The following is a 57671-nucleotide window of genomic DNA, read 5'->3' as shown; positions in this document are numbered from 1 at the left end:
AACTGCTTGCCTTGAATCAATTGAGCAGAACCTAATGAGCCGGATGAAACTTTTTTATCAACATAAAAAGCAGCTTGCTGGTGGGGATTTTCTCCATAGCGTAGGTCGGTTATTTTATTAAATTGGCATGTTAGTACTTCTGGGAAACCACAGGGAGTGTACTGTGCATCTAAAGTGGTCAGATAATTTGTAATTGCTGCATCATAAGCGGCAGTATGAGCAAAAGCTTTTTTGGCTAGGGTGAATCCCCAATCTGAAGGAACTTTTTGGCTTTTTAAGTAGTGAATGAGTTCGGCATAATCTTCTGGGTTTACTACTACAAAAGTGTTTGCATGATTTTTAGCTGCTGAGCGAATCATGGCGGGTCCGCCGATATCAATATTTTCTATAGCCTCATTGAAATTACAGTCAGGTCGACTAATAGTTTGTTCAAATGGATATAGATTAATTACCAGTAAATCGATGGGTTTGATGGAGTGTTCTTTGAGCGTTTTTTCATCTTTTTTCCCACGTGCGAGTAAACCTGCATGAATGGCAGGATGCAAAGTTTTTACTCGGCCATCGAGCATTTCGGGAAAGCCCGTACATTCACTAACATCGATGACTGGCAATTTATGTTCTTTGAGTAATGCTGCAGTATTTCCCGTTGCGACAAGCTCCACGCCCATTTGATGAAGTACTTTGCCCAAGTCCACTATACCTCGTTTATCGGAAACACTAAGCAGGGCTCTTTGGGGTTTAAAGGCAGAGAATGCATATTCTTGAACCATTATAATTTCCTTAACTAAGTGTAATCTGGGTGAGGCGCCGCGGAATCCGGAACATTCAGAGTATCATCTCAGGTTAATGTTTTTGCACTACCAATAAAAACAATGACAATTTAATCTGTTTTATGGGTAAAGGCCAATAATGACCATCCATTAAGGTTTTCCTGATGAATCGCAGTAAACATTGGCGCATATGTTTCAATGAGCTTAAACGCTTGTTCTTCCAATATTCCTGATACAATAAGCATCCCTTTAGGGGTTAGCAATTGTTGAAAGCGTTCTTTCAGGGTAATTAATGGAGCCAACAAAATGTTTGCAATAATCAAATCTACAGGCTCGTGTACTACCTCGGGCATGCTAACTAATAATTTGTGTTCATCAAGTTTGTTTGCCAATGCATTATTTTGAGTCGCTTGCAGAGCTTGTTGATCGATATCTACTGCATGTACTTTTGCTGCCCCTAACTTTAATGCAGCCAAAGAAAGAATACCTGAGCCACAACCGTAATCAATCACTGATTTATTTTGTAAATCAGCTTGTTCCAGCCAGGTTAAACATAAAGCAGTCGTAGGATGGGTTCCAGTACCAAATGCCAAACCTGGGTCTAACATTAGGTTAACCGCATCGGGTTCAGGTGGAGTTGACCAAGTAGGGCAGATCCAGAGCCGTTTGCCAAAGCGTTGTGGTTTGAAATCATCCATCCAAGCTCTTTCCCAATCCTTATCTTCCAGAACTTCTAAAGTGCATGTTAATTTAGGATACGCTTGCATTAAGTGATCACGAGTATGTTGTGCCTGGAACACTTCTGAAAATAAAGCCTGAATAACAACTTCAGGCCATAATGGTGTTGTTCCTGGTTCAGGCTCAAGAACAGGATTGTCATTTTTATCGGTGAGCATAATGGACAGCGCACCGAATTCTTCTAACTCCTCGCTAAGCAGTTCTATTTCTTGGCTTGGACAATGTTCTATTTTTAATTGAAACCACACAGCATTAATCCTTCAGCATTTTTTCCAGATAGTGAATATTAGTACCACCTGCAATAAAAGATTGGTCATGGAAAATACGCTGATGTAATTCAATATTGGTTTTTATACCGTCAATAATGATTTCATCGAGCGCGTTTCGCATTCTTGCAATGGCTTCAGCACGAGTTTCTCCATAACTAATCAGCTTGCCTATCATGGAATCGTAATTTGGCGGAACGGTATAGCTACTATAAATATGAGAATCAAAGCGAATACCAGGGCCACCGGGTTGATGTAATAATTTTATTGTTCCTGGCGAAGGCATAAAGGTCTTTGCATCTTCAGCATTAATTCGGCATTCAATTGCATGACCATGCAGTTTTATGTCTTCCTGGGTCAGTGTCATCGGTATATCACTGGCAATTTTGATTTGCTCTTTAATCAAATCAATTCCAGTAATCATTTCAGTCACAGGATGTTCAACCTGGATTCGAGTATTCATTTCAATAAAATAAAAACATCCATCTTGATATAGGAATTCAAAAGTTCCTGCACCACGATATTGCAGCTCTTGGCACGCTTTGACTACAGAGGCACCAATTTTATTTCTCAGTTCAACACTAATTCCGGGAGCCGGTGCTTCCTCTACTACTTTTTGATGTCGTCTTTGCATCGAACAATCACGCTCACCAAGATGAATGGCTTTACCTTTACCATCTCCAAGCACTTGGAATTCAATATGGCGTGGATTTTCGAGGAATTTTTCCATGTACACAATGGGGTTATTAAATGCAGCTTTGGCTTCACTACGGGTAAGTGCTATGGCATTAAGCAGATTTGCTTCAGTATGCACAACACGCATACCTCGTCCGCCGCCACCTCCTGCAGCTTTAATGATAACTGGATAACCAATTTTTCGAGCGATTTCCAGATTTAGCTGATCATCATCAGATAATGGACCGTCTGATCCAGGAACACAAGGAACTCCGGCTGCTTTCATCGCATTGATAGCAGACACCTTATCCCCCATGAGGCGAATGGTCTCACCTCGAGGACCAATAAAACGAAATCCACTCTGTTCTACTACTTCTGCGAAATCAGCATTTTCAGAAAGAAACCCATAACCAGGATGAATTGCTACAGCATCAGTAATTTCAGCAGCAGAAATAATCGCAGGAATGTTGAGGTAACTTTTTTGTGCTGGAGCAGGGCCTATGCATACAGTTTCATCTGCGAGACGAACATGCAATAAATCTTTATCTACATCTGAATGTACGGCTACAGTCTGAATGCCAAGCTCTTTACATGCACGCAAAATGCGAAGAGCGATTTCACCTCTGTTGGCAATAACAATTTTACTGAGCATGGATGCATCCTCTATTCTATGACAAACAGGACCTGATCGTATTCAACAGGTTCACCATTAGCGACAAGTATTTCTACGATTTTACCGGCGCGATCCGCTTCAATTTCATTAAACATTTTCATTGCTTCAACAATACACAAAACATCACCTGCTTTGACTGTTTGGCCAAGGCTTACAAAAGGAGGACTTTCTGGCGATGGTGAAGTGTACATTGTACCCACCATAGGAGAACGAACTTTGTGGCCTGAGACCGTAGGTACGGGTTTACTTTCATGGTGTGAAGGTATTGCAGGAGCAGGAATACTATTCACAGCAGGATGTGGCTCCTGGTGTGGTGTAGGAGAAGAAACATAGCGAACCTGAGGAGGTTCTACTGCTGGTACGCTGCTATGACGGCTTAGTCTCAGCGATTCTTCACCTTCTTTAATTTCAATTTCAGAAATGCCAGTTTCTTCCAGCAATTCAATTAATTTTCTGATTTTACGAATGTCCATTATTTGATTCTCTTTCAATAATTGATGTTAATGCTAATGAATATCCTTGCGCACCCAAACCACTGATAGTACCTTTTGCAATATCTGAGAAGTAGGAATGGTGGCGAAAAGGTTCGCGGGAATAAATGTTACTGATATGTACTTCAATAAATGGGATTGCAACAGCACATAAGGCATCCCTTAAAGCCACGCTGGTATGTGTAAATCCTGCGGGATTAAAAATTATATAATTTATTTTGTCGATACTGGCTTGGTGAATTACTTGAATTAAATCTGCTTCAGAATTGCTTTGATAGCAGTTTAATGCAAATCCTGCTTTTGTTGCTTCTTTGATTAGACGAGAATTGATATGATCTAATGTTGTAGCTCCATAAATTGAAGGTTCTCGAGTTCCCAAGAGGTTCAAATTTGGTCCATGCAAAACCAGAATTTTTTTCATGTTTTAGTTAGTATCGAGCAATTTTTTGCAGATTTTGCCTTATCTTCCTGAAATTGTCTATATATCTCCGAAGATATCTACATGATCTCTACTTTTTTTATATTCTTTTGTGGTTCATTATATCTGGTAAAAATTTGCTTACTTAGAACAGTAAAGTATGCAGTTTTTGCTTCTGCCAAGATATAAGGTCAATTTTCTTTGATTGCATGATTTTGTCAGAAAACAATAAGTCGATAAAATGAATTCATCTTTTATGAAAATCACGCCATTCTATAAAATATTTGGAATAGAAAGATTTTTTTTTTCATCACATCGATTTTTTCTAGGGTATGTTGTTAATCATCAAATAATAATTTCAAAAATTCTAAAATTATGCTAGCTTGGATAGGTTTTTAGAGTTATTGGTTGTGTTCACAGGTGTGACTCACTGTTGAAACCAATCAGGTTATTTGTAACTTGATTTTAAGGATTAATTGGTTTGGCAGGAGAAGAGTTGCTTTCAATTTAGATTAAGTTGCAAAGAAGGAGTGGGTTTCCATGCATCATAATTACTATTTATCTCCCTTGGCTGTTGCATTGGCTTTAGGAATAACATCTTCTGCGAGAGCCGCAGAACCTATGCCTTTACAGAAGGCATCTCTTGAGCAAGTAAAGCAAAAATTTGCTTTGACGACACAAGGTGTCGCAGTTGCTAAAGACAGTTTACGCTTTATAAGCGAACATACTGACAGTAATAAAGTAACTCATGTTCGTATGCAACAACAATATGTAGGATTTCCTGTTTATGGCGGTTATGCAATTATGCATAGCATGTACACAGCACAATCATTAACCAAAGCACAGTCAAATGTGGCAATGAATGGTGTTATTTATAAAGGCCTGCAATCCGAATTAGGACAACCCGATGCTTCTTTTGTGAAAAACGCGGGTTCAGCGTTACAACAATTTAAAGCCAACTATGCAGGTAAAGATGTAAGTGATGAAAAAGTCACTCCCATGGTTTATATTGATGCTCAGCACAAAGCACATTGGGCTTATAAAGTGAGTGTTCTTGTTGTTCATAAAGATAAAATTCCAGAGCGCCCAACTGCAATTATTGACGCAGAAACTAACAAACCGTTTGTCCAATGGAATGATATAAAAACGGGCAAGAGATCGGTTAATGGAGCAGGTTTTGGTGGAAATAATAAAACAGGTTTCTATCAATATGGTGTCGACTTACCTTATCTCGATGTAACTCGAGATGCGGGTACTGAATCGTGCTTTATGGAGAATACCGATGTCAAAGTCATCGACATGGATCACCGATACAGTTCAAAGCGCAAAGCAATGAAATTCAATTGTCCAACCAATGACTCTAATATTTACCTCACTGGTTATAGAGGAGATGGTTATGACAAACAAAATGGAGCCGCTTCTCCAACAAATGATGCATTGTATGCAGGTCACGTAATTAATCATATGTATAAAGAATGGTATAACACGAATGCACTGAGTAATTCTGATGGTTCTCCCATGCAATTAGTTATGCGAGTTCACTATGGTGAAGGCTATGAGAATGCATATTGGGATGGCCAGCAAATGACCTTTGGTGATGGTGATACCATGATGTATCCGTTGGTTTCTTTGGGAGTAGGTGCACATGAAATCAGTCATGGTTTTACAGAACAACACTCTAACCTTGAATATTATGGCCAATCAGGTGGTATGAATGAGGCGTTTTCTGACATGGCAGCTCAAGCAGCAGAGTATTATTCAGTAAATAAGAGCACCTGGCAAATCGGCGGCGAGATCATGAAAGAAGACAGTGGCTGGGATGCATTACGTTATATGGATCAACCAAGCCGTGATGGTGAGTCTATTGATACTGCTGATGAGTATTATGGTGGTCTGGATGTTCATTACTCCAGTGGAGTATACAACCATTTATTCTACATACTCGCCAATCAACCTAGTTGGAATACCCGATTAGCTTTTGATGTTATGGTTAAAGCCAATATGGACTACTGGACACCTTATTCAAGCTTTGATGAAGGCGGCGAAGGTATAGTAAGTGCAATATCTGATCTGGTAGCCGGTGACCCGAACCATGAGAGATATCCTACAACTGCTATTTGTGACGTTAAAAAGTCATTAAATGAAGTTAAAATCACCACTAATATGGATGGTTGTAATTAATCTGCGTGGATAATAAAATCAGCCAGAAGTTTGCTTACAACTTCTGGCTGCTCCATGTGAATATGATGTCCACCATCTATTTTTTTAAGTGTAAGATTTTTTACCGCTTTAATTCGATTCTCAATGATTTCAGTATCAAAAGAAAATCCTCTGCTGGATAATACTAAATAAGTTTTTGCAGTAATTTCTTGTAAGCAAGAAAGTATTTGGGGTTCTGTCATACGTAAAGGTGAGCGTACTAACAATCGTTGATCATGCCGCCAATAAAATTTACCTTGTTTTTCTATTAAGCTTCGTTCACAAAGAATTTTTGCAATGTCTAAAGAAACATATCCTTTAAAGGCGCGTGCAAGAGCGGCGCTATTTATACTGTCATATCCTTTTGATTTTTTGCTTTTTTGAGCAAGAAAAGAGACATAATCTCTTAATTGCTGGCATGCAGTTTCTGCAGGATGAGAAAATGGTCCTAAACCCTCAATCAGGCTTAGAGAAAGGAATCGTTCGGGGAGTACACCTCCAACCAAGCTTGCTAGACAAGCGCCCATTGAATGTCCTAATAGATGGAGTTTATCAAGTTTTAGTGCATTGATTAGTTCAATAACCACAAAAATACCATCAAAAAAATGATAGTGGCATCCTTCAGGAAGATGCGAGGAGAAACCATGCCCAGGTAAATCAACGGCTATAAAATGAAAATCCTTCTCTAAATATGGGGCAAGGGGAGCAAAACTGTTTGCATTATCCAACCACCCATGTAGTGCTAGAATAGTCGGCTTATCGGGGTTCCCCCACGTCTTGCAGGCTATAGAAAAACCCGGAATGGTAAGATTTAATGTATTCATTTTATTTATTATTTTACTATTAGTAGTAGTAATCATTATATCTCTACCGCAAATAGGAGGGCTATAATTGATTATAGAATGAATAAGAATTTTTTACTGCGTCGTTTTACTTATTACATTCGCTTGCTATTTATAACTTTTAACTAAAGTGTGTGACTAAAGACTATGCAGTACAATTTATTTTATGCATTTAGTGTTATGCTTAATCCATGAACTTGAACAGAGTAAACTATGCAACAAGAAACACATAGCGTTTCATTAATTACTTACAATATTCATAAAGGTTTTGGTGTGGGTGCTGTACGCTTTTTACTTCCTAAAATGCGAGATGCCATTTCTAGCTTACAACCTGATTTTGTTTTTTTACAAGAAGTTCAAGGTGAACACATAAAACGGCAAAAGCGAATTAATGCTTGGCCTGATTCACCTCAATTTGAGTATATTGCGGAAAATATATGGCCCCATTATGTTTATGCAAAAAATGCCGTATATGAGTCAGGACATCATGGGAATGCAATTTTAAGTAAATATGCTTTTGAGCGATTTGAAAATGTTAATCTTGCAAACATACGCAGAGCCTCGAGAGGAATATTACACGCACAGCTGAAACTGGATAATCTCACTATTCATTTGTTATGTGTGCACTTGGGTCTTTTTAAAGCAGAGCGTATGGTGCAATGTAATGCTTTAATGCAACGCATAAAGGATGTCGTTCCACAAGATGAACCTCTGCTGATGGCTGGGGATTTCAATGATTGGCGTACAATAATTTCTAAGCCTTTGGCTGAAGACTTAAATATAGAAGAGGCTTTTGTTTCAGTGGAAGGCCAGCATGCACGCTCCTTTCCTGCAATCAAACCAGCGCTTTGCGTTGATCGCGTCTATTTTCGGGGTATGAAAGTTCAAGAAGTAGCTTGCTTACATGGCAAGCCTTGGCGAATGCTTTCTGATCATTTGCCACTTTATGCGCGTTTTGAATTGATTAAGCCCTTGTAGTTTAATTACCACAAAAAGCGTAGAGAGCGTGCAGCAGTGGCATATGATCAATTAAAAAGTTCAATTTTTGCTTCCCTTAACTTGTTCTAACTCTTTAGTTTAAAGATGTTGCAAACACTACAATAGTTCCTTGTTTAGGGGAGTACGAAAAATAATAATAAGAGAAAAAATGAAAAGAATGGCATAGCGATTTAAATAATAAAGGTAGTTTTAGATTTTTTATCTTCCAGTAACGAATCAAAACCTAAAAGCCAGTCTCGAAGCCCGCTACAAACAAGTAAATAAAACAAGATAATAATTTCACCAAAAGTAAACCTATAAAATAAAATGCAGTTAAATAACGTAATGGGCGGTAGATTTTAGGTATGTAATCATAGAAACCAAAACAGTGGCAATCCAGCAAAACAAAAGTAAAACATTAATAAATTAAGATCAGTAAATAGCCACTCTAAATTTGCTTCAAAATGAGTCTTGGAAAAATTATAAGCGTTCTATTCTATGATACTCCCTGGTATCCCCACTAAAATAAGAACGGGAACTTCAACTAGCGGACCAATGTGAGAACTCTCTCACTAAAAGGACTTACGAAAAACTCCAAGGTCGAGGCAAAAAATGTTTTTAATGAGGGAGTTTAGATATACTAAATGACCGAAGTAAAAACATTTTTTAACGAAGAGATTGGGGTTTTTCGTAAGTCCTGTCATCCAATTGCTTTTGCAGTTCAGACGACAATTGCGCCTTATTACGGCGTAATAGCGCCACAATATAGGGAATTAACGCGGCAGAACGATTGGCGTTATCAAAACCGTGCAAGACGCGACGCGGACTTTTTCCATCACCACATCACGATTTAATCTTTTCGGTGTAGAATCAATCTCCTTGCTCTCAGGAAAGCTTTTTAAATAAACCTTTTGGCCAATGTAATTGGCAATTTCTGTGATGGAAGAAGAAAAATCCGGCATATCAACTACCCCATAAGACACGCACCATGCTAGGTATAAAATTATACATAATAACCAAGCTTAAAGCAAAACAAGGATAACAAGAGTAAGTATTCGAAATCTCATGCAATGAATTATAATTATACAAGGCATGATAAATGAGAAATAATTTGAAAGCTCGCACAGAAAAAAATAACGGGTATCTTTATGTGATTAAACCGGGTTCTGAACCTTCTTCGAGCATTTTTGATGCCTTAGTCATTCATTTACAACAAGCTGGATTTTTAAATAATTTTGAAAAATCGATTGTTTTCAAACACAATGCAATTTATTTTCGACATAATTTAAATGAAATTAGTGCTTTTATTTCTGAATTTCTACCGCTGATATTAGATTTTAAAAAAGCAGGTGAACCCATTTCACTAGATGAAGAAACTGTGTTTGAAAAAAAATTTATCCAGGAAAAAGCGGGAATTGTTTTTGAGCGATGCGAAGAACCCGTCTCAGTCAAGCGAAGAAATAAAATTCGCGAAGCAAAGCATGATTTACAAAATTTGGATTTTGACAGTATTTCTGATAATAAAATTACTGAAATTAGCGGTAACTCGGCTTCCTCTGCAAAAGCACATTTGCTAAAAGGAATATCGGAACATCAAGGTGTCTGTATTGGCGAGACTCATTCTAAAGTTTTACATAAAAAATTTTTAGTAACTTCTATGCCTAGCTTTGCAGCCTCTGGAATCAAACAGTTATTTGTTGAGTTAGGATTTTATGATACTCAAACGGCTTTATACGAAAAATTTTTCCAAACAGGCTTATTACCCAAAGCATTATTAGCCGAATTAATTCGTCAGGATATCAGCAATCGTATTATAGTGGGAAAAAATTCCGATGATTTTTTATATAGCTATAGGACTAACCCCTATTCCAGTTTAGGTATTGTTGTCATGGCGCAAATGCTTGGTATACACATTACCCCCATCGATACCACTGAGGCTTATGATGGTATTACTGGTTATGCCAAAAAAAATGAAACTAAATTTTCGAAAAAGCGTGCCTTGGCAATGAATTTAACCGCTGCTGAAATTATTTCGCAAAGCCGCGAAAAATATTTCGCACTTGTGGGAGCCCACCATAATATTAGTATGAAAGAATTGAGAGCTCCTGGCGTTTCGGCGCTTCTTTCAATTCCAAACCTGGATTTAAGGGACATAACAGTGATGGATATTGAGGAAGATCCCTTTATTCGAGCCAGTTTAATCTATAACATTCATCGAGTTTTAATGGGTAAGCCAATCAAACCTTTGCAAGTGATTTCACCAGCACCACAAAATTATCTTGATTGTTTTAAACTAATCTATTTAACCGGACTAAAACGGGAGATAAAACAATTCTCGAATGAACCTAGGCTGGCCTGGTACCAAAAAAAATTAGAGAAGTTAGATTTCCTAAAAAAAATTGATGATATTTATCATTTATTTGAGGATATTATGCTCAAATTGGAAGATGAGGTGAATGAATATAAAGAGGCCTCCGCTCAAACTGCATCGAAAATTTTTCCTTTTTTATTAGAAAAATATTTAGAAGGTGAAGACTTGCGAGGCTCTGAGGTAAGAGAAACTAAATTTCCTGAGACAATTCCACTTTTATTAAACGCACCTGACTATAGTAAAACGCATGAAGAGTTTTATTCGTATAAAGGAGCGGATAATCATGAAGCGGTTGAACGCATTAAGCATATTTATGATGATTATGTATCAAAATTTACTGCTGTTCAGCTATCAACGATGGATAAAAAACAAAAATTTTTGGAAATTGGAGAATTAAAGATTGAATTTATAGATCTTATTAAATTTTTTACCAAAAACTGGAACCAGGATGATAAAACTCAATTATTTAATTTCATGCGAAAATGGGAAAATCAAAAAACCTTTTTAACTTATCATCGTGATAATAAGTTTTATAATTTATTTACCGCACCTAACACCTGGAATGAGGTAAAAGAAATTTTGAAAGGCGACTCGGGACTTGGCTCTTATTTTCGTCCCCAATACAAATAACCAATAGCAAGGTTTGGTTGTTCATTATTATACGCCTCAGCACAATAGGTCTTTGAAGGCGACATCCGTGCCTGTTTTGATCAAATCAGGAATAGCCCTTCCTATAGAAATATTGATCCGTCAGTTAAATCAAAAAATAGCGGGCTGGACTAACTACTACAAAGGAGTATCGTCAAAAGTATTCGCAAAAATCGACTTTGAAATCTACTCAGCCCTAGAAAACTGGTGCTTGAAAAGACACGGCAGAAAATGATGTGGTCTAATTGATTTGGACACTCCAGTTAAGAGATAATTTGTTTAATTGGAGGTCAAAATCAATTAGACCACATCAAACCTTAATGGTCACTCTAGCGACTATCCATTAAGGAATATCTACCGGGGTTGTGAGCGTTGGCGAGTATGTAGAGTTAAATGTGGAACCCAGGAGATCCATTAGTCGAAGGGGAAGCGTATTGAGAAATTGAGTGAATGATCAAAAGGAGTCTATATGAAGTTACGAGTAAGTACATGCAAAAATTACCTTGCATCTATTTATTGATTTTAGAAAACTCCTGAACTAATACTTTTTTGGGGATTGGTTCAATGTAATGAACCTTCCCCAAAAGAAAGATCATTCCATATTGTTGTTGTATTCACCTACACAGGCCAGGCTATTCAAACGAGCACGTTTTAATAATGCTTCTTGTGCTTTAGCAATATTGGCCTTATTTCCACCCCAGGCAGCTAAACAATCTTCTTGTAATGCTCTACCGAAAGAAAAACTGAGCAACCAAGGTTGATGGTCGATGCTATTAATCGCATTTAAATTTGCTGTAGCTTGTTGTGGCGTTTGTCCACCAGATAAGAAATTAATTGTTGGTACAGCAGCAGGTACATTATTACGGAATACACCGATTGTGTAGTCAGCAATTTCATCAGGTTCACTAAAAGGGCTATGCGCTTTACCACAGGTCACCATGCTGGGTTTTAAAATAATATGTTCTAATTCAACTTGGTGGATAAATAAAGCGTGGAATAACTCATGCAGCACAATTTCACATACTTCTGCACAATGTTCGATGCTGTGGTCTCCATCCATAAGTACTTCAGGTTCAACGATGGGAACAATTCCTGCTTCTTGGCAAGCTGCAGCATAACGAGCCAGATTTTCCGCCCCTGTTTTAACCGCAGTTAAACTGGGGGTAAATTCAGAAATTGAATAAACATTTCGCCATTTAGCGAATTTTGCACCTAATTTTTTAAAATGTTGCAAACGTTCGGATAATCCATCTAAACCTTGAGTAACTTGTTCCTTTTCAGTATTGGCTAAAGTAACTAATCCTTTATCAACTTTGATGCCAGGGACGATACCTTTATCAGCAAATAGTTTAGGAATAGGGGTTCCATGCTCATCAGTTTGGCTAAAGGTTTCTTCAAATAAAATAACCCCGTTGATATATTGTTCCAAATCGGTTGTAGTTGCGAGCAGAAGTCTATAATCCCTGCGGTTTTCTTCAGTATTTTCAATACCAATTGAAGCAAAACGCTTTCCTATAGTTGAATTGCTTTCATCTGCAGCTAAGATTCCTTTACCTTCTTGCAGTATTTGTTCCATGGTATTAGAGAGTTCTTCATAATTCATATTGTGTTTGCTCCTGATTGATTATTATCTAGATATATATTTCTCACGAATAATATGTTGCATGGCAAAACCCTGTTCTTTTAACGAATTAAATGCTTCGTCGATCATACTGGGATTTCCACATAAATAAATGACATCACGTTGAGGATCAAGGTTTAGTGTAGGAAAGGCATGTTGTACGTACCCATTGTACTCATTTTCATTTAACTCATGTGCTGCCTGCCTGCTTAGATAGGGTCTAAATGTAGCTCTAGGATATTTTTGAGAAAACGCATAAAACTCGTTGGCATAGAGAATTTCTTCCCGTCTTTGTACTCCTTGCAGAATGACCACCTCGAGCGCAGGATGTTGTTCCATGAGTGTACCCAGTTCTTGAAGCATTGCTCGATAGGGGGTAACTCCTGTGCTGGTAGCAACCAGGATAAATCGTGCGGGTATATCCTCCTTGATAATTAAGCGACCATAGGGTCCGCTGCTCTGAATAGTGTCTCCAGGTTTTAAATTATAAAGAAATTCGGTGCCCGGGCCATTTGCAAAATAACCGGCTGCAATTTCAATTTGATTATCTTGTTTTGGCGCATTGGCTATACTATAACTACGTTTTAACGATTTTCCTTGATGTTCAAAGTGAATGGTAATAAATTGTCCAGGTAAATAATTAAAATAGGGTGCAACTTCGCAATTAAAAATGAAGTGTTTTACTTTAGGAGAGATCATAAATGATTCTTTTAAAGTGATGGGGAATGTATTTATTTGCATGACGAATATCAACTTTACCGTAAAAACTAGAGATTATAACTCTGAACTAAAGTTAATATAAGCAAAAAATTATGCATTACACGTTTTAACGGCATATAATTATATTATGAATACACCAGATCTTATCACAATTATAGGCAATTTAAGCCGTTCTTTATACCCGGTGCAGCATTTAATTAGTGGGGGTGCGTACATACTGGGCATTTTATTTTTTTTGACCGCTATTTCCAAACTAAGAAAAATTGCAGATCACAGGGCGCAATCTTCCTCGCAGGAAAAAATGTATACCCCGATGATGTACTTATTATTTGGAGCGATTCTCCTTTATTTACCTACTGCCCTAGATGCTATGGCTAACACAACTTTTGGAGTAGGTAACATTTTAACTTATACATCATATAACCCCTCAAATATATTCAGTTCTATGGGCTTGTTGATTCAAACAGCAGGGGTATTATGGTTTGTTCGTGGGAGTGTATTGGTAGCACAGTCGAGTCAGCCAGGGACTCAGCATGGACCTAAAGGTTTGGCATTTATAATTGCAGGAGTATTGGCAATGAATTTTGATAACACCATCGCCATGCTAAATTACACGATAAGTTCTTTGGTTCGTTGGACTATGGCAATTACAGCAAGCCAAGGATATTAGCGGCCTCTAAATCTCTTCTCCACAGATTCTTAAGTTATTTGCTTTGGCAAAATCAATAATGGATTGATACAACAGGGGACTTGATTCTTTAAGTTTTGGATCAAGCAAAACGCATTGGTATCCCTCACTATTTACACTGGGCCGTAACAGGGGCGAATAATGAATGCGGCTGTTCTTAAAGCTTGCTAGCGAACCACTCATCCTTTCTGCCCAATCGCTGGGTCGAAAAGTTTTTCCTTGGTCAGTTATTCCTTCTATAATAATTGTCTTATTTTTAGGTGTAGCCATAGCTTATTATACAATATAAATACAGTATGCTAAGTATACCATCATATGCGGGCTGCTGTACTGTAATTTATCCATTTTTTACAGAAATAAATTTGTGTTAATTTGGTTTTCAAAAGTAATTTTTATCCCTATTATGTCAACATATTTTATTTGGCATTTTTTAAAAGGTTATTAAGAATGGAAAAAGAAAGTCATTCTGGAATTTATCTGTTACCTAATCTGTTTACTACAGCCAGTCTGTTCGCAGCATTTTATTCCCTTGTAGCATCGATGAAAGGGCAATTTGAAGCTTCGATCATCGCTATTTTTATTGGTATGATTGCCGATGGTTTGGATGGGCGAGTTGCGCGCTTAACTCATACACAGACTGAGTTTGGTGCTGAATATGACAGCTTATCCGATATGGTCACATTTGGCGTTGCGCCATCATTATTGGTATATAATTTAATTTTAAATCAGTTAGGAAAGGTAGGCTGGCTGGTTGCTTTCGTTTATACAGCCGCCGTTGCTCTGCGATTAGCGCGCTTTAATACCCAGCTTGAAACAGCAGATAAGCGATATTTTCAGGGGTTACCTTGCCCACCAGCTGCTGCTGTAATGGCTTCTTTTGCCTGGTTATGCTTTCAAAATGAATGGCAGAATATGTTCGTTGCCATATTAACTGCGATTTTATCATCAGTTGTTTCAGGTTTAATGGTTTCTAACTTTCGTTATTACAGTTTTAAGGAAATCGATTTTAAGGGAAAAGTTCCATTCCTGTACATCCTGGTGATGATTATTTTGTTTGTAGCCATTGCTGCAAATCCTTCAGTGGTTTTATTTGTCAGTTTTACTGTTTATGCATTATCTGGATTGCTTATGACTTTACTAGCTTTGCATAAAATGAGAAAGCAACGAAAGAATATTGAAAAGTAAAAGTAATTCAAATGAACTACAAAAAAATCAGTGAACATTTTTAGGATTGATTTTCAGAAAGGATCATTATTTCAATCCTAATTACTCACCTTCGCCAAAATAATTATTAATTAGATTAGACAAGGCCTCATTCATTTGCACTTCATCAGGGCCCTCTATTTCCATAATGAGTTCACTCCCTTTATTGGCTGCAAGCATCATGACCCCCATAATGCTTTTTCCATTAACGGTTTGTGAATTGCTGGTTACATCAATTTGGCTTTGGAATCTTGCTGCAGTAGAAACAAATTTTGCCGAAGCTCGCGCATGTAAGCCCAACTTATTAATTATTTTAATCTTAGTTTTAATCATAGTGCCCGCAATGTACCACGAATTAAGCAATAAGTGTAGCTGTGTTCAGTAAAGTGGAATCTAGAATAACCAGAGGTTTCTAATCGCTGCGTTTAAGGCAACTGAGATTAGTGGCTGTTTATATTTTACTCTCTTGGCCAAAATGTCTTGATTTTGCGAGAAATCAACTGCTCAGTATATGGGTTTCGATACTCACTAATTAGGGCATTTTGGCTCAAGCTAGCAAATGTAAACTACCTCTATTTCTTAATCATGGTGTTTATGGTTTTTTTCTTTATTTTTGCTCAGTTGACGCTCCAGTTTGTCAATCAAAGCATCAATTGCAGCATATAAATCTTCAGATTCTGAAGTTGCATGCAGTTCACCTTTGTTTATATGAACAGTTGCTTCAGCAATTTGGCGTAGTTTTTCTACATTAAATACTACATTAATGGATTTGATTTGATCAAAGTGACGCTCCAGCTTACCGAATTTTTCTTCGGTAAATGCTCTGAGTGCAGGAGTAACATCAATATGATGTCCAGTGATGTTAATTAGCATAAAAAAATCTCCTAGTTACATAGAACCATGATGAAATCATGATCCTTAATTAATTACAAATATTTTCGTTCATTAGATGGAGCAATTCCCATTGCTTCACGATATTTTGCTACGGTTCGTCTTGCTACTTTGATACCCTGTTCTTCCAATAATTGGGTAATTTTACTGTCACTTAATGGTTTTTTTCTATTCTCTGCGGAAATTAATTTTTTTATCACAGCCCGTATCGCTGTAGAAGAGCATTCATCTCCAGCTTTGGTGTTGACATGGCTTGAGAAAAAGTATTTAAGTTCAAATACTCCGCGAGGGGTATGGATAAATTTTTGCGTGGTGACACGAGAAATTGTTGATTCATGCATATCGAGAGCTGAAGCAACGTCATTGAGAATCAATGGTTTCATTGCTTCTTCACCATATTCGAGAAATCCTTGCTGGTACTCCATGATGCATATGGCTACTTTAAGCAGAGTTTCCTGACGGCTTTGGATACTTTTTAAAAACCAACGAGCTTCTTGCAGGTTATTTTTCAAAAACTGATTGTCTGCACTATTATCAGCTCGCTGAATTAAAGATGCGTATTGGTTATTAATACTTAAATTCGGGAGTACACTTTGATTGAGTCGCACTTTCCATTTATTATTAACTTTTGTAACTGTTAAATCTGGAATAATGTATTCAGTAATGTCTTCATGAATTAAATTACCAGGCTTCGGGTTTAATCCTTGAATTGTTTTCAAAATTTCATCAACCGTTTTTTCAGAAATCTGATGATTTTTCATTAATTGTTTATAGTTATGTTGAGCCAGCAATTCGATGTCTTTAGCAATAATCTTTTTAGCCAGTGCTAAATATTCAACATTCAACGGAAGTTGTTCTAGTTGGACAAGTAGCGTTTCAGCCAGATTTATAGAGGCGCAGCCTACGGGATCAAATAATTGCAAGCGATGACGTACCGCTTCGATTTCATCCAAATCCAGTGGATGCGCGTCGCTGGTAAGACTTGCATGCAATTCCATAAGGCTCATAGTTAGAAATCCATCGCTATTCACCGCATCAATGATAGCTGTTGCGATCGCCCGATCCACATCACTCATAGGAGAAAGTTCCAGCTGCCATCTTAGATGATCCTGCAAGTTGGTCGTTGTGCAATGTAAGTTGTCGAAATTATAATCATTATCTTCAAATGCAGTGCGTTTACTTGGACTTTGGTAGAGTTCAGACCATTGAAAGTCATAAGACTCATCATTATCTTGTTGTTTTACTTCATTAGATTCAAATCCTTCTTTATCTTCGTTTGGCGTTGCTTCAAGCATTGGATTTGATTCAACGATGAGTTGGATTTCTTGCTGTAAATCGAACGTGGATAATTGTAACAGTCTTATTGCTTGTTGTAATTGCGGTGTTAGTGTTAAATGCTGTCCAATGCTAAGTTGCAATGATGGTTTCATGCAAATCCTCTTTGTATTCATTGCTATTTACTATCAGTTTAAACGATTCGTAAGGATTATCCAGTATCTACTGCGTTAATTTAGAAAATAACCTACGAACAAATGGCATTTTAATAACTGGTTTATAGGGGATTTAGGAACTAATATAGAACAAAGCCTGGTTCATAATTTATTGATTTGCTAGAACCTAACTTACTTGAATTAAAACTTTGTAGGATCGTGGAGAATTGGTTGAGTTAAAAATAAATAAAAGCCCCATAGAATACGGGGCCTAAATCATTATTTAACTTTTTTCTCTTTAAAAAGAACATGCTTACGTACTTTTGGATCGTACATCATAAGCTCCATCTTTTCAGGATGGTTTCTTGGGTTCTTAGTTGTAGTTTTATAGTATCCAGTTCCTGCTGTGGATTCCATTTTCACTTTTATAGTGACGGCTGCCATGGTTTATCCCCTTAGTTATACTTTTTCGCCTTCAGCTCTGAGTCTATCCAGAACTTCTTTAATACCTAATTTGTCTACAATACGCATACCTTTGGTGCTGAGTTTTAATGTGACAAATCGTTTTTCTTCTTCAACCCAGAAACTATGATTCTGAATATTCGGCAGAAAGCGTCTTTTAGTTTTGTTGTTAGCGTGCGACACTTTATGACCAGTCATGGGTCGCTTGCCAGTTACCTGACATACTCTAGACATTGTGTTACTCCAAAATAGGTTTTAGTTTGCTTGTCTTTGTAAAATTCTGGGCAAATAGCCGGATGTGAAATACAAGAGCGGTTTTATATCAAAAAAATGCATTAGTTGCAAGATTTTTGTAAAAACATATAATTCATGCTCTGACAAATAATGAGTGCAATTTATGCAACGTAAGATAAAAAGTTATGTCTTAAGGGCTGGCCGGGTGAGCAATCGGCAGCGCCAAGGATTAGATCTTTGGTTTAAAAATTATGAGCTTTCCGTTGGTGGAAATCCATGGAACTTGGCAGAAGAGTTTCACCGTATTGCAGATACAGTTGTTGAAATAGGTTTTGGTATGGGGGCGTCATTGCTGACGATGGCTCAAAATAATCCAGAACTTAATTATATAGGAATTGAGGTGCATCAGGCTGGCGTGGGTAGCTTGGCTGCAGACCTGCATGAATATCAATTATCTAATGTACGAATTGTTGCTCATGATGCTGTTGAAGTATTCCGCACTCAATTGATGGACAATTCACTTGCCGGCGTACAAATTTTTTTTCCAGATCCTTGGCATAAAAAGCGCCATCATAAAAGACGTTTAATTCAGAAAGAATTTATTCAATTATTGACAAAAAAAATCAAACCAGGAGGGTTCATTCATTGTGCAACGGATTGGCAAAATTATGCAGAACACATGTTAGATGTTTTATCCGCAGAGCCTACTTTGCAAAATACCCAGAAAGAAGGTGGATACTCACCTAGACCCTTGTCGCGACCACTTACAAAATTTGAGCAACGCGGTGAGCGCTTAGGGCATGGGGTTTGGGATTTAATTTTTACTAGAGTCTGTTGACATTTCATTTAATTCTGCCTCTTTCCCCGCGCTGTATGCGCTGTCTCTACACAGAGACACCCTAAAATGTACCTATTTTTAATGTGGCTTTTACTGGATTACGCGCATAAAGCGCGTAACGTATGCTTATGAAGCAATTGGCAACAGAGCCTAAACTGGATGAAAATTCTTGATTGTTTGGAGCCATAATTTTTTGAAGAACTGATGATTTTGTAGAAATTTTAACTATCCTTTTGATCTTCTATTGTCCACTGTGTAATATGAATCCGGATGGAACATTACAAAGGACGTAATATGGAATTTATCACTGAAATAAATGCAGCTATAAAATCAGGATTAGAAGGATTTAAAAAATTCATTAACCAAAAGCTGCAAATAGATCCCAATTATCTTGAGCATCCGTTTTGGATGGAAAAAGGTGCTCAAGTAACCGTGTTGAATTATTTAATTCAACAACATCAGAAAAAAAAAGAAGATTCTGTTGATAAGAAGATGCCTTTTGATCTAACAGAATTTATTGATGTGGTCCTAGGAAGGATTCAGAATAAAAATATTGGCCAGCCTTTGCACCAAGCAATTGCTGCCGGTAAGATACAGTTAGCTCTTCATCTTTTGAAGACTAATGTTTTTGATGTTAATCAACGAGATGAAGAGGGGCGTACCTTATTGTCTTTGGCTTTGCCTTCTAAAAACCGCCAATTATTGATAGAAATCTTAGCCTCTAAACCTGATGTTAATGCGACAACATACCTTACAGAAGCACGCATTTCTTCCCAGCCCTTGCATCAAGCCATAATGCTGGACTTTACTTCAGGGGTAGTCAATTTGGTAAGAAATGGCGCGGATGTGACAAATCCTGTGGGGGCGGCGAAAGATACCCCAGTGCTATTGGCAGCCCGAAAAGGCAAGATTAAGGCACTTGAAGCTTTATTAGAGGAGGCTCCGGCAGCAAAGCTGAAGCTTGAAGCGGAAAATATTAAATTTTCTGACGGAAATAAAAAAGGTGATAATGCAATTGAAGCCCTTTGCAAACAGTTGAACCTTAATCGGAACAATAAAGATTTGCTGCGGGGAGTTGCCATGTTGCTTTGTCGTGGTGCTGAACCTCCGCGAAGTGAAGCACTGTGTCAATTATTGGCAGATAAACGTAGTGATTTGCTCAAAGAAATCGATCGTTATATGGATACTCGACCCGAATTGGTTGATCCTTTTGTGAGCCGATGTCATTTAACTGACAGTGCATTACATAAAATAATCTATATCGATCATTCGTGGGGAAGTACCTTATGGCAGCTGTTGGGTAGGCCTAGCGATGCAGCTTTTGCGATAGAAAGGTTAGTCACCCGCAAATACAGCCGACGTCTGGAAGGGAATACTAAATCTTCTATATTGCCAACAGTAGCTGCAGTACCATTAAATGGGGATGAACCTCCATTTAAACTCTATGCAGAATTTGTACGACGTTATAACGAAGCGTACGAGAATCAAAAAATTACCAATCCTTGGAGCACTATGCGTTGGATGATTGCTGGGGGAAAATGTAATTGGGAGACAGTAAAACAATATGCCAGTACCCATCAAGGAACCAGGACGCAGATTATCTATGACGATATGTTTAAGACCTTACCGAAAATGCAGATGCATGAACAAATCGAAAGCTCGGTTGTAGAAGTTGAGGTACAGCATATTCCTAGTGAAAATAAGTTATAATAAACAAATTTTAATGAACAGCAGCATTTTTCTTAGAGATGGAAGCCTCAAGAAGAAATTTAGAGGGAACCATCTCTAAGTAAAGTAATAAATGGATGTCATGTATGCATTGCATTAAAATTAATTATTAATAATAGTCTTAATTTATTTTTTGGGGTTTAGTCATTATGAATATTAGTTTATTCCTTTTAATGATGATTTGTTTTATTGGTATGATTAGTCCAGGACCGGATTTTATACTTGTTACAAAAAACGCTCTTTTTTACCCCAAACGCGAGGCTTTAGCAACGGCCTTTGGTATTGTCACTGGATGTCTTTTTCATGCTACTTATTGTATTTTGGGGTTGGCATTCATTATCACACAAAGCATCGTCCTTTATACAACTATAAAATATGCAGGCGCATGTTATTTAATTTATCTTGGAATAAAAGGTCTAAAATCTAAACAATCAGCAACAATACATCAAGATCTAACCTCCATGAAAAATATAACAACTTCAAAAGCTTATATCGAAGGTGTTTTGTGTAATGCTTTAAATCCAAAGCTGGCAGTTTTTCTTCTCTGCTTGTTTACTCAGTTTGTCTCAATTAATGCATCAGTAGGCGATAAGGCTTTAGTTGCTGGAGTATTTGTTGCTGAGTCCGCTTTGTATTGGCCTTTATTGGTTTTATTCCTGCAATCCAATAAAGTGCGAATGATATTCGCTAATTTTCAAACCGTTTTGAGTCGTTTGTTTGGTGGTTTATTGGTTTATATAGGAATTCGCGTGATGTTGAGCGCGGATTAATAGTTTATGAGAGATAGAATGTTGAAAAAAGCCTTAGGTTTAAAAAAAACAGAATTGGATACCCCGTGCTTATTAATTGATAAAAATATTTTGCAATCCAATTTAGAAGCCATGAGGAACCATTCTATTGAAAAAAAAGTCAATGTCCGGCCGCATTGTAAAACTCATAAGTGTTCTAAACTAGCTCAGTTACAGATTGAATACGGCGCAATAGGTGTTAGTGTTGCTAAAATTTCAGAAGCTGAAGTTCTTATTCAGAATGGAATACCTAACGTCCTGATTACTTCGCCGATTGTTACGAACAATAAGATTTCTAGGCTCATTTCCTGTTTGGAGCAAGCGCCTTCTACTTTAATAGTTGTAGATAATAAAGAAAATATAGTCGCTTTAAATGAGGCTGGCGCACGCCATAAGAAAATGATTCATGTGCTGGTGGATGTGGATCCAGGGATAGGTCGTACTGGGGTTAAACCAGAGTATGCCTTAAATTTTGCTTTGGAAATGAAGCAATTTCCTTGGTTAAACTTGATGGGAATTCAATGTTACGCTGGTAACTTACAACATATATCTTCATTTAATGAACGTAAAATTAAATCATTGCAAACGATGCAAATGGCAAGTGACCTTGTAAAACGCTTTAGAGAACACGGTCTTAATTGCCCCATATTAACAGGAAGTGGAACAGGAACTTATGATATTGATGTTGAGGCGACAGAAGTAACTGAGATTCAACCTGGCTCTTATACGGTTATGGATGTTCAATATACTTCTATTGGTTCCCAAAGTGATGGGGAGCAATTTAATACATTCAAACCGGCAATGACCCTTTTAACTACAGTCATCAGCAATAATAGAGCAGAGCATGTTACTGTAGATGCTGGCACAAAATCCATCTATATCGAGCAATGCAAACCTCAAATTATTAACCATCAGGGCTTGGAATATGATTGGGGGGGATTTGGTGATGAGCATGGTAAAGTTACTGCGGTAAATGGTGCTCAATTACCGGCATATGGTGAGGTTTTAGAACTGATTGTGCCTCATTGCGATCCAACAATTAACCTGTTTGATCAATTTTTTATTACTGAAAATGATGTTGTAGTAGATATTTGGGATATTGATCTCAGAGGGAAATGTCAGTAGCTCCGCAAACGCCTCAAAAGATTTTTGTAATAGAACCAAAATAATATATAACCATCTAATTAAATTTTCTTGCTGAATTAGCCGTATGAAAAAGCATGTTTTATCAAAAATTAAGAATCCAGATCGAGTTAATTATGCCAGGAGAACTTGCTTAAACTTAATATACCCCATAGAATTCTAGTTTTCTTAGAATTTGCCAGGAGAGTAGTACATGGGGTGGAATGAGCCAGATAAAGGCAAAGATCCCTGGAAGGGTAAAAATCAGCCTCCAGATTTAGATGAAGCTCTTAAACGTGTTCATGACAAATTGAAGAAGATTCTATTCGGAGGAGCTGCTAAAATGAGTAATGAGCCTTCCAAAAAATCAAATAGCGGTCTAGTGACTTTAATAGTTGTCTCGAGTGCTTTTATTCTCTGGGTGCTTTCTGGCATTTTTATCGTTGATCCTGCTGAGCAAGCGGTGATTCTTCGTTTTGGCAAATATGTAGAAACTGTGGGATCAGGACCTCATTGGATACCAAGAATTATCTCTTCCAAAATCATTATGAATGTGGATAGAGTGTTGGATTATTCTTATTCCGGACAAATGCTTACTCGGGATGAAAATTTGGTTTCAGTGTCTTTGGCCGTGCAATATCGCATTGGTGATCTGGAGGATTACTTATTTAATGTTGCCAATCCTGAAGAAAGTTTGCAGCAGGCAACCTCAAGTGCTCTAAGGCAAGTAGTTGGAACAACTACTTTAGATCAAATGATTACTGAAGGTCGTGAAGTTTGGGGCAATCAAGTTCAAGATACTTTGATAAAAACATTGGATTTATATAAGACGGGTATTTCGATCGTTAATGTATCACCTCAGCCAGCACGTGCACCAGAGAGTGTACAAGATGCATTTGATGATGCGATTAAGGCGCAAGAGGATGAAAAACGGTTTAAAGAACAAGCCTATGCTTATGCAGCAAAAGTAGTGCCGATCGCCGAAGGGAAGGCAAGCCGTATTAAGCAAGAGGCCGAAGCTTATTCCAAACAGGTTGTATTGAATGCTCAAGGAGAGGTTTCCGAGTTCTTGGCCTTACTGCCTCAATATGTCGCAGCTCCCAATATTACAGCGGAGCGCATGTATTTGGAGACGATGCAAAATGTACTAAGCAAGACCAGTAAGATCATTGTTGATAGCAAATCTGGTAACTTGTTGTATCTACCCCTCGATAAATTATTTGAAAAGCCCTCCGGTTTTCCAACTGTCTCCGCCAAAAATGGTAAAACGGAGAGAGATGAGAGTGGTGAGACAGAGAATTTAGTCGATGATCGTGAGTTTACTAGACCTATTTATCGACAAGGGAGAGATTAACAATGAAAACTACTGCTAGAACCCTTGGCATCCTGATCTTCTTAATACTTTTATTTTTATTGACCAGTGTATTTACGGTAACGGAAGGGCAGCAAGGTATTCTTCTGCGTTTAGGGCGTTTGGTGGATGATAAATTAACTAATAAAGTTAAGGTATTGAACCCTGGTTTGCATTTTAAAATACCGTTTATCGAGAATGTACGCATTTTTGATACTCGTATTCAAACGATGGATATTAAATCGACTCGTATTGTTACCAAGGAAAAAAAGGATGTAATGGTTGATTATTATGTTAAATGGAAGATTACTGATTTAGCCCAGTATTTTAGGTCAACTGGTGGTAGTGAATTTAAAGCAGAAACATTATTAGAACAACAATTAAATACATTATTACGTGCTCAGTTTGGTAAACGCACCATCTCTGAAGTTGTATCGGGCGGTCGTGACGATTTAATGGAGTTGTTGCGAAAAGCGGCTCAAAAGCAAGCAGGCGGATTAGGTATGATTGTGGTTGATGTGCGCATTAAAGGAATAGAGTTACCAGCCAATACTAGCAATGCGATTTATCAACGTATGCGTGCTGATATGCAAAAAATTGCGAATAGACATCGTGCTGATGGTCAAGCGGCTGCTGAGGAAATAAAAGCTAAAGCCGATGCTAATGTCATGGTCTTATTGGCAAAAACTCGCAGTAATGCACAGAAAATAAGAGCAATTGGACAAGCACAAGCGGCATCAATCTATGCAGATGCATACAATAAGAATAAAGATTTCTTTGCTTTATATCGCAGTTTGCTTGCATATGAAGTGAGTTTTAAAAGTAAAAAAGATATTTTGGTATTGGATCAAAGTAGTGCATTTTTTGATTATTTTAAGGAAGCTACACCAAAAAATGATGGTGTACCTGCTAAAAAGTAACTATAATGTTAAGTTTTGATAACTATTCATCCTATAGCAAAATTGTGGAAAACGTCCGAATTTGAGTGCAGGTTGAATAAGAAACATTCTGAAAGAGTACGATGACTTTGTGAGTATTTTTCAGAATGTTTCTTATTTAAGATGTCTCTAATGAGGAAGCGGGTCAGGGAGGAGTAGTTACAAATTTTGTTGAAATTGAGTTCAAATGTTCTCAATTTAGAGCGGCGAATAGCATTTTGCAAATTAAGAGTAGATCATGGGTAAAAACGTTGTTGTTTTAGGAACGCAGTGGGGCGATGAAGGCAAAGGTAAAATTGTCGATTTATTAACTCAAGATGCGCAGGTTGTTGTTCGTTATCAGGGCGGTCATAATGCAGGCCATACCTTAAAAATTAATGGGGTGAAAACTGTTTTACGTCTCATTCCATCAGGTATGCTGCGACCCAATGTAATCTGTTACATTGCAAACGGAGTGGTTCTTTCACCTGATGCACTTTTAAGTGAAATTAAAGAACTAGAACAAAGTGGGGTTGATGTTCGTTCTCGCTTACGCGTTAGCATGGCATGTCCTCTAATTCTCCCATGTCATGTCGCTATGGATAAAGCACGCGAAGCCCATATGGGAAATGCAGCAATTGGTACTACTGGACGTGGTATAGGCCCTGCATATGAAGACAAGGTAGCTCGCCGCGCATTAAAGGTTAGTGATTTATTTCATCCTGAGCGGTTTGAAAAAAAATTATCAGACCTTTTAGATTACTACAATTTTATTTTGACTGAATATTTCAAACAGCCTGCTGTAGCGATGCAACCTATATTAGACTCCGCTTTGCAGTGGGCTGAAGAATTACGCCCTATGGTGTGTGATGTCTCTGCTTGTTTGCATGAACACAGAGAGGAAGGAGATAATATTTTATTTGAAGGTGCCCAAGGGGTCTATCTGGATATCGATCATGGTACTTATCCTTTTGTTACTTCTTCAAACACTTGTGTGGGATCGGTAATTAATGGTGCAGGATTTGGCCCGAGATATATTGACTATGTTTTAGGGATTACCAAAGCTTATACTACGCGTGTTGGCGGTGGTCCTTTCCCGACAGAGCTTTTTGATGATGTAGGCAAGCAGATTGCTGAGCGCGGTCAAGAATTTGGGGCCGTTACTGGAAGACCTAGACGTTGTGGTTGGTTTGATGCGGTTTTGTTAAAACACTCAATTGAGTTGAATAGTATTACAGGATTATGTATCACTAAGCTGGATGTTCTGGATAAAATAGAGGTGTTACGCATCGCAGTTGCTTATAAAGACGAAAAGGGTAATTTAATTTCTCGTCCACCTCAATCAGCGGCTGATTTTCAGGGATTAGAGCCAGTTTACGAAGAAATGCCAGGCTGGGAAGAGTCTACTGCTGATATAACGAATATAAGTGATTTGCCTGCGAATGCACTGGCTTATTTGAAACGCATAGAAAATCTGCTTAATGTCCCCATTGATATATTATCAACAGGTCCAGAACGTGATTCGACGATAATTTTACGCGGTCCGTTTGGAGCTTAATTGTTCCTGGTTATACAAAATTCCAGGCTACAATGATTTTTAGGATGTATTAACAACCCTTATACTTCTCGTATACCGCGACTTGTTCCTGAGAGATGGTCACTTTTTGTGACCATCTCTCAGGAACAAGTCGCGGTGCGTAAAAGGAGGAATGAACTGTCAAAAAACTCCATTTCAGACATAAAAATTTAGATATCTGCAAACTTATTCTCAAAGGTGCGTAGCTTTTGCTCCAATCCCCACTGTAATTGAGCTTTTTCACTTCCTTTTATAAACTGTTGACAGCGTTCGCTTTCTAAATCTTGACAATCTTGAGTCAGTAGCGCTTTATCAGCATCGGACCATATGCTTTTTCCAGGTACGAATGCGTAGGTTAGAGCATTCCTATTAATTTGTTTTAAAGTTTGATAATCCAGACCATGTTTTAATACAGCTTCAACATATTGCTGGCTCAAATTGGTACGTAATATACCTTCATCATCAGTAGATAATACAACTGGAACATGATGTTGAAGATAAAAATTCAAAGGATGATTGCGACCAGAAATCTTTAATATTTTAAAATTGCTGACGAGATTAATCTCTACTGCCCTATGATTCTTCGCCATAAAATTTAAGGTATTTTTCACATTATTTTCATGAGCAATATCTACCCCATGCCCAATTCTTTGCGCCTGACCAGTAAAAAGGGCATCATGAATGTGATAATCCAAATCTTCCGGAGTGACTATCTCCTGGCTTAGTTCGCCGGCATGCAAGGCGATATTGACTTGGGGGTATATCTTATGCAGGTATTGATACATTTGCATTTGTTTGCGAAAGTCACGCAAAGAAATAATACCGTCCTCAGGTTGGACCAAATTAACGCCGACAAGTGTGCCTTTGCTTTTTATGGATTGAGCTACGGCTTCAAAAGCATTAAGTGTTTGAGCAAAGAGATTATCAAAAGATTGCTCTCTAAGTGAATAATATAAAAATTTAACTTTTATTTGGCAGGCTTTTTTTTCCGGATTCGTTTCGCAGCCTATCTCTTGACGTGCTTGTTGCAAAATACGATTTGATTCGACCACTGTATAATTGATATTATTTTGAAAATCCTGATTGGCTAATAAACGCTTTGTTTTTTGGTCAAACGAAGTAGTATCTTTAAGCATATCGCCAAAACTGCTTGAATGGGCGTTATCAGGTAAAATCATTAATTCCATATAGTGTTCATTTTGTTGTGCTGCAGTTTGCAACACCGCGGCAACTAGCTCAGGCTGATGATCTGCAACTATGGCATTGAACTTGTAGAATGAGCTGAAAAAATGATCATGTCCTGATTCTTTTCCTGGTACGAAATCTTTCATCGACCAACTTCTCACAGTATTTGCATAAAGTCCAGGGTGATTAAGCAGATCCTTTGTATCGATTCCATTACAGTCAGAGGTGTTTTTGCTCACTGTCCAATTGACTGTATTCAAGCAATAGTTATCTTTAGATGCCAATTCCAGCATAACTTCAGGGTAAGCACCTCCGGCTAAGTGATAATGTAATTCACCACCTTTAGGCATGCTCTTAAAAAATGCATATAAGGTGTGAGGGTCATTTTTTATTTGATCAAAATAAGATTGAACATTAGCTTGAACAAAAGAGGAAAAGAATAGACCAGCAAGGAGTGATATTGATTTAATATAGTTCATTGTATTCGAAAATATGTCAAATTTGTGGAATTATCGCACAATTATTATTAAATCCCAACCATTGTATTTACATTCTATTCATAGCAAAATGATTTTACTGTTCTTAGGCGCTGTCGCATCAGTTCTCGCCGTAATTGTATTACGCCGATCTAGGGAGCGATAAATTGAGAATAGGGGCATGCAGGAAAAGGGTTCAACAATCATTTGAATGTAAATATCAATATTAAGTCGAATCAATTAGGATGATGAATATGAAATATTTTTTATCAAAGTTTTATACTGTATTAGGTACTTTTTTTCTGTCGCTAATAACAGCAAGTTTTTGTAACGCTGCATCTGAGTTGGGTGATTCTACAAATAAAGCCAAAATGACAATCAATGTTGGTATTTATGCTCCATTTTCTGAAAAATCTGCTTTTATTGGTAGAAATATGTTAGGGGCAATGGAAATTGCACGAGATCAATTAAAGTCCACAGAAATTAATTATGAGTTTTATACGCTGGATAAAATGCCAAATAATGCTAATGCAGCAGAAACCTTGCAAAAATTTATTGATGCACATCACATTAATGTAATTATGACTGAAGGAACCGAGAGTGGTGCTTTAGTTGCACCTTTGGCGAAAAAAAATAAACTCATTCATTTTTGTCTCACTGATGACTCAATAATTGCCGATGGAAAAAATAATTTTCAGGCACAAAGCCCTAATCACAAACAATCTGCTGCATTGACTAAATCAACGAAGCCAGAATTTATCGCGCAATTTAAACAAGAATACCTTAGTCATCCTATCAGTGAAGCAGGGTATGCTTTTGATGTATTCCATCTAATCCATAATAGTGCTTTGCTTGCGATGCAAACCCATTCTGATTTTTCCAGCCAAGCAATCGCAACTCATCTGTTGGCTATTGAGCCTGGAATGGGAGTCATGGGTGCATTTAATATAGGTAAAAATGGTGTTTCATATAAGAAGCAGACGCTTACTGCCTAACTTTAATTGAATGGCTACTGAGTAACTGTTTCTAAAATGACCTGGAGGTAAATCCGAAGGATTGCCGCGGGTTTTACCTTAGTCTTGTGCACATCTGACCTTTCCCCTAGGTTTTCAACTTGTGACGGAGAGACAGGGGTACTCTGTTCTACCCTGTTATAAAAAGAAGAGGAGCCTAAGTGGGTCGAATCCAACCCATTGACTCCTCTTTTTTACGAGTTACTAATTATCTATTAGCTAAAGCCATGCCTTCCAAAACCGTTAAAGCTGCATAGAGTTGATAGTCATTATGCATTAACTCATCCATTTGAGCTTTGAAGTTTTTAGCTTTAGTAATTTCCTTGTTATTTTTATTAATTAAGTGTCCACTGAGATTTGCTTCACTATATCCAGTAGGATCAGCAGGTTTCGCAGCAGTTTTAGGAATTTCTACCTCATTCACTACGATATCAGGGACAATTCCTTGAGCTTGAATTGAAGTTCCTGATGGAGTGTAATACAGCGCGGTAGTTAACTTAATTCCAGTTTTTTCATCCAGCGGTAATACAGTTTGAACTGAGCCTTTACCAAAGCTTGTTGTACCGAGGATAACAGCTCGTTTGTTATCTTTTAGTGCGCCAGCTACAATTTCAGCTGCAGATGCAGAACCGTTATTGATTAATACAACCATTGGGGCGTTATGTAAGACATCTACTCCTTTGGCCAAGGCGGTAAAATCTGAGCCAGGCAAACGTCCTTTGGTTGAAACGATTGTTTCTGGTTTGCCTGATTTATCTTTACCGAGGAAGGCATCAGAAACTTGTATTGCTGAATCAAGTAGTCCTCCTGGGTTGTTGCGTAAATCCAGGATTAGGCCTTTTAAATTTCCACCAGATTGTTGTTTTAGCCTATCAATGGCTTGTAACATGTCTTTTCCAGTTAATGCTTGGAATTGTGTTAAACGAATATAACCATAGCCGGGGGCGATTATTTTACTTTGTACACTTTTAATTTGGATAATTTCTCGAATTAAATCAAAAGTTAGCGCTTTATTAACCCCTTTACGTAATATAGTCAACTGAATTGTGCTTCCAGCTTTACCACGCATCAAATTGACAGCATCCTTAAGTGAAAGACCCTGAACGGATTCTTTTCCCAATTTAATAATGTAGTCTCCAGATTTGATGCCTGCTTTGAAGGCTGGTGTATCAACGAGAGGAGTAACTACTTTAACCACTCCATCCTCCATGGTTACTTCGAGCCCTAAACCGCCAAATTCACCACTAGTTGATGTTTGTAGATCTTTAAACTCTTCTTCATCCAGGTAACTTGAGTGCGGATCAAGTCCCGTGAGCATACCACGAATGGCATTATCAAAGAGTTCTTTATCATCAACAGGTTTGACATAGTATTTTTTAATTTCACCTATAGCATTGGAAAAGCGTTGAACATCTTCTAAAGGAACCGCTTTAGTCGTAGAGCTTGAGGTTGTAGACGTATCTGTGTTAGCCTCATCATCTGCAAAGCCTGTAAGAGGTAACATAAGAGTAAACGCGTATACTATCGCAAGCGTGCATGGATATAGTTTTTTTATCAACATAGCGATCTCCTCAGATGCAAGGCTGCAAAATAAGCCATCTTCTTTTATTATAATTATTGAAATGCAATTAAGGTGCCAGGGTTAAACTAAGACAACCAATTAAGCGGTGGAATAGCTTTTCCCTTTAGTCTTATTTCAAAGTATAGACCGTTTTGTTTAATTCCGCCGCTATGACCTACACTAGCAATTTGCTCATTTTGACGTACGTACTGGCCCTTGCTCTTAAATAGAGATTGATTATGAGCATACAAGGTCATGAAGCCTTGCCCGTGATCAATGATAAGAAGTAAACCATATCCTTTAAGCCAGTCACTAAATACAACTTTCCCAGGGTAAACGGCAGTTACTACGGCTCCTTCATCGGCAAAAAATGTCACCCCTTGGTTCATTTTTCGTAGAGAACGGCTCTGGCTCTGGACCGGGGACGGCAATTTTTTGCGCATCTGGTTAAAGGGTGTGCTTGCAGTGGGAATACTTTGTTGTGTTGCTAATGATTTGAGTAAACGTGCTAAATTTTCTTTATTTTTCCGAACGTCATGCAACCTGTTTTGTTTATCTTGAATTTCATGGTTCAGTGATTGAATTAGAGTTTTATGATAATTTTTATTTTCTTGTAGTTGCTGTTGATGTTGAGTAAGTTCTGATTTTAATTGTTTATTGGCAATAAGTTCTGTTCTCAATTTTTCCCTGCTCTCGCTAAGGCTCGTGCGGGTTTTATCAATTTTATCGATAAGCTGTTGCCGTGATTTAACGATGTATTGATAATATGTTAAAGTTCGACTCACTTTATTGGGATCATCCTGATTCAGGAGTAATTTAAGCGGTTGATATTCTCCCATTTGATAACGAGCACGTACGTGGTTCGCTAATAATTGCTGTTGGGTAATCAGCTGTTGGTTTAGTTGATTTACTTGTTCTTGTAGGTCAGTAATTTTATTTTCTGTATTCTTGATCTCATTTTGGATGAAATGTAATTTATGAATCCCTGCACCAATTTGCTTTTCAGTTTCAGACAATTCCTTATTTAATAGGCCTCGTTTATCGTGAGCTGAATTTAATGTTTTTTGGAGGCTGTTAATTTGCGCATCCAATTGTTTTAATTTATTTTGTGTTTGCACAACAGCAGATGTGGATTCTGCATGGCCCCCGAAACAAAGCAAAAGACCAAAGAGTAATCCGGAAAAATAAGTTGTACCATTTTCTATCCTAGATCGCATTTGATATGTTGCTTCAGAAGAATAGTTTTTCGTCGATATAATGTCCGAATCCTTATGTACTCGTTTCGAAAGAGGTTTATTGCATTTTAATTTCTGTCTGATTGTTATTGAGCTGTGAAAACAATAATCTTTAACATCTGAGCGACATAAATTAAAAGAAACTTTATCATTCCATTTATTCATGAGTATTTTTTTCTAACAATTGACGACCTGTCATTTCCGCAGGTGGAGTAATTCCGAGTAAGCCCAGCATTGTTGGTGCGATATCAATCAAGCTACCTTCGCTTTGGGTAAAGTGCCAATTACCTCCAACGTATACTAATGGTACAGGTTCACTAGTATGAGCAGTATGTGCTTGATGAGTTGTTTCGTCAAACATTTCTTCAGCATTGCCATGATCGGCCGTAATGAGCAACTTCCCTCCTTGCCTTGCTAGTGCATGCCATACTTTGCTCATGCATTGATCAAGACATTCGATTGCGCGAATTGTGGCCTTAAAATCTCCACTATGTCCTACCATGTCAGCATTCGCATAATTGCAAATAATGACATCATAATCTTGGCTGTTAATTGCCTCGACCAAACTTTCTGTTAATTGTGGTGCACTCATTTCAGGTTGTAAGTCATATGTAGCAACTTTGGGAGAGGGTATTAAAATTCTTTCTTCATTAGTAAAAATATTCTCGTTTCCACCGTTAAAGAAAAAAGTTACATGAGCATATTTTTCTGTTTCTGCAATGCGTAATTGACTTAAGCCATGGGTTGAAAGCACTTCTCCTAAGGTATTATTTAAAGGAATAGGAGGAAAAGCCTGGGTTGTTGGTAAGTTTTTATCATATTGAGTCAGGCTGACAAAATAGGATAATTGCGGCTGCACTGCTCGAGTAAATTTTTTAAACGTTGGATCAATAAAAGCTGTGGTTAATTGTCGCGCTCTGTCTGCACGAAAATTAAAAAATAAAACGGCATCTCCATCCTCAATTGCTTTCTTCTCCCCTATAAGGGTAGGCGGTATGAATTCATCAGACAGATTTTGTTGATAATAAGAATTTATTGCTGTTTCTGCATCTTGGAAATGATGCTCACTGTTGCCTTGGGTTAATAAAGTATAGACAGGCTCTACTCTATCCCAGCGGTTGTCTCTATCCATCGCATAATAGCGTCCACTAATCGAACATACTCGGGCTATTGGATTTGATTTTAATTCTGCATTGAGGCGTTCTAAGCTCTGCAATGCGCTTTGTGGTGGGGTATCTCGTCCGTCTAAAAATAAATGCAAATAAACCGACGTAAATTTTTGCTGTGCACATAAGTCGAGCAAAGCAAATAAATGATGTTCATGACTGTGGACTCCTCCTAGAGAAAATAATCCCATGAGATGCAATGATTTTCCATTTTTTTGCAATGTGTTAATGACATCATGGAAGACAGGATTGTGGGCAAACTCCCCGTGATTTATGCTCTCATTAATACGAGTGAAATCTTGTTGTATTACTCTGCCGGCGCCTATATGCATGTGTCCTACTTCTGAATTGCCCATTTGTGCATCAGGTAAACCAACAGCAAATCCAGATGCTTGCAAAAGAATATGGGGGCAGTTTTTCCACCATTCATCCCATTGGGGGGTATTAGCTTGAGCAATAGCATTATGCTTATTATTTTCGTTATACCCCCAGCCATCTAAGATCATGAGCAACAAGGTTGCTTTTTTTTGCATGAAGTTCTCCAGAACACAATCCAAATTTTATGGGGGAAATTATACCTTACTTAATAACTATTTCGTAATGTATTCTCTCGGCTTCTATTATGTTTCTTGCAGTAAAATCATCTATGTGGTTACAACGGCATATGTACGATTTAGAAATCATTGCCGATATTGCTCATGGAAAAAATATTGGGATTATCCGACACTACATTCAGTAGTGACATTTTTGTATTAAAGAGGTTAGACTATGCACCATTTATTAGATTGGGAAGAGTAGTTTGGAACAAAAAATTCCTCAGCATGTTGCCATTATTATGGATGGAAACGGTCGTTGGGCTGAAAGTCGAGGGTTACCGCGTATAGAGGGTCATAAAGCGGGTGTTGAATCAGTAAAAAAAATGATTCGTTGTTGTATGACCAAAGGTATTCCTTGTCTGAGCTTATTTGCCTTTAGTTCAGAAAATTGGTCTCGACCCGCTGAAGAAGTTAATTTTTTAATGGAATTGTTCCTCGAGTCGTTGCGAAAGGAGCTTCCTGAATTGAATCAACATGGGATTCACTTACGATTTACAGGGGATCGTGGTTTGCTCTCGCCTGTATTGCAAAAACAAATGCAGGAAGCGGAGCTTTTGACGGCAAATAATGCGCAATTAATTTTGAATGTGGTTGTTAATTATGGTGGTAAGTGGGATCTGGTGAATGCCGCCAAAAAAATAGCCAAGGCCGTATTGAATGGTGAATTAAACATAGATGAAATAAACGAAACCAGCTTTGCTCATTATCTGGATACAGCAGGGTTACCAGATCCTGATTTATTTATTCGTACCAGCGGTGAGTTACGAATTAGTAATTTTTTCCTTTGGCAGCTTGCTTATACAGAGCTTTATTTTACTGAGGTACATTGGCCCGATTTTGGTGAGCATGAACTTGAATTGGCTTTGACTGCTTTTAATAAAAGAAAAAGAAGATTTGGGCAAATTTCCTAATTAACTCAGGGGCCTTTTACATTGATAGCAATACTGTAAACAGCCCCTAATATTAAGGACAACAAGATGTTCTTACAACGCTTAATTACAACCATAATTCTAGTACCCTTGGTTTTATTACTTATTTTTTATGGTAATCAATGGATTTTGGCAGGTATCGTTTTGGTTATTTTTCTTGCTGCAGCAAGAGAATGTTTTCAATTGATCCCTTTAAAAAATTGGCAGTTACAAGTCGGATTTGTTGCGTTGATGCTTTTGTGTTTATGGGCTTGTGGTTATCTTTTTACATATTGGTTATATGCTGGATTAATTATTTGGGGTTTGAATATTTTTGCCATCCTTAGTTTTCCAGGATCACAGAAATATTGGGGATACCCTGGTATTGTTGCGATGGTGTGTTTGTTGCTCTTACCTTTATTCGTACAAAGTCTTATTCATTTATATTATTTATCTAACGGTAAAGCATTACTTGTTTATTTGCTGTTTTTAATCTGGGTTTCAGATACAGGAGCTTATCTTAGCGGTAAGCTTATGGGAAAACATAAGGTAATTCCTCAAGTTAGTCCTGGAAAGTCCTGGGAAGGAGTTGCCGGTGGTATTATCCTGTCCATGCTGATTGCTTGGGTTGGCTATGGTTATTTTCACCCAGTTTCCGGTGTTCATTGGTTCATTTTAGCCTTATGTACTATAATTATTGCCATATTTGGTGATTTATTCATCAGTATATTGAAGCGCCGTTGTCATTTAAAAGATACAGGCGCCATTATTCCTGGTCATGGGGGTATTTTAGACCGTTTAGACAGTTTAATTGCAGCTTTACCTTTATTTTATTTCGGACTAACTTTGTAACTACTCACATGGGTTATTCAAACCATCCGAGCTTATAAATCGATAAAACAGGATGTTTTTTCGTGAGTGTGCCATAGCAAGAAAGCACTTTTTCTAGGTTTCGGAGAATTCTGGGAGAGTAATTCTCGAGTATTACTTAATTTGGGATAGCACTATGCTTTCAACATTGCTGTATTTTCTTTTGGCTTTAGTATTATTAGTTACAGTTCATGAGTATGGCCATTTTCAAGTGGCACGTTGGTGCGGAGTTAAAGTACTGCGCTTTTCTTTTGGTTTCGGCCCCATTTTGGCACGTTGGTGTGATAAAAAAGGAACAGAATATGCCTGGTCATTATTTCCTCTTGGTGGCTATGTCAAAATGCTTGATGAATCCGAAGGAGATGTTGCCGAGAACGAGCGTCATTTAGCCTTTAATAATCAATCTCTTTGGAAAAGAACTGCAATCGTTCTTGCTGGTCCTTTTTTTAATTTTCTCTTTGCTTTTGTCGCTTTATGGTGGGTATTGGTTATCGGTATGCAGTCTTTAGCACCGATGATTGAATCGGTAAAACCTAATAGCATCGCAGCACAAGCTGGATTAAAAGCCAAAGAAGAAATCATTGCGATGAATGATACTAAAATAAACAGTTGGCGCGATTTTCAATATGCGATTATGCCTCTTGTTGGTTCTCAGGAGACAATTCAATTAACGTTGAAGTCTTTAGTGGATGGGCATCAACGTCAGATTTCTTTGCCTTTGACTGATTGGAAATTGGATAGTAAAAAACCAGATCCTCTCGAAAGTTTGGGTATTGAACCTTTTATCCCTTCAATCCCTCCCATAGTTGGGGAGGTCGTTCCTGATTCTCCAGCAGCAAAAGCAGGATTAGAAAATGGCGATAAAATATTAAGTGTGGATGGGAAAGCTTTTAATGACTGGTTATTTTTAGTTGATTATGTACAGGCACGCCCAGATAAACAATTAACTTTATCAATTAATAGAAAAGGAAGTATACAAAAAGTAATAGTACAAACCGGAAGCCAGAAAAATAAAGGTAAAATTGAAGGATTTTTAGGTGTGCGGTCACAAAAGGTCCAATGGCCATCACATTGGTTACGTTTGGAAAGACAAGATCCCTTAACTGCTGTTGGCACCGCATTACAGCAAACGGCGCAATTGACTGGTACTACATTTACTTTGATGGGCAGGTTGGTCACTGGCCGATTAGGATTAAATAGTATTAGTGGTCCAGTAGGCATTGCTCAAGGAGCAGGTGATTCTGGGCGCAGTGGATTAACTTCCTATTTATTTTTCCTTGCTTTGGTCAGCATCAGCTTAGGGGCTTTAAATTTATTACCCATACCTATGCTAGATGGCGGACACTTGCTTTATTATCTACTAGAAGCAATCCGACGTAAGCCGTTATCTGATAGTTTAAAATCGGCAGGAGCTTATCTGGGGTTATTGCTATTAGCCGCGCTGATGTTTATTGCATTGACTAATGATTTATCGAGACTCGCAGGATAGTTGGAGCGACTAATCAAATCGCAATCGCAATCGCAAAGTATTGGCAAAGTCGGGGAACAAAAACTTGACAGTAGTTTCTACTTCCTATAAAAAGTGTTTCAATTTTTGGTGTACAGAGTTTGAGTATTAAAAGTACACGTAGTACTGGGCGTAAAATAATAATGAAAAAAATCAGCAGTAAATTTATATTAGGTGTTTGTTGTTCCTCGCTCATAGCCTGGTCTTCACAAACGATAGCAGCAGATACTTTTGTCGTGCGCAGCATTAAAGTTACCGGTTTGCAACGCGTTTCTACTGGAACAGTACTCAACTATATCCCTGTCCAGGTTGGAGAGGAGATAGGTCCTGAATCAACTGCTGAGATTATTCGAACTCTTTATGATACTGGTTTTTTTCAGTCTGTTTCATTGGAGCGACAAGGCAATACTTTAATTGTTAATGTAACAGAAAGAGCAACCATCGGCTCAATTAGTGTGGTAGGAAATAAAGAAATTCCTAGCGACAAGATGAAAGAGTTCCTCAAAGAAATGGGCTTGACCAAGGGACGCGTATTTCAGACATCCACTTTGGAGCGTTTGGAGAAAGAGTTAAAGCAAGCTTATAACGCTAGAGGAAAGTATAACGCGCGGATTGAAACTCGAGTTAGCCCTTTAACCGATAATAGAGTGGGTATTACCGTTACGATTTCTGAGGGACGTGTCTCACGCATTAAACAAATCAAAATAATAGGTAATCACGATTTCTCTAAAAATGAATTGTTACCCGAGTTTGCTTTATCAAAATCCAGCATCTTTACTTATTTTACTAAAAAAGATCAGTACTCCAAGTCAGGTATGGATGCATCTTTAGAAGCATTACGCTCTTTTTACATGGATAGAGGTTATTTGAAGTTTAAAATTATATCATCACAGGTGTTGCTGTCGCCCGATAGAAAAGACGTCTTCATCAATGTTCATATTGAAGAGGGGCCTCAATATCATTTTTCAGGCTATAAAGTAGTAGGAAAACCGATATTGGCACCAGAAAAAATTAATTCATTAATCCAGGTAAAAAAAGGTGCTGTTTTTTCACGCAAAAAGGTAACGGATTCAATTTCTGCTATTGGGCTGGCGTTAGGGGATGTTGGTTACGGCTTCCCTGCAATAAATGCAGAACCGCAAATCGATGAAGAGAACAAAACCGTATTCATTAATTTTATTGTGCAACCAGGACGGCATGTTTACGTTCGACGCATTAAATTTCATGGCAATACCAAAACCAGTGATTATGTATTGAGAAGTGTAATTCGTCAGGATGAGGGGGGATTATTATCTCTTCATAATATTAAAGAATCTGAAAGACAATTGCGCTTATTAGGGTATTTAAAGAATGTTGATGTAAAAACCACTCCAGTACCCGAAGCAAACAACCAGGTTGATTTAGATGTACAAGTAGAGGAGGCGCCTTCTGCTGAAGCAAGTGCTTCTATTGGTTATGGTACTAATGGTTATCAATTAAATGCTTCAGTAAATCAACATAACTTTATGGGTACAGGACGCTCCATGGGTGCTGCATTTACTGCAAGTAAATGGGGACAAGACTACACTGTAAATTACTATAACCCATTTTATACCGATACAGGGATAGGACGTGGTCTCAATCTTTACTACGCACGCGTCGATCCCAGAAACCTCAATGTCAGTACATACAACTCTAACCGTTTTGGTGGAGACGTAAATTACAGTATACCTCTCGGTGAAACAAGCAGATGGCAATTAGGCTATGGTTATCAGGATGTAGAAATTAAAAGTGTTGGTAATGTAGTGCCTATTAAGAATTTTGTGCAAATGTATGGAACTCATTTCCAGGAAATTCGTCTATCTACAGGATGGAGTCGTAATAGCTATGATCAATTTCCATATCCTACAAAAGGGCTCAACCAACAACTTTCTGGCGTAATTGCATTACCTGCCAGTTCGAATTCTTTATCCTATTATAAGGGTTCATATCAAGCGCGTCTGTATCAGCCTATAGCACGTGGGTGGATTTTCTCCTTGCAAGGGTTTGCAGGCTATGGAAATTCTTTTAACAATAATGGACTACCATTTTTCGAGAATTATTATGCAGGGGGTACTGCACAGCCTGGCCAGGTACGTGGATATGACAGTTACTCTTTAGGTCCATTAGATAATTACCGTAATTCCGTGGGCGGTAACTTGTTACTTACTGGAACGGCGGGAATTATCTTGCCTTATCCCTTAAGTCGAGATAACGTACGTACAACGGTGTTTGTTGATGCGGGTAACGTCTTTGGTGTGAATACCTTACCTACCTTGACTGGACAATATGAAGGTCCTTTAAGATACTCAGCAGGCCTTTCACTTGAATGGCGTTCTCCTTTTGGACCTTTGGCATTTAGCTTGGCTAAGGCATTGAATCCTCAACAATTCGATCAAACGCAGATCTTCCAGTTTGCTCTATCTTCAGGATTTTAATTTATAATTTTCTATCCCCACTCTCACGATTGAGAGTGAGGATAAGTAATTTCTTATATATTATAAAATTATCGAAAATCATGTTGTACATATCGCAACCTATTTCGAATTATGCTAGCATCATGCTCTTTAATTTAGGAGATTAGTTATGAAACGGTTAGGTCTGGTCATAATGACCTTTGTTTTCAGCGTGTTTGGCGCAAGCGCATTCGCTGATACAGCAAAAATTGGCGTAGTTGATCTACAAAAGATTATGCAAACTTCCAGTCAAATAAAAGAAATCCAAAAGAAATTGGAGAAAGAGTTTAAGCCTCGTCGCGACAAACTTGTAGCTGTTGAAGCAGGAATTAAAGCTGATATGGAGAAGTTCAAGCGTGATAGTTCAATCATGAGCGCGACTCAAAAGAAAGAAATGGAAAAGAAAATTGTTAGTGCACAACAACAATTTGAGCGTGATGGTCAGCAATATCAACAAGAATTAAGTACCGCAAATAATGAAGCAATGGAAGCATTGTACGCTAAAGTTCGTGCAGCTATTGCAAAAGTTGCGAAAGATGACAAGTACGATCTTATTGTACAAAAAGATGCGGCTCCTTTCAGTGCAACTACTCTTGATGTAACTGATAAAGTTGTCAAAGCAATTAACTAATTCGGCGATATAAACTTGCTGACTTTAGCAGAACTTGCGGATCAATTAGATGGCGTGTGGCATGGAAATGCTGATCACGCCATTTTTTGTTTTGCCTCCCTTAGTCGAGCTACTTCGCAGGATGTTGCTTATTACGATAAATCCATATTACGCCAAGCTCTGGATACTACATTAGCCGGGGCAGTCTTACTTAGAGCGGAACATCAGCATTTATATCGTGGAAACTGTATCGTCGTCTCTCACCCTTTAAACGCGATGATACATGCTACCCAGCTTTTATCAGTACCCATGTTTCCAAGATCCGGGATTGATCCTACGGCGATAATTCATCCATCTGCTCAATTAGGTCAAGATATATCAATAGGTGCTTACAGTGTAATTGGTGCTGATGTTCAAGTTGCTGATGGAGTTACTATAGGAGCAAATGCTGTTATTGAATCTTCGGTACGAATTGGTGAACACACTAAAATTGGACATGAAGTAGTAATCCATACAGGTTGTCAGTTAGGTGCCCACGTGGTTATAAATTCTGGCTGTGTTATTGGCGCATCTCCGTTCAATTATTTAAAGGAACATGGGCGCTGGCAACAGGGCTATAGTGTGGGTGCTGTTATTATTGCAAATGACGTGCATGTAGGATCTAATACTGTAATTGACCGAGGTTCTTTAAGCGATACTTATTTGGGTGAAGGGGTCTGTATTGATAATTTAGTCCAGATTGCACATGACGTATTGATAGGTAAAAATACAATCATTGCGGGTTGTGCTGCTGTAGGTGCTTATGCGCAAATTGGCGCAGATTGTATTGTTGGTGGTGCTAGTTGTATCGCGGCTCATGTGCATTTAGCTGATGATGTAGTGATCACCGGAATGTCCACAGTAAGCAAATCTCTTGCTCGAGCTGGAATTTATTCCTCTGGAACTTTAGTACATGAACACCACCGTTGGCGTCGTAATGCAGCACGATTTCGACGATTGGATGATTATATAGTAAAGCTTGGTACCTTAGAGAAAAAGTTAAGCAGAATTGAAGAGGAATAAGTTTTAACATTAGCAATTGATTTAGACTTGTTAAAGCAGGATAATGTTTTCTCTTTTGGACCTCACTTTTGGCCCATACCAAGCATATTTATTTAAGCGAGAAACTGCGTATGAGTGAACCTGTAGATATAAAACAGATTTTTAATATATTGCCGCACCGGTACCCAATGATCCTGGTAGACAGGGTATTAGATTACACACCATTTGATTGTTTGACCGCGATAAAAAATGTCACGATTAACGAGAATTTTTTTACTGGCCATTTCCCAGAAAATCCAATTATGCCCGGCGTATTGATGCTGGAAGCGTTGGCACAAGCCAGTGGGCTCTTAGCGGGATTGTCTCAAACACCTGAAGAAAATTATGGTATTTTGCATTTTTTTGCCGGTATCGATAATGCAAAATTTAAACATGTGGTTACTCCAGGAGACCAGCTGCGCTTGGAAGTAAAAATATTAGCAAGAAAAAGAGAATTTTGGCGTGTGCATGGCGAAGCTTATGTAGGTGATAAACTGGCCTGTTCCGCGGATTTATTAAGTGCTGCGAAGGAAATTCAAAAGTGATAGATGAACGTGCGATAATTCACCCTAGTGCAAAACTGGCAAAAGGGGTATCAGTAGGTCCTGGCGCTATAATCGGTGCTGAAGTAGTGATAGGTGAAAATACGTGGATTGGTCCTTATGCAGTCATTGAGGGGCCAACAACTATAGGAAAAAATAATAAAATTTTCCAATTTGCTTCAGTGGGAGATGCGCCACAAGACATTACTTATAAAGGCGAACCAACTCGATTAGAAATCGGTGATGATAACATCATCCGTGAATATTGTATGATTAGCCGTGGAACCGTTAAAGGGGGCGGTGTTACTCGTATTGGTAATAAGAACTTTTTAATGGCATATTCCCATGTCGGTCATGATTGTATGATTGGCAATCAAATTATTTTAGTAAGTTATGCTGCATTGTCAGGGCATGTAACCGTTGGTGATTATGCGAACATAGGTGGTTATGCAGCAGTACATCAATTTTGCCATGTTGGGCCCTATGCGTTTATTGCTAGAGCTTCTTATGTAAGTAAAGATGTACTTCCTTATCTCATGATTTCTGGTGATACAACTTCAGCATGTGGCATTAACACAGTCGGATTGCGTCGAAGAGGATTTTCATCTGAAGCGATTGATGGCTTACGACGTGCTTATAAAATTATTTTCCGCAAAGGATTAACAGTTCAACAAGCTGTCGCTGAATTAGAATTGATGCAAAGTGAATGTCCTGAAGTAGTTCTGATGATTGACGCTTTAAATCAATCCACACGTGGAATTGTTAGGTAAACCGAATATAAGTATTTAATAAGTTAGAGTGGATATTATATGCTAGACATTCAATTATTACGTGATGATCCGCAATTTGTCGCTTCGCAGTTATTAAAGCGAGGTTTTAAATTTGATGTTTCATCTTTTACGGCTTTAGAAGAAAAGCGTAAGGCGTTGCAAGTTGCAACTCAAGCATTGCAAAATGAGCGTAATTTACGTTCTAAAGCTATCGGTGAGGCAAAATCTCGCGGCGAAGATATTGAGCCAATGCGCGAGGATATGAATCGTCTTGCTAAAGAGTTAGATGAGAAGAAAAGTGAGTTGGATGACTTGTTACAGCAAATTGAAGCCATTGCTTTAAGGATGCCTAATATACCTCATGAATCTGTTCCTGTTGGTGAAAACGAGCAACAAAATCAGGAAGTGAGACGTTGGGGTACGATTCCGACTTTCGATTTTCAAGTCAAATCTCATGATGAGTTGGGTGATAGCTTAGGCCAAATGGACTTTTCCTTAGCTGCGAAACTGACTGGTAGCCGTTTTGTAGTTATGAAAAATCAATTGGCTAGATTACATCGAGCTTTGATTCAATTTATGTTGGATATCCATACTCAACAACATGGTTACCAAGAAATTTATGTACCATACATTGTCAATGCAGACAGTTTGCTGGGAACGGGGCAACTACCAAAATTCGAAGAAGATTTATTTAAGTTAACGGGAGATCACGGATATTACTTGATTCCTACTGCAGAAATTCCTGTAACGAATACAGTGCGAGATACTCTTTTGGAAGAATCGGTTTTGCCTATTCGTTATGCCTGCCATTCACCTTGTTTTCGTAGTGAGGCTGGTTCTTATGGTAAGGATACTAAAGGAATGATCAGACAGCATCAGTTTGAAAAAGTTGAGCTGGTTTGGATTACTAAGCCTGAAGACTCTTATGCCGCTTTGGAGCAATTGGTCAATCATGCAGAAACAATTTTACAACGTTTAGAATTGCCTTACCGGGTTATGACTCTTTGTACGGGTGATATGAGTCCCAGCTCAGCAAAGACTTATGATTTGGAAGTTTGGTTACCCAGTCAAAATACTTATCGGGAAATCTCATCTTGTTCCAATATGGAATCGTTCCAAGCTCGTCGCATGAAGGCACGTTATAGACATGAGCAAACCCGTGAAATTGAACTGGTTCATACACTCAATGGTTCTGGGCTTGCTGTAGGTAGAACATTGGTTGCTTTGATGGAAAATTATCAAGATAAAGACGGAAATATTCACATTCCAATGGCTTTAAGACCCTATATGGGGGGGATTGAGTCCATTCAATGTGCAGTTTAAAAACTGCAATCGATATTCAATTGCGTTGATAGCTTCTTTGTTGCAGCTTTGCTGCAACAATCTTCAAGAGTAAGCTTCTTTTAACTTAAACTCTAATGTTATTTTCTGTTTTTTGTTCATTTAAATTAAAAATTGGCTCATAATGCTTCGTTGTTTTAAGCTTATATTGCGGTGATGATGAAAAAAAAGTGAGACGTTGAGCCATAAAAGGACGATTTTTTATATTTATAGATTGTTTGGCAAATTTCGTAAAAAAAGTTAAATGACAATCGGTATGCACTGTTGTTGAGTTATGAGGTTTTTCTATACACAATTCATCTTCACAATACTCGAGCATCAGATTTTCCAATTCCTCTTCAAGGGTTTTCATTTTTTTTATCTTGAGTTCAGGTGATAGTTGATGAAAAATTTTTATCTGATTCATATCGGATAAATCATGAGCATGACGTTTCAGCTTTTCCAGATTGAAACTTCTTATTTTTGGAGCAAATAATACACTTAAGCAATTCCATTTTTTTTGTTTTACCTTGCGGCTCATTTTTTTAGTTAAAGCGATTGAATGACGCAGTTTCGCTATAAAGGATGGAATTTTAAACAATTTTTCAATGATATTAAATTGTCTTGTAACTGTCAGAAAAAATAATAAGTTGTATTTGCATAGGAATTTAAACTCATTGTTTTTTTGTTCGTTTTGATGTATCACATCCCTTTTGTTAAGGGTTGTATTAATTTTTCTGAGCCATTCTAAATAGGATACAAGCAAGGGATGGTTTGCTTCTGACAAGTCTTGTTGTTTGAAAAATAATCTATGCGGGTTTTGAATAGTCCTTTTTAACGGTGCATCCAGTACAAATTGAATGGTATCCATATCACTCAATTCCTGTTCGTCCAAGTTTTAAAAGTATAGTTGTTTTTGTAAAAAGTGCATTTATTTTGGGCGTACTGGATTTTTAGTTATCTTTCAGTGGGTTGGTGAGTGAACTTTGAATTACAAAATGATTCTTGCAGGGACTTACTAAAAACTCCATCTCTTCGTTAAATAATGCCTTTAATTTAGTCAATTAGTATATCTAGACTCCTTTATTAAAAGCATTTTTTGCCTCGAACTTGGGGGGGGCGTAAGTCCTGTCTTGGTGATCTGCTCCTTTTAATTTTAATTGCTGTGATGCCCGGAAAAGACGGGGGATTTTTAGAGAAACCTAAAATTTGGACAACTTTATCAATAAGTCCTAATATAATTAACAATAATAATATTTACCGAAATGAGGGAATCGTGCATGGAAAAAGCCAAGGCGCATTTTAACAATCACATTATTATGATTGGGTTTGGTTGTATTGGCCAAGCTTTATTGCCCTTACTTATTAATAATTTAAATATTAAACCATCACAGATTACAGTGATTACCAGTGATGATACATCGGTTCATGTGGCGCAAAAATTTGGAATAAATTTTCAGGGAAAAACAATTAAACGTGATAATTATGTTGAGATCATAGGAAACCGATTACACCCGGGCGATTTTGTAATTGATGTTTCAATAACTCTTTCCAGTTATTGTCTGCTTACCCTTTGTGAACAAAAAGGGGCTCTGTACATTAACGCCTCTACTGAACGATGGGGTGATGAATTTATATTAGAAAATATACCGCCAGAATCTCGAACCAATTATTTGTTACGAGAAGAAGTACTGAAATTAAAAGGAAAAACCAGTAACACAGCGCTCATAACTCATGGAGCCAATCCTGGTTTAGTATCGCATTTTGTAAAACAAGCGCTATTAAATATGGCCCAGGATAATCAAATCAAAATACAGACACCTAAAACCAGTTTTGATTGGGCTAGACTCGCTTATAAATTAGGTATTAAGGCGATTCATATTGCTGAACATGATACTCAAACTGCACTACCTGTCAGGGCTATAGGTGAGTTTGTTAATACATGGTCGATTAAAGGATTTATTGAAGAAATAAGGCAACCTGTTGAAATTGGTTGGGGAATTCATGAGCGGCATATACCGGAGGGAGCGAAATTTCATTCAGTTGGCCCTCAATGCGCTATTTATCTTGAGCATCCTAGTGCTAGCGTTAAAGTTCGCTCGTGGACTCCAAGCTTTGGGACATACCATGGTTTTTTAATCACTCATCCCGAAACAACGTCAATTACTCATTTTTTGACGTTGAAAAATGACACTGAAGTACAATATAGACCAACGGTTCTGTATGCCTATTGTCCATGTCCTGATGCGATTCTTTCATTACATGAGCTTTATGGAAATGAGTGGATACCCCAAGAAAATAGTCGCTTACTCGTTGACGACGTGAAGCAGGGTGTCGATGAGTTGGGTGTTTTATTAATGGGAAATCCTAATGGCGCTTATTGGTTTGGTTCAACCTTATCTATTGAACAAGCGCGAGCACTGGCTCCGCATAATAATGCGACCAGTCTACAAGTAGTCGCAGGGCTATTTGCTGGAATTATTTGGGCAATTGAGCATCCTAATCAAGGAATCGTTGAACCCGAAGAGCTGGATCATGACGAAATTTTGAAGGTTGCTTTGCCTTATCTTGGTACTGTAAATGGATATTACACTGATTGGAATCCATTAAAAAACAGAGGATGGTTATATTCAGAAAACGTGGATGTCCATGATCCTTGGCAGTTTGTTAATATGCAGGTTTAATCAATTGAAAAAAATATGAATCCTTTGTTTTTCAAAATAATAGCACAATAAATTTTTATTTCTTATCCTGTTTGATTTACTGGATTAACATCCAATTTAATTGTACCCTTCGTAATGACCTAAACGCGATGTTCTATTAAGTCTATATGTTGCTTTAATTTCGATCTTAATTTAGGAAGATTATGGTTATCTACGAAGTAAATTTGGTCATTGATGAAGATATTTACCCTCAATTTCAATTATGGCTAAAAAAGCATGTCAAAGAAATGCTTCAGTTTCCAGGCTTTATTCAAGCAAGTATTTTAAAACCTGAAAATGAGAACACAGCAAATCAGGAAAAATTAACAGTCCAATATCAATTGGAAAATAGAGAATCCTTAAAAGTATACTTCACTGAATTTGCACTGAAGATGCGTGAAGAGGGGCTTAAGTTGTTTAAAGATAAATTTTCCGCTCAAAGAAGGGTTTTCGAGGTAGCTGCCATCATCTTGAAATAAGAAAATTTGCATCGAAAGTATGTTTTCATATAGCCTTTTCAGCTTGTGGAGAACATCGCATTTTGTCCTTTGGATTAATATAGGATATAGAATGAGACAGATAATTAAATTTGGATTTATATTGGGTTTGTCGACAAGCGGCAGTGCGTTCAGTGCCGAGCCTGTTCAGGGGCTATATTTGGGATTATTGGGACAGCTGAGTCATGCTACAAATCTTGACCTTAATTTTTCACTCACTCAACTCCCTAATTTAGGAACTATAGGAACAGTACAATTAGGACCAGTTGGTGGTGGGATAGGAGCTTCTCTTGGATATAAAATACAGAATTTCCGACTAGAGGGTGAGTTTCTTTTTAATATAAATAATTATGGTCAATTAAATGCAGGCTCTTGTACCCTTATAAGTCCTGCCGTATTAGGCCCTGAAGGAACATGTCCTGCTGAAGTTGTGGATGTTGGCTTGGGATTTAATGGTTATACCATAGGATTATATGGATTTTTCAATGCGTTTTATGATTTTCTATCCTCTGACCCTAATGTGAATTTTGTTCCCTATCTGGGAGTAGGTGTAGGCGGAGCTGATATTTTGAACCATGCCGTATTTCAAAGTAATAACCAATGCATTTCCTTGGGAACTTGCTCACCAATCGTCAATGAGAGCTTCAATAACTCACATTTTGGCTTTGCAGCACAAGGTATCATTGGATTTAATTATTATATTGACGATTTTACTACCATTGGCCTGGATTTTCGTTACGTTTCTACATTTAATTTTAGTAATAATAACTCTGGTTCTTCTACTACGAATTCAAGTAACAGTGCTTTTGGAATAAGCACCATCAATCTTACCGGAAATTTTGCTCTGGAGAAGGCTAGCTAATAGCCAAGATAGGGATTTCAAAATAAGATATTTTGATTCTATAGTTAATTAAATGGAAGTATTTACTTGATACAACTTAGGAAAGAATCATGGCATTAAAATATGATGTGATCGTTTTAGGTGGTGGTAAAGGTGGTAAAACACTAGCTGTCGATTTAGCAAAAGCGGGTCAACGAGTTGCCCTGGTCGAAGACAACCAAATTGGTGGAACTTGTATTAATGTGGCATGTATTCCCACAAAAACACTCGTACAATCCGCCAAGATAGCGCACTATTGTCGTTCAGCATCAGCCTATGGCTTGGAAGCCACTCTGGCTCCCATTGACTTTAGAGCGGTTCGCACTCGTAAAGATGCAATAGTTAAAATGATGCGCGAAGCTAATTTAAAACAATTTTTAGATTCTGGGATGGATCTCATGTTGGGACGAGGGCATTTTGTTGGACCTAAGACTATTGAAGTGAGTCTATCATCACCACGAAATAATCGAAAAGTAGTGGAAATTACTGCCGATCAAATCTTTATTAATACAGGTGCCTTACCTTTCGTACCCTCCATTCCTGGTCTTGATAAAATAAAATATCATACCAATGACAGCTTGATGAATGTCGATAAGGTTCCCAAGCATTTGCTTATAGTTGGTGGCGGTTATATTGGTTTGGAGTTCGCCCAGTTATTTCGTCGTTTAGGGGCTGATATCACGGTGATAGAGGCGGATAGCAAGTTTCTGGGACGCGAAGACAGAGATATTGCTGAACAGGTTCTAGATACTTTAACTAAAGAAGGAATTCATTTTTCATTGAATACTAAAATCAATAGTATTCAAGAAGAGGATGGTGACATAGTGATCCATGTGAATCAGAATGGGAAGTCCGAGCTGATTCGTGGAAGTGATGTGTTGATTGCTGTTGGACGTCTTGCAAATACAGCAGGATTAAATTTAGAGAAAACGGGTGTTGAGCTTGATGAGCGCGGTTTTATCAAAGTAAATGAATACCTTGAAACAACAACTAAAGGGATCTGGGCTTTAGGTGATGTAAAGGGCGGGGCCCAATTTACACACTTATCCTTAGATGATTATCGTTTAGTCAAGCATAATCTACAAAACCCACAAAATAAGCATTCTGCTCAAGGCCGACTTATTCCTTATACAGTCTTCCTCGATCCAGAATTAGCACGGATTGGCATGACAGAAACGCAAGCCCTTGCCCAAGGGTACTCTCTAAAAGTAGCAAAAATTCCCGCTGCAGTTATCCCTAGAGCAAAAACACAGGGAGAAACAACAGGTCTTTTAAAAGCTGTTATTGATGCAAAAACAGATCATATTTTAGGTGTTTCTATTTTTTGTGCCGAGGCGGGTGAAATCCTTGGAGTAATCCAATTGGCCATGGAATTAAATATACCTTATCAAAAACTTCGCGATGTAATGTTTGCCCATCCTACATTAGTTGAATGCATTAATTTGTGGTTTGCCGCAGCAGAAAATGCCAAATCTTAAGCCCAGTATGTTGAGTTAAAGCAACTCAACATGACCTAAAATCATACTGATCGACGATGAGTTTTATCCATTCACAAATGGATTTTTTTGTTCTATTTTAATAAAAATAGAATTAATATTTGATTGTTTGTCCTTAATGCGCTCAAAAAATACCAAAAAGTGTTGATTTCAATTTCATCTTATGTAAACCTTGCGCACTATGAGTAGGAAATTAATTTACACAATAATCTGTATTAGTTGCCTTATATTCGGTGTGGTTGGGCTGTCGGTTTATAAGAAAGCCAAAGCGCATGAGAAACCACTTAGTCCTAAAAAAGAAGTTGTTAAAACCGAACCTGTAAGGAACTCTACGGCAAAAAATAATAGCCCACACGAGAGTGTTGGAAAAATAGTGAATATGGCACCTAAGAGTGCTCATAAAGCGGTAGCTGATGCAAGAGAAAACTCTCGACCTAAGCACACTCCAAGAACGGTTATTATGAAAAGCCACAATATTGCTTTAACCAAGGTATCTTTTGAAGAATTACCAGGCTGGGATACTGCAGATGTTAAGAAATCTTTAGTAGCATTTCAGAAATCATGTGAGACGTTCTTGAAACAGGCCCCGTCTCATACGATCAGGACGCAACACATTAAATTAAAAGCTCGAGATTGGCATCCGGCATGTAAAGCGGCTTTGGCTCTGGATTCAATTTCAGACGACTCAGCAAAAGAATTTTTTGAGAAGTGGTTTCGTCCTATTGAGTTTGCACAAAAAAAGCCGGTTCATGGTTTATTTACAGGCTATTACATGCCTAAAATCAAAGGGAATTTAACAAAAAGCCCTAAATACAATACGCCGATTTATGGGCTACCAAAGGGTAAATATTCAACCTCCTATACACGCGAGCAAATTGATAATGGGGCTCTTAAGAAAAAGGCACGGGTGATTGCATGGATCCACAGTCCCGCCGAACGGCTTTTCTTAGAAATAGAAGGCTCTGGTGTTATTCAGCTGCCTAATGGTGAAAATATATACCTAGGCTATGCAGGTGAAAATGGTGCTCCATACACATCAATTGCGAAAGTGATGATTAATCAAGGGATCATGACCCGACATAATGCATCTAAAGCTGCGATTATACGCTATTTAGAAAGTCATCCTGAAAAAGCCAAAACGATTATCCAGAAAAATAAATCCTTTGTCTTTTTTGAAGATTTAAAAGAACCCATGGCTCTTGGCGCTCAGGGGATGGCTCTTACACCAGGATATTCTTTAGCTGTAGACAAAAAATGGATTCCACTTGGCGCCCCTCTTTGGTTGGATACAAAACGGCCAGCTAAAGATCAAACAAGTGAAAAGCAATTTCAACGCCTTATGATTGCACAAGATACAGGTGGTGCAATTCGTGGATTTATGCGAGGCGATATTTATTGGGGTTCAGGAAAGTTTGCTACGTTTTTAGGTGAGCATATGAAAAATGAGGGGCATTATTGGCTACTTCTTCCCAAACATATTTTAAATCGGTTGGCGAAAAAGGCACTTTAATCCCGGTCTTAATAAACCCGAAAGGGATCATTTATATTCTATTGACCAGCGCCCTTGTTAAATTAATAAAATGGAATGTACATTTTGAAGAAAATCGGTTTGCACCTTATGGTGGGATGTTCTGTGGGAATCTGTTTTGGGTTGTTTTTTAATACGATTCTCAATATAGAATTGATGCAAAGCATCATTAATTGACAGCCCAAAGTGCATATAAATCTGAGTTTTCCCATACCCTGCTATCTATTGATTATCCCTTGGGAGCAGTAATTTTGTTGCTGTCACCCTTAAATTGATTGATGGGAACTGCCATGATTAAAAAATCATTCTTATCAAACGAAAACGCACCAACATCTTCCATACCCAGTTTTTTATGAGCATTAACAGAACGTAGATTTTGGCTAGAAATCAGGACGACGTATAATTCCAATTCGGGACGCTCATTCAAGAGGAACTCGGAGAGCTTATTATAAAGATTAAAGAATAGACCTTGGCCTCTGTAAGCTTTGTCAATGCAGACAGGACCAGAAATTGCGATATTATACGTTGATAGAGGTTTCCCTTGATAAGTAATATCAGGAAAACAATCCAGCATTGAAGCGACCAAGGGTATATTTTTATTGTATTCCACTGAGTTGACACAAATATAACCACAAACTCGCTCTTTATCTTTACAAACAAAGACGCAAATATCTTCATCCATAGATTTGAGTTGCTCTACCGAAAATGCTTCAGAAAGATAACCATCTGCTTTTTCTGATGAAGATAACCTAGAAATTAAATTTTCATTTTGCAGAACAACTATTTGTTCAAAATCATTTAAAAGGGGTCTTTCATATTTCATAATGCATCGCTCTTTCTAACAAAAACTAAATATCCTATCGTCTTTAAAGATTAGCATAAATTTGATTTTTCCAAGCTGTGTGCAGCCAATAAAACCATTTTTCATTTTGGAATGGTCTTGAGTGAAAATTTCATAGGCCTGATTGCTATTTTTCATCGGATTAATTAAGCGTAGAATGAATAGGTTTTGTAGATTAAAAAACTTTTTAGGAGGCAATACATGGAAAAGTTGGACAAAAATTTCAATTCTCCTGAGCAACTTTTTAAAAAAATTATTTCCGAACGACGGGCAACTCCAAATTTTGATGGTTCGCCGGTTTCCGATCATGACCTCGCTGCAATTGTAAAAGCTGGGATGGAAGCTCCAAGTGGTTACAATCTTCAACCATGGCGATTTATTGTAGTTCGCGATATGAAACAAAAGCAACGTTTACGCGAAGCAGCTATGGGTCAACCCAAGGTAGAAGAAGCGGGTTGCGTCATAGTCTGTTGTGGCGATTTGAATGCCCCTCGCGGAGAAAGTTTAGACGCAGTGCTGCAGGAATCAGAAAAGCATGGCTTCAATAAAGAGCAAAACTTAAAAGTAAAAGCACTCCTTGAAAATACGTTCAGTGCCCCAGCGGGAAATGCAATGGGTTTTGCACCGGATTATGCCGTGTGGGTTAATCGTCATGTCATGATCGCATTTACTACGATGATGTGGATGGCTGAAGCCCTGGGTTATGATACAGCTCCCATGGAAGGTTTTTTTGAGGATCAGGTAAAATCTGTGCTTGAAATCCCCCAAGACATTCGTGTCGTTGCCTTGCTTGGCATTGGCAAACGAAAAGGTGCCGATAAATTGTATGCAGGCCGCCGTCAAGCGCATGATATTTGTTTTGCAGATAAATGGGGCGAAGGTGTCGACTTTTTAGGCATTTAATGATGGTTGGGCTGTGCCCAACATCGTTCAATATATCATATGGCACTTTTTATATTCAGGAACCCAAATGAACCCCCAGGATATTGCTCTTGATACAGGTACATTCAATCATGTGATCTCTAGGGCATGTTTTTAAAATTTTAGCCACATAAAATACTTACTAGAGTTAGTGCACCCAAAAACATTAGTGCTGTATATCATAACGAGTAGCACTGTGTCTAAAATTCCTATCGTAACTTATTGTTTCATTTATTTTTTTTTAGAAGAAAGAGATTGAGCGGCAAAATAGATTGAATTGTGCTCTCCATGGCTATTAGTTCTACACTTAAGGTGCGCTTATCAGCCCCAAAAAGGTGAAATATGTACAGTAGAACTGGAGTGTTTTCTTCTAATATAAAAAGTAGTCCTTCATCCAGATCCTTATGGACTCGCACTCAATCTTATTCAAAAACATTGAGTTCACAGTGGACAATTGAGACACAATGTTTTCCAACGAGTACTTTTTCTGGTAAAAAGTTAGACGAATTTAATCTTTTCAGCCTCTTTTACATACCCCGAACATATAATCTTGCTTTTAGGGGGATGTCAAAATTAGAAGCTGACTGTAAATATAATCAAGAAATGCATGGTTTAGTTGGAAGAAGTCCTCGCTCATTTAGAGTTGAAGAAAAAGAAATAGAGATGCTTTAACATCAACGGGGTAATATTAAGGGAGTTGATTATAGTGAGGAGCATAAAGCAGCAATAATTTCTTACTTTTCAGGAGGAACGAGTTTAGAGTTCTTTGAGGAAATGGAAATGGAAATGGAAATGGGGAAAGAGGAGCCTCGCAAATTTAAATAATGGGGCCAATTTTCTAATCGTAAAATTACCTTTGTAGCATGTGATTCTGCGTCAAGTTAATTGGAGTTATTCTAAAATAGTTTTTTATAATATAAAGAAAAAAGACTATATCGATAATAAGTAATATCGGATTTATTTTTCATCGTTTCATGAATTGATGGAGTTAACAAAACCACAAAAACATAGTTTTCTATCGTAGTTTTCTATCGTGTATCATATTAATCTAGAAACAATTGCATAATTGAGATACCAGATTAAAGAAGTATTACTTTTTTAATTTGTACTGAAAAGAATCCTCAGTTATTAGAAGTTTGTTAAGAGCCCTTTTAAATTTAAAGAAATAGGATTGCGATGGACAATTTTGTAGAAACACCAAACATTAATAATATGGATTCCTTGGAACTATCTGAAGAAGACATACACTCACAAGCCAATAAATGTATTTTGGAAGCACAATATCTTGTATTCCAAAAACTCCCCAGAATCATTGGGCAAATTATAGAGCATGAAGTTTGGAAAGAAAAAAATTATAAAAACTTCGGAGAGTATGCATTGAAACAATCATCCTGTGGTTTAAACATTACCAATAATCACAGATTATGGCTATTAAAGTGTGCTATGGATATTCATGGCCAACATGCAGTTGAATGGGGTGATGTTCTGAATGAAGTTGATGGATCGGTCAGGACTTATGCTAAAAAAAATAAAATTCCAATTAAAGAGTTGGATAAAAATTTATATGCGCTAGATAGTAAACATACAAATCCAGATGTTGAGGAAACAATCACATATTTGCCTTCACGATCTAAATCAAATGATGGCCAGCTTCTTAAGTTAAGGAACAACGATAAGGAGACATATAATAAAGTAGTGCAAGGTGAAATAGCGTTAAAAGATGTATTGCCCTCACCAACACCAAGGAAACAGTTAGCTCCCATTGAATCAGTTAAAAATAAATTCAAAAGTCTGTCTGATGCTGATCGTGAGGCATTTTTAGCCTGGATTGATGAGCAAAAAAGTGGTTTTGAGGACAATTAAAGCATCATCTTATGTCTGATTAATTGTGTTATATGTAAACAAGCAGAAGCAGGTCTTGCCTCTAGGATAAAGAAAAGACCTAAACTCTATTTGCTACTTATTGGTTGCTTGCAAAAATAAGACCGGTAGGTCCTGCAGTTTGACCGCCAGAAGATCCAAACATTGTTGTTCCTGTTACACCTAGAATTGAAGGTAGGAATAATAAAGCGGCAGAAATAAAGACTAGAGCAATTGGCGTTCCAATTGGAATTTGAGTAGGATTATCTTTGTGCTGTTTGAACTTCATAATAGCCCCGATGGAAAATCCCAAACCAGCCAAATAAGCACCAGCAGTAATCAATTTAGCCAGGTTCTCAAATGAGCTAGTAATTGTTGATGCCATACCCCCTAAAGACAGGACTTCATTACTTGCAGCTGCATCATGGCTTACTAATGTCATAACTGTAAGACACGCAATACTACTTAACCAATAACTAAAACCAGTTTTATTTATAATGTTACTTCTCACAACTTTTTCTCCAAAATTAACAAAAAATCTGGACATGATATTATTTTAATAAATCTTATTATCTTACAAAATAATTAGAATTTAAATTTACATATTTATATTTGCAAATAAAATCCCCTATTTGTTTGACCTTTAATTTCAAAAGTATTGAAATGTAATCATATTAGAGTCTATTTACATTTCATTTAATTCCGCCTACTTCCCATCTTTAGGTGCGAGATCTATAAAGAGGCACAATAAAATGTACCTATTGTAATGCGGCCTTTACTGGATTCTGCCACATAAAGCGCGGAACGTAGGCTAATGAAGCAATGGTCAACAGAGCCTAGAAAATTACGAAAATATTAAATGGTAGTAGAGGATTATGATGAGCATAACTTAACTCATACATACTCACGAGAAAATTTTGAAGACATCAATATATCCAGCCCAAACCTGCAATAAAAATTTAAAGGCTTGGGCCGATGGCAGCTATATCAGCAATTTTTCGGGTAGGCTTTCGGATGCGGGCTCTTCTGATGATGCCGATGACTCCGATGATGCCGAATTTTTGACCTTATCATGAAGTGTGAATAGCCCAAGGCGACCATAAATATCGCTGATTCTGGAGCTTAAACCAGCATTTTTCTTCAATTTCGTGCTGAGGTTTTCATCCAATTTTTTCATAAAGGTAAGCGCTTTTGAAATCCGTTGATAGTGAGGAGTATCTGGCAAAAAATTCTTCTTTTGAGCCTCAAAGAAATTAATCATTTGTTTCAACAGATGTAAATTTTCTGGTGAACCTTCTAAATTGCTCAACAATATATTAGCAAGAGGATGTTTTTCATCTTCAATAATAGGTAATAAGAGTGGCAGTCCAACAGAATCATTTCTTAATAAAGACATTTTATGGGTCAATAAAATATTGAAACATTGTTCTGTTTTCGAGGAGCTAAAATCACACTGCAATAAATAAGCCAATATTGAATCATAACTTTTATTATGCACTTTGAACTTAAATTTTTCTAAATCATATTTTTTGTTTTTCAATAAAAAGTTGAGTAAATTTGCATTTAACTCTATTAGTGTTTTTTTTAAAATAGTGTCATCAAGCGCAACTGAAAAAAGAGGGCTTAATTGGACTGCTTCATCAAATTTATTTTTAAACAATAATGAATGAAGATGTTTTCTTCCTACGGATATAACAGTTTGCTCCATTTTCTTTAACATTTGGATAGAATTCACTTTAGAAGAAGAAACTATCAATTGTAATTCGCTTATTTGCTGAAATAGATCTTGTATTACTGCAGTTTTTTCTGATTCATCGGTTATCGTCCCAATCTGAAGGAGCTTATCAGACAATTTATTTATCCTAGGGGTAAGCGACTCCTCTTTAACTGTATCATTCATGGGGGAGTATTTGCTTTTTTTTGAACTAGCTGTTTTTCTTACATTAGCGACATCTGCATTAGTTAATTGTGATGCCTCTGTAGTGGCTGATTGAGTTGAAGAAGATGCAATTTTTTTTGTTTTTCTAGATGCACGAGGAGAAGATATTTCAGAGTCAACCTTTTGGTAAATTGTTTTCAACAACGCAATTTTTTTTTGCATGTCTTCTCTCGAGTTGATTGCATCCAACTGGGTAATTAATTTAATTTGCTGATCTAATGTGGTTAAATATTGTTTCTTATTTTTTTCCAGATTTATTGATAAATTAACTGTTACTTTATCTAATGCTTCAATTCTATATTTAAGCAGAGCACAATGGTTATTTTGTTCAGCTCTTAACTGAGTAATAATCGAACTCATCGCCTGTGTACTCACGGCTAACCAGTCCACATCAAATTGATTCACTGCAATCGACTCATGCTCCTGATTGCTTGTTTCTAAAACGAGGTGTGGAGAGGAAATCATTGTATCCAATTGATCAAAATAAACGTGGAGACGATAGGTTTGTTTTTGTTTATCCTTAAAAATCGCGGTGTAATGATATTCGCTCAGTGTATCAATTATACTCAGCGGCTGCTCATAAATACTGATATGATGCTCAATTAAAGTTAATCCCTCTGGAAATTTATTTTTTTTCTTTGGAAGCTGAAGCAGATAATAGGACGTGCCGTTTAAGTGTGTTTGTCGGAATAAGGTTGCTTTATCAAACCATTGCTTATCGTGTTGAAAAATTTCAGTATGAATAAAATTGTATAGTTTATTAAGATACATATTATTTCTCTGTTTCAGACGCAGATTGAATCTCGGTACAGCTCTCCTTCGCCATGAGGAGTTTCGATTATAATTAGATAGGTTTAGTCGCATTTAAGCTTAGAGAATATTAGCAAGCTTTGCTTAAATGAATATTAAGAAGACCTATTATTTAAGGAATAATCCAGGGCGATTTCATCAAAGTTTAAGAATAGAACAGATTGATATGAGAATTCCCAGATGTTTATTGAATTTTAAATAGACACTTTAAATAAGAAGTGATAAAAATCAGGCACCTACGTTTCC

At 37.6% G+C, this 57671-nt stretch carries 53 protein-coding genes (1 of these 53 running past the window's edge); 30 read left to right on the top strand and 23 right to left on the bottom strand.

Annotated features, from left to right (window positions below):
- The 5 genes from purH to aroQ form a co-directional block, all read right to left on the bottom strand.
- Window positions 1–770, bottom strand: the 5' portion of a protein-coding gene (purH, locus tag ELY20_RS13085) for a bifunctional phosphoribosylaminoimidazolecarboxamide formyltransferase/IMP cyclohydrolase (protein ID WP_110142920.1). Its footprint begins 820 nt before the window's first position; 770 of the gene's 1590 nt are visible here — the first part of the coding sequence; its start codon is at window positions 768–770; the stop codon falls past the left edge of the window.
- Window positions 771–880: 110 nt separating this feature from the next.
- A complete protein-coding gene (gene prmA / locus ELY20_RS13080; RefSeq protein WP_110142921.1) occupies window positions 881–1756 on the bottom strand; it encodes a 50S ribosomal protein L11 methyltransferase in 876 nt (291 codons plus the stop codon).
- A 4-nt stretch (window positions 1757–1760) separates the two neighbouring features.
- Window positions 1761–3101, bottom strand: a complete 1341-nt coding sequence (accC, locus tag ELY20_RS13075; RefSeq protein ID WP_110142922.1) for an acetyl-CoA carboxylase biotin carboxylase subunit — start codon at window positions 3099–3101, stop codon at window positions 1761–1763.
- A gap of 11 nt (window positions 3102–3112) precedes the next feature.
- The gene (gene accB / locus ELY20_RS13070; RefSeq protein WP_110142923.1) at window positions 3113–3595 is read right to left on the bottom strand and encodes an acetyl-CoA carboxylase biotin carboxyl carrier protein; all 483 of its coding nucleotides are present in this window, start codon (window positions 3593–3595) and stop codon (window positions 3113–3115) included.
- The gene (aroQ, locus tag ELY20_RS13065) at window positions 3582–4034 is read right to left on the bottom strand and encodes a type II 3-dehydroquinate dehydratase (RefSeq protein ID WP_110142924.1); all 453 of its coding nucleotides are present in this window, start codon (window positions 4032–4034) and stop codon (window positions 3582–3584) included. The genes accB and aroQ overlap by 14 nt, the downstream gene beginning before the upstream one ends.
- A gap of 537 nt (window positions 4035–4571) precedes the next feature.
- On the opposite strand from aroQ, the gene proA reads away from it, so the two are divergent.
- A complete protein-coding gene (proA, locus tag ELY20_RS13060) occupies window positions 4572–6212 on the top strand; it encodes a zinc metalloprotease ProA (RefSeq protein ID WP_110142925.1) in 1641 nt (546 codons plus the stop codon).
- Here the strand turns inward: proA and ELY20_RS13055 are convergent.
- Complete coding sequence (locus ELY20_RS13055) at window positions 6209–7054, bottom strand: alpha/beta fold hydrolase (protein WP_110142969.1); 846 nt, start codon at window positions 7052–7054, stop codon at window positions 6209–6211. The genes proA and ELY20_RS13055 overlap by 4 nt on opposite strands.
- 231 nt (window positions 7055–7285) lie before the next feature.
- Between ELY20_RS13055 and ELY20_RS13050 the strand changes: the two genes are divergently transcribed.
- Window positions 7286–8050, top strand: coding sequence for an endonuclease/exonuclease/phosphatase family protein (locus ELY20_RS13050; RefSeq protein ID WP_110142926.1), 765 nt, complete (start codon window positions 7286–7288; stop codon window positions 8048–8050).
- A gap of 773 nt (window positions 8051–8823) precedes the next feature.
- On the opposite strand, the gene ELY20_RS13045 is transcribed toward ELY20_RS13050, so the two are convergent.
- Window positions 8824–9012 (bottom strand): hypothetical protein, encoded by a 189-nt coding sequence (locus tag ELY20_RS13045; RefSeq protein WP_110142927.1) that lies wholly within the window; start codon window positions 9010–9012, stop codon window positions 8824–8826.
- A gap of 137 nt (window positions 9013–9149) precedes the next feature.
- Between ELY20_RS13045 and ELY20_RS13040 the strand changes: the two genes are divergently transcribed.
- Entirely contained in the window at window positions 9150–11051 is a 1902-nt protein-coding gene (locus ELY20_RS13040; protein ID WP_110142928.1) for a membrane-targeted effector domain-containing toxin, read from the top strand.
- Window positions 11052–11118: 67 nt separating this feature from the next.
- Complete coding sequence (locus ELY20_RS17200) at window positions 11119–11304, top strand: group II intron maturase-specific domain-containing protein (protein ID WP_158618885.1); 186 nt, start codon at window positions 11119–11121, stop codon at window positions 11302–11304.
- Between the two features lie 357 nt (window positions 11305–11661).
- Here the strand turns inward: ELY20_RS17200 and ELY20_RS13030 are convergent, their stop codons facing one another.
- Window positions 11662–12672 carry a class I fructose-bisphosphate aldolase gene (locus tag ELY20_RS13030; RefSeq protein WP_110142930.1) on the bottom strand — a complete coding sequence of 337 codons (1011 nt, stop codon included), beginning with the start codon at window positions 12670–12672 and terminating at the stop codon, window positions 11662–11664.
- A 24-nt stretch (window positions 12673–12696) separates the two neighbouring features.
- Window positions 12697–13431 carry a ferredoxin--NADP reductase gene (locus tag ELY20_RS13025; protein WP_110142931.1) on the bottom strand — a complete coding sequence of 245 codons (735 nt, stop codon included), beginning with the start codon at window positions 13429–13431 and terminating at the stop codon, window positions 12697–12699.
- 106 nt (window positions 13432–13537) lie between these two features.
- Here ELY20_RS13025 and ELY20_RS13020 point away from each other — a divergent pair, with 106 nt between their 5' ends.
- Window positions 13538–14080 carry a type IV secretion protein IcmC gene (locus tag ELY20_RS13020; protein ID WP_110142932.1) on the top strand — a complete coding sequence of 181 codons (543 nt, stop codon included), beginning with the start codon at window positions 13538–13540 and terminating at the stop codon, window positions 14078–14080.
- A 6-nt stretch (window positions 14081–14086) separates the two neighbouring features.
- Here ELY20_RS13020 and ELY20_RS13015 read toward each other — a convergent pair whose 3' ends face one another.
- Complete coding sequence (locus ELY20_RS13015) at window positions 14087–14368, bottom strand: DUF3579 domain-containing protein (RefSeq protein ID WP_110142933.1); 282 nt, start codon at window positions 14366–14368, stop codon at window positions 14087–14089.
- A 177-nt stretch (window positions 14369–14545) separates the two neighbouring features.
- On the opposite strand from ELY20_RS13015, the gene pssA reads away from it, so the two are divergent.
- Window positions 14546–15283 carry a CDP-diacylglycerol--serine O-phosphatidyltransferase gene (pssA, locus tag ELY20_RS13010; protein ID WP_110142934.1) on the top strand — a complete coding sequence of 246 codons (738 nt, stop codon included), beginning with the start codon at window positions 14546–14548 and terminating at the stop codon, window positions 15281–15283.
- An 81-nt stretch (window positions 15284–15364) separates the two neighbouring features.
- Here the strand turns inward: pssA and ELY20_RS13005 are convergent, their stop codons facing one another.
- The 5 genes from ELY20_RS13005 to rpmB all read right to left on the bottom strand — a co-directional run bounded on the left by ELY20_RS13005 (window position 15365) and on the right by rpmB (window position 18318).
- The gene (locus ELY20_RS13005; RefSeq protein ID WP_110142935.1) at window positions 15365–15634 is read right to left on the bottom strand and encodes an HPr family phosphocarrier protein; all 270 of its coding nucleotides are present in this window, start codon (window positions 15632–15634) and stop codon (window positions 15365–15367) included.
- 246 nt (window positions 15635–15880) lie between these two features.
- Window positions 15881–16174 (bottom strand): ribosome hibernation promoting factor, encoded by a 294-nt coding sequence (gene hpf / locus ELY20_RS13000; RefSeq protein WP_110142936.1) that lies wholly within the window; start codon window positions 16172–16174, stop codon window positions 15881–15883.
- A gap of 53 nt (window positions 16175–16227) precedes the next feature.
- A complete protein-coding gene (locus ELY20_RS12995) occupies window positions 16228–17622 on the bottom strand; it encodes an RNA polymerase factor sigma-54 (RefSeq protein ID WP_110142937.1) in 1395 nt (464 codons plus the stop codon).
- A 279-nt stretch (window positions 17623–17901) separates the two neighbouring features.
- Window positions 17902–18066: a 50S ribosomal protein L33 gene (gene rpmG, locus ELY20_RS12990; protein WP_003635328.1), complete on the bottom strand. Its 165-nt coding sequence runs from the start codon at window positions 18064–18066 to the stop codon at window positions 17902–17904.
- A gap of 15 nt (window positions 18067–18081) precedes the next feature.
- Entirely contained in the window at window positions 18082–18318 is a 237-nt protein-coding gene (gene rpmB / locus ELY20_RS12985) for a 50S ribosomal protein L28 (protein WP_110142938.1), read from the bottom strand.
- A 163-nt stretch (window positions 18319–18481) separates the two neighbouring features.
- Here rpmB and trmB point away from each other — a divergent pair, with 163 nt between their 5' ends.
- From trmB to ELY20_RS12950, 7 genes are all read left to right on the top strand, one after another.
- The gene (gene trmB, locus ELY20_RS12980) at window positions 18482–19156 is read left to right on the top strand and encodes a tRNA (guanosine(46)-N7)-methyltransferase TrmB (protein ID WP_110142939.1); all 675 of its coding nucleotides are present in this window, start codon (window positions 18482–18484) and stop codon (window positions 19154–19156) included.
- A 294-nt stretch (window positions 19157–19450) separates the two neighbouring features.
- Window positions 19451–20866 (top strand): Dot/Icm T4SS effector AnkC/LegA12, encoded by a 1416-nt coding sequence (ankC, locus tag ELY20_RS12975; RefSeq protein ID WP_110142970.1) that lies wholly within the window; start codon window positions 19451–19453, stop codon window positions 20864–20866.
- Between the two features lie 167 nt (window positions 20867–21033).
- Entirely contained in the window at window positions 21034–21654 is a 621-nt protein-coding gene (locus ELY20_RS12970; RefSeq protein WP_110142940.1) for a LysE family translocator, read from the top strand.
- A gap of 18 nt (window positions 21655–21672) precedes the next feature.
- Entirely contained in the window at window positions 21673–22797 is a 1125-nt protein-coding gene (locus tag ELY20_RS12965) for a DSD1 family PLP-dependent enzyme (RefSeq protein WP_110142941.1), read from the top strand.
- Between the two features lie 211 nt (window positions 22798–23008).
- Window positions 23009–24148: an FtsH protease activity modulator HflK gene (hflK, locus tag ELY20_RS12960; protein ID WP_110142942.1), complete on the top strand. Its 1140-nt coding sequence runs from the start codon at window positions 23009–23011 to the stop codon at window positions 24146–24148.
- Window positions 24149–24150: 2 nt separating this feature from the next.
- The gene (hflC, locus tag ELY20_RS12955; RefSeq protein ID WP_110142943.1) at window positions 24151–25065 is read left to right on the top strand and encodes a protease modulator HflC; all 915 of its coding nucleotides are present in this window, start codon (window positions 24151–24153) and stop codon (window positions 25063–25065) included.
- 256 nt (window positions 25066–25321) lie between these two features.
- On the top strand, window positions 25322–26620 hold the full coding sequence (locus ELY20_RS12950; protein ID WP_110142944.1) for an adenylosuccinate synthase: 1299 nt from the start codon (window positions 25322–25324) through the stop codon (window positions 26618–26620).
- A 188-nt stretch (window positions 26621–26808) separates the two neighbouring features.
- On the opposite strand, the gene ELY20_RS12945 is transcribed toward ELY20_RS12950, so the two are convergent.
- Window positions 26809–28302 carry an adenosine deaminase family protein gene (locus ELY20_RS12945; protein WP_110142945.1) on the bottom strand — a complete coding sequence of 498 codons (1494 nt, stop codon included), beginning with the start codon at window positions 28300–28302 and terminating at the stop codon, window positions 26809–26811.
- Window positions 28303–28553: 251 nt separating this feature from the next.
- Here ELY20_RS12945 and ELY20_RS12940 point away from each other — a divergent pair, with 251 nt between their 5' ends.
- Window positions 28554–29294 carry a type 1 periplasmic-binding domain-containing protein gene (locus tag ELY20_RS12940; protein ID WP_110142946.1) on the top strand — a complete coding sequence of 247 codons (741 nt, stop codon included), beginning with the start codon at window positions 28554–28556 and terminating at the stop codon, window positions 29292–29294.
- A 226-nt stretch (window positions 29295–29520) separates the two neighbouring features.
- Here the strand turns inward: ELY20_RS12940 and ELY20_RS12935 are convergent, their stop codons facing one another.
- The 3 genes from ELY20_RS12935 to gpmI form a co-directional block, all read right to left on the bottom strand.
- A complete protein-coding gene (locus ELY20_RS12935; protein ID WP_110142947.1) occupies window positions 29521–30873 on the bottom strand; it encodes a S41 family peptidase in 1353 nt (450 codons plus the stop codon).
- Window positions 30874–30959: 86 nt separating this feature from the next.
- Window positions 30960–32090 (bottom strand): murein hydrolase activator EnvC family protein, encoded by a 1131-nt coding sequence (locus ELY20_RS12930; protein WP_110142971.1) that lies wholly within the window; start codon window positions 32088–32090, stop codon window positions 30960–30962.
- A gap of 175 nt (window positions 32091–32265) precedes the next feature.
- Window positions 32266–33807, bottom strand: a complete 1542-nt coding sequence (gene gpmI / locus ELY20_RS12925; protein WP_110142948.1) for a 2,3-bisphosphoglycerate-independent phosphoglycerate mutase — start codon at window positions 33805–33807, stop codon at window positions 32266–32268.
- 266 nt (window positions 33808–34073) lie between these two features.
- On the opposite strand from gpmI, the gene ELY20_RS12920 reads away from it, so the two are divergent.
- The 9 genes from ELY20_RS12920 (at window position 34074) to serS (ending at window position 43954) form a co-directional block, all read left to right on the top strand.
- The gene (locus ELY20_RS12920) at window positions 34074–34781 is read left to right on the top strand and encodes an isoprenyl transferase (protein ID WP_110142949.1); all 708 of its coding nucleotides are present in this window, start codon (window positions 34074–34076) and stop codon (window positions 34779–34781) included.
- A gap of 66 nt (window positions 34782–34847) precedes the next feature.
- Complete coding sequence (locus tag ELY20_RS12915) at window positions 34848–35630, top strand: phosphatidate cytidylyltransferase (RefSeq protein ID WP_110142950.1); 783 nt, start codon at window positions 34848–34850, stop codon at window positions 35628–35630.
- Window positions 35631–35784: 154 nt separating this feature from the next.
- On the top strand, window positions 35785–37137 hold the full coding sequence (gene rseP / locus ELY20_RS12910; RefSeq protein ID WP_110142951.1) for an RIP metalloprotease RseP: 1353 nt from the start codon (window positions 35785–35787) through the stop codon (window positions 37135–37137).
- Between the two features lie 161 nt (window positions 37138–37298).
- Window positions 37299–39611, top strand: coding sequence for an outer membrane protein assembly factor BamA (gene bamA, locus ELY20_RS12905; RefSeq protein ID WP_110142952.1), 2313 nt, complete (start codon window positions 37299–37301; stop codon window positions 39609–39611).
- Between the two features lie 148 nt (window positions 39612–39759).
- Window positions 39760–40260: an OmpH family outer membrane protein gene (locus ELY20_RS12900; protein WP_110142953.1), complete on the top strand. Its 501-nt coding sequence runs from the start codon at window positions 39760–39762 to the stop codon at window positions 40258–40260.
- 15 nt (window positions 40261–40275) lie between these two features.
- Entirely contained in the window at window positions 40276–41301 is a 1026-nt protein-coding gene (gene lpxD / locus ELY20_RS12895; protein ID WP_110142954.1) for a UDP-3-O-(3-hydroxymyristoyl)glucosamine N-acyltransferase, read from the top strand.
- Window positions 41302–41411: 110 nt separating this feature from the next.
- Window positions 41412–41864, top strand: a complete 453-nt coding sequence (gene fabZ / locus ELY20_RS12890; protein WP_058466790.1) for a 3-hydroxyacyl-ACP dehydratase FabZ — start codon at window positions 41412–41414, stop codon at window positions 41862–41864.
- Window positions 41861–42631, top strand: a complete 771-nt coding sequence (gene lpxA, locus ELY20_RS12885) for an acyl-ACP--UDP-N-acetylglucosamine O-acyltransferase (RefSeq protein WP_110142955.1) — start codon at window positions 41861–41863, stop codon at window positions 42629–42631. Before fabZ ends, lpxA begins: the two co-directional genes overlap by 4 nt.
- Before the next feature lie 39 nt (window positions 42632–42670).
- Window positions 42671–43954, top strand: a complete 1284-nt coding sequence (gene serS, locus ELY20_RS12880; protein ID WP_110142956.1) for a serine--tRNA ligase — start codon at window positions 42671–42673, stop codon at window positions 43952–43954.
- A gap of 85 nt (window positions 43955–44039) precedes the next feature.
- Here the strand turns inward: serS and ELY20_RS12875 are convergent, their stop codons facing one another.
- Complete coding sequence (locus ELY20_RS12875) at window positions 44040–44822, bottom strand: hypothetical protein (protein ID WP_110142957.1); 783 nt, start codon at window positions 44820–44822, stop codon at window positions 44040–44042.
- A gap of 409 nt (window positions 44823–45231) precedes the next feature.
- Between ELY20_RS12875 and ELY20_RS12870 the strand changes: the two genes are divergently transcribed.
- The 5 genes from ELY20_RS12870 (at window position 45232) to mltA (ending at window position 51036) form a co-directional block, all read left to right on the top strand.
- Complete coding sequence (locus ELY20_RS12870) at window positions 45232–46635, top strand: saccharopine dehydrogenase C-terminal domain-containing protein (protein ID WP_110142958.1); 1404 nt, start codon at window positions 45232–45234, stop codon at window positions 46633–46635.
- Window positions 46636–46817: 182 nt separating this feature from the next.
- Window positions 46818–47132: a DUF4286 family protein gene (locus ELY20_RS12865; protein ID WP_110142959.1), complete on the top strand. Its 315-nt coding sequence runs from the start codon at window positions 46818–46820 to the stop codon at window positions 47130–47132.
- A 91-nt stretch (window positions 47133–47223) separates the two neighbouring features.
- Window positions 47224–48012, top strand: coding sequence for an outer membrane beta-barrel protein (locus tag ELY20_RS12860; RefSeq protein ID WP_110142960.1), 789 nt, complete (start codon window positions 47224–47226; stop codon window positions 48010–48012).
- Window positions 48013–48101: 89 nt separating this feature from the next.
- Window positions 48102–49508, top strand: a complete 1407-nt coding sequence (locus ELY20_RS12855; protein WP_110142961.1) for a mercuric reductase — start codon at window positions 48102–48104, stop codon at window positions 49506–49508.
- A gap of 199 nt (window positions 49509–49707) precedes the next feature.
- Window positions 49708–51036, top strand: coding sequence for a murein transglycosylase A (gene mltA / locus ELY20_RS12850; RefSeq protein WP_233590594.1), 1329 nt, complete (start codon window positions 49708–49710; stop codon window positions 51034–51036).
- A 247-nt stretch (window positions 51037–51283) separates the two neighbouring features.
- Here the strand turns inward: mltA and ELY20_RS12845 are convergent, their stop codons facing one another.
- Complete coding sequence (locus tag ELY20_RS12845; RefSeq protein WP_110142962.1) at window positions 51284–51877, bottom strand: GNAT family N-acetyltransferase; 594 nt, start codon at window positions 51875–51877, stop codon at window positions 51284–51286.
- Between the two features lie 219 nt (window positions 51878–52096).
- Between ELY20_RS12845 and ELY20_RS12840 the strand changes: the two genes are divergently transcribed.
- Window positions 52097–52798 (top strand): nitroreductase family protein, encoded by a 702-nt coding sequence (locus ELY20_RS12840; protein ID WP_110142964.1) that lies wholly within the window; start codon window positions 52097–52099, stop codon window positions 52796–52798.
- A gap of 1194 nt (window positions 52799–53992) precedes the next feature.
- Entirely contained in the window at window positions 53993–54679 is a 687-nt protein-coding gene (locus ELY20_RS12835) for a hypothetical protein (RefSeq protein WP_199739243.1), read from the top strand.
- Window positions 54680–54776: 97 nt separating this feature from the next.
- Here ELY20_RS12835 and ELY20_RS12830 read toward each other — a convergent pair whose 3' ends face one another.
- A complete protein-coding gene (locus tag ELY20_RS12830; protein WP_110142974.1) occupies window positions 54777–55187 on the bottom strand; it encodes a type IV secretion protein IcmD in 411 nt (136 codons plus the stop codon).
- 471 nt (window positions 55188–55658) lie between these two features.
- Window positions 55659–57386, bottom strand: a complete 1728-nt coding sequence (locus ELY20_RS12825) for a hypothetical protein (protein WP_110142966.1) — start codon at window positions 57384–57386, stop codon at window positions 55659–55661.
- Window positions 57387–57671 lie beyond the last annotated feature (285 nt).

Origin of the sequence: Legionella qingyii (genome assembly GCF_003990155.1) — a bacterium.
In the GTDB taxonomy this organism is placed as follows: Bacteria; Pseudomonadota; Gammaproteobacteria; order Legionellales; family Legionellaceae; genus Legionella; species Legionella qingyii.
This window is presented reverse-complemented; position numbering and strand designations above follow the sequence as displayed.

Bases quoted from the DNA above. Each gene is read 5' to 3' on its own strand.
- ELY20_RS12995 (WP_110142937.1), bottom strand. From the start codon at position 17,622: ATGAAACCATCATTGCAACTTAGCATTGGACAGCATTTAACACTAACA.
- serS (WP_110142956.1), top strand. From the start codon at position 42,671: ATGCTAGACATTCAATTATTACGTGATGATCCGCAATTTGTCGCTTCG.
- proA (WP_110142925.1), top strand. From the start codon at position 4,572: ATGCATCATAATTACTATTTATCTCCCTTGGCTGTTGCATTGGCTTTA.
- pssA (WP_110142934.1), top strand. From the start codon at position 14,546: ATGGAAAAAGAAAGTCATTCTGGAATTTATCTGTTACCTAATCTGTTT.
- mltA (WP_233590594.1), top strand. From the start codon at position 49,708: ATGAGTAGGAAATTAATTTACACAATAATCTGTATTAGTTGCCTTATA.
- ELY20_RS12915 (WP_110142950.1), top strand. From the start codon at position 34,848: ATGTTCTTACAACGCTTAATTACAACCATAATTCTAGTACCCTTGGTT.
- ELY20_RS13005 (WP_110142935.1), bottom strand. From the start codon at position 15,634: ATGATTAAAACTAAGATTAAAATAATTAATAAGTTGGGCTTACATGCG.
- bamA (WP_110142952.1), top strand. From the start codon at position 37,299: ATGAAAAAAATCAGCAGTAAATTTATATTAGGTGTTTGTTGTTCCTCG.
- aroQ (WP_110142924.1), bottom strand. From the start codon at position 4,034: ATGAAAAAAATTCTGGTTTTGCATGGACCAAATTTGAACCTCTTGGGA.
- ELY20_RS13050 (WP_110142926.1), top strand. From the start codon at position 7,286: ATGCAACAAGAAACACATAGCGTTTCATTAATTACTTACAATATTCAT.
- ELY20_RS13020 (WP_110142932.1), top strand. From the start codon at position 13,538: ATGAATACACCAGATCTTATCACAATTATAGGCAATTTAAGCCGTTCT.
- ELY20_RS12840 (WP_110142964.1), top strand. From the start codon at position 52,097: ATGGAAAAGTTGGACAAAAATTTCAATTCTCCTGAGCAACTTTTTAAA.
- ELY20_RS12900 (WP_110142953.1), top strand. From the start codon at position 39,760: ATGAAACGGTTAGGTCTGGTCATAATGACCTTTGTTTTCAGCGTGTTT.
- ELY20_RS13030 (WP_110142930.1), bottom strand. From the start codon at position 12,672: ATGAATTATGAAGAACTCTCTAATACCATGGAACAAATACTGCAAGAA.
- ELY20_RS12935 (WP_110142947.1), bottom strand. From the start codon at position 30,873: ATGTTGATAAAAAAACTATATCCATGCACGCTTGCGATAGTATACGCG.
- ELY20_RS13055 (WP_110142969.1), bottom strand. From the start codon at position 7,054: ATGAATACATTAAATCTTACCATTCCGGGTTTTTCTATAGCCTGCAAG.
- ELY20_RS13040 (WP_110142928.1), top strand. From the start codon at position 9,150: ATGAGAAATAATTTGAAAGCTCGCACAGAAAAAAATAACGGGTATCTT.
- hflC (WP_110142943.1), top strand. From the start codon at position 24,151: ATGAAAACTACTGCTAGAACCCTTGGCATCCTGATCTTCTTAATACTT.
- accC (WP_110142922.1), bottom strand. From the start codon at position 3,101: ATGCTCAGTAAAATTGTTATTGCCAACAGAGGTGAAATCGCTCTTCGC.
- gpmI (WP_110142948.1), bottom strand. From the start codon at position 33,807: ATGCAAAAAAAAGCAACCTTGTTGCTCATGATCTTAGATGGCTGGGGG.
- ELY20_RS12940 (WP_110142946.1), top strand. From the start codon at position 28,554: ATGAAATATTTTTTATCAAAGTTTTATACTGTATTAGGTACTTTTTTT.
- hflK (WP_110142942.1), top strand. From the start codon at position 23,009: ATGGGGTGGAATGAGCCAGATAAAGGCAAAGATCCCTGGAAGGGTAAA.
- ELY20_RS12855 (WP_110142961.1), top strand. From the start codon at position 48,102: ATGGCATTAAAATATGATGTGATCGTTTTAGGTGGTGGTAAAGGTGGT.
- accB (WP_110142923.1), bottom strand. From the start codon at position 3,595: ATGGACATTCGTAAAATCAGAAAATTAATTGAATTGCTGGAAGAAACT.
- ELY20_RS13015 (WP_110142933.1), bottom strand. From the start codon at position 14,368: ATGGCTACACCTAAAAATAAGACAATTATTATAGAAGGAATAACTGAC.
- trmB (WP_110142939.1), top strand. From the start codon at position 18,482: ATGCAACGTAAGATAAAAAGTTATGTCTTAAGGGCTGGCCGGGTGAGC.
- rseP (WP_110142951.1), top strand. From the start codon at position 35,785: ATGCTTTCAACATTGCTGTATTTTCTTTTGGCTTTAGTATTATTAGTT.
- fabZ (WP_058466790.1), top strand. From the start codon at position 41,412: ATGAGTGAACCTGTAGATATAAAACAGATTTTTAATATATTGCCGCAC.
- hpf (WP_110142936.1), bottom strand. From the start codon at position 16,174: ATGCTAATTAACATCACTGGACATCATATTGATGTTACTCCTGCACTC.
- rpmG (WP_003635328.1), bottom strand. From the start codon at position 18,066: ATGGCAGCCGTCACTATAAAAGTGAAAATGGAATCCACAGCAGGAACT.
- ELY20_RS12825 (WP_110142966.1), bottom strand. From the start codon at position 57,386: ATGTATCTTAATAAACTATACAATTTTATTCATACTGAAATTTTTCAA.
- ELY20_RS12950 (WP_110142944.1), top strand. From the start codon at position 25,322: ATGGGTAAAAACGTTGTTGTTTTAGGAACGCAGTGGGGCGATGAAGGC.
- ELY20_RS13045 (WP_110142927.1), bottom strand. From the start codon at position 9,012: ATGCCGGATTTTTCTTCTTCCATCACAGAAATTGCCAATTACATTGGC.
- ELY20_RS12865 (WP_110142959.1), top strand. From the start codon at position 46,818: ATGGTTATCTACGAAGTAAATTTGGTCATTGATGAAGATATTTACCCT.
- ELY20_RS12875 (WP_110142957.1), bottom strand. From the start codon at position 44,822: ATGGATACCATTCAATTTGTACTGGATGCACCGTTAAAAAGGACTATT.
- ankC (WP_110142970.1), top strand. From the start codon at position 19,451: ATGGAATTTATCACTGAAATAAATGCAGCTATAAAATCAGGATTAGAA.
- ELY20_RS12970 (WP_110142940.1), top strand. From the start codon at position 21,034: ATGAATATTAGTTTATTCCTTTTAATGATGATTTGTTTTATTGGTATG.
- ELY20_RS12845 (WP_110142962.1), bottom strand. From the start codon at position 51,877: ATGAAATATGAAAGACCCCTTTTAAATGATTTTGAACAAATAGTTGTT.
- ELY20_RS12835 (WP_199739243.1), top strand. From the start codon at position 53,993: ATGGACAATTTTGTAGAAACACCAAACATTAATAATATGGATTCCTTG.
- ELY20_RS12930 (WP_110142971.1), bottom strand. From the start codon at position 32,090: ATGCGATCTAGGATAGAAAATGGTACAACTTATTTTTCCGGATTACTC.
- ELY20_RS12860 (WP_110142960.1), top strand. From the start codon at position 47,224: ATGAGACAGATAATTAAATTTGGATTTATATTGGGTTTGTCGACAAGC.
- ELY20_RS12965 (WP_110142941.1), top strand. From the start codon at position 21,673: ATGTTGAAAAAAGCCTTAGGTTTAAAAAAAACAGAATTGGATACCCCG.
- ELY20_RS12945 (WP_110142945.1), bottom strand. From the start codon at position 28,302: ATGAACTATATTAAATCAATATCACTCCTTGCTGGTCTATTCTTTTCC.
- rpmB (WP_110142938.1), bottom strand. From the start codon at position 18,318: ATGTCTAGAGTATGTCAGGTAACTGGCAAGCGACCCATGACTGGTCAT.
- ELY20_RS13025 (WP_110142931.1), bottom strand. From the start codon at position 13,431: ATGCAAATAAATACATTCCCCATCACTTTAAAAGAATCATTTATGATC.
- ELY20_RS12870 (WP_110142958.1), top strand. From the start codon at position 45,232: ATGGAAAAAGCCAAGGCGCATTTTAACAATCACATTATTATGATTGGG.